General features: G+C 40.3%; 46 protein-coding genes and 1 tRNA gene. 22 read left to right on the top strand and 25 right to left on the bottom strand.

Annotation, left to right across the window (positions count from 1 at the left end; genetic code table 11):
- The first annotated feature begins 134 nt into the window (after nucleotides 1-134).
- The 3 genes from H6G41_RS27470 to H6G41_RS27460 all read left to right on the top strand — a co-directional run bounded on the left by H6G41_RS27470 (nucleotide 135) and on the right by H6G41_RS27460 (nucleotide 1,735).
- On the top strand, nucleotides 135-476 hold the full coding sequence (locus H6G41_RS27470) for a hypothetical protein (protein WP_190750563.1): 342 nt from the start codon (nucleotides 135-137) through the stop codon (nucleotides 474-476).
- A gap of 733 nt (nucleotides 477-1,209) precedes the next feature.
- Entirely contained in the window at nucleotides 1,210-1,455 is a 246-nt protein-coding gene (locus H6G41_RS27465; protein WP_096729250.1) for a hypothetical protein, read from the top strand.
- Nucleotides 1,436-1,735 carry a hypothetical protein gene (locus tag H6G41_RS27460; RefSeq protein WP_190750561.1) on the top strand — a complete coding sequence of 100 codons (300 nt, stop codon included), beginning with the start codon at nucleotides 1,436-1,438 and terminating at the stop codon, nucleotides 1,733-1,735. Before H6G41_RS27465 ends, H6G41_RS27460 begins: the two co-directional genes overlap by 20 nt.
- Nucleotides 1,736-2,534: 799 nt before the next feature.
- Here H6G41_RS27460 and panB read toward each other — a convergent pair.
- Both panB and H6G41_RS27450 read right to left on the bottom strand, forming a co-directional pair.
- Nucleotides 2,535-3,305, bottom strand: a complete 771-nt coding sequence (gene panB, locus H6G41_RS27455) for a 3-methyl-2-oxobutanoate hydroxymethyltransferase (protein WP_190750559.1) — start codon at nucleotides 3,303-3,305, stop codon at nucleotides 2,535-2,537.
- A gap of 124 nt (nucleotides 3,306-3,429) precedes the next feature.
- Nucleotides 3,430-4,545 carry a two-component regulator propeller domain-containing protein gene (locus H6G41_RS27450; protein WP_190750557.1) on the bottom strand — a complete coding sequence of 372 codons (1,116 nt, stop codon included), beginning with the start codon at nucleotides 4,543-4,545 and terminating at the stop codon, nucleotides 3,430-3,432.
- Between the two features lie 821 nt (nucleotides 4,546-5,366).
- Here H6G41_RS27450 and H6G41_RS27445 point away from each other — a divergent pair.
- The 8 genes from H6G41_RS27445 to H6G41_RS27410 all read left to right on the top strand — a co-directional run bounded on the left by H6G41_RS27445 (nucleotide 5,367) and on the right by H6G41_RS27410 (nucleotide 11,142).
- Nucleotides 5,367-6,797 (top strand): form I ribulose bisphosphate carboxylase large subunit, encoded by a 1,431-nt coding sequence (locus tag H6G41_RS27445; RefSeq protein ID WP_096604714.1) that lies wholly within the window; start codon nucleotides 5,367-5,369, stop codon nucleotides 6,795-6,797.
- A 96-nt stretch (nucleotides 6,798-6,893) separates the two neighbouring features.
- On the top strand, nucleotides 6,894-7,301 hold the full coding sequence (locus tag H6G41_RS27440; RefSeq protein WP_190750555.1) for a chaperonin family protein RbcX: 408 nt from the start codon (nucleotides 6,894-6,896) through the stop codon (nucleotides 7,299-7,301).
- A 44-nt stretch (nucleotides 7,302-7,345) separates the two neighbouring features.
- Nucleotides 7,346-7,675 (top strand): ribulose bisphosphate carboxylase small subunit, encoded by a 330-nt coding sequence (locus H6G41_RS27435; protein ID WP_190750553.1) that lies wholly within the window; start codon nucleotides 7,346-7,348, stop codon nucleotides 7,673-7,675.
- A 102-nt stretch (nucleotides 7,676-7,777) separates the two neighbouring features.
- Nucleotides 7,778-8,389, top strand: coding sequence for a GDSL-type esterase/lipase family protein (locus H6G41_RS27430; protein WP_190750551.1), 612 nt, complete (start codon nucleotides 7,778-7,780; stop codon nucleotides 8,387-8,389).
- A gap of 47 nt (nucleotides 8,390-8,436) precedes the next feature.
- A complete protein-coding gene (locus H6G41_RS27425; protein WP_190750549.1) occupies nucleotides 8,437-9,099 on the top strand; it encodes a Uma2 family endonuclease in 663 nt (220 codons plus the stop codon).
- A gap of 77 nt (nucleotides 9,100-9,176) precedes the next feature.
- Nucleotides 9,177-9,404 carry a type II toxin-antitoxin system Phd/YefM family antitoxin gene (locus H6G41_RS27420; RefSeq protein WP_190750547.1) on the top strand — a complete coding sequence of 76 codons (228 nt, stop codon included), beginning with the start codon at nucleotides 9,177-9,179 and terminating at the stop codon, nucleotides 9,402-9,404.
- Complete coding sequence (locus H6G41_RS27415) at nucleotides 9,401-9,781, top strand: type II toxin-antitoxin system VapC family toxin (RefSeq protein WP_190750545.1); 381 nt, start codon at nucleotides 9,401-9,403, stop codon at nucleotides 9,779-9,781. Before H6G41_RS27420 ends, H6G41_RS27415 begins: the two co-directional genes overlap by 4 nt.
- 89 nt (nucleotides 9,782-9,870) lie before the next feature.
- Complete coding sequence (locus H6G41_RS27410; RefSeq protein WP_190750543.1) at nucleotides 9,871-11,142, top strand: ribulose bisphosphate carboxylase small subunit; 1,272 nt, start codon at nucleotides 9,871-9,873, stop codon at nucleotides 11,140-11,142.
- 96 nt (nucleotides 11,143-11,238) lie between these two features.
- Here H6G41_RS27410 and H6G41_RS27405 read toward each other — a convergent pair whose 3' ends face one another.
- From H6G41_RS27405 to H6G41_RS27395, 3 genes are all read right to left on the bottom strand, one after another.
- Nucleotides 11,239-12,135, bottom strand: a complete 897-nt coding sequence (locus tag H6G41_RS27405) for an ROK family protein (RefSeq protein WP_190750541.1) — start codon at nucleotides 12,133-12,135, stop codon at nucleotides 11,239-11,241.
- Between the two features lie 170 nt (nucleotides 12,136-12,305).
- The gene (locus tag H6G41_RS27400) at nucleotides 12,306-12,509 is read right to left on the bottom strand and encodes a hypothetical protein (protein WP_190538612.1); all 204 of its coding nucleotides are present in this window, start codon (nucleotides 12,507-12,509) and stop codon (nucleotides 12,306-12,308) included.
- Nucleotides 12,510-12,567: 58 nt separating this feature from the next.
- On the bottom strand, nucleotides 12,568-13,464 hold the full coding sequence (locus tag H6G41_RS27395; RefSeq protein WP_190750539.1) for an ABC transporter permease: 897 nt from the start codon (nucleotides 13,462-13,464) through the stop codon (nucleotides 12,568-12,570).
- Between the two features lie 495 nt (nucleotides 13,465-13,959).
- Between H6G41_RS27395 and H6G41_RS27390 the strand changes: the two genes are divergently transcribed.
- The 3 genes from H6G41_RS27390 (at nucleotide 13,960) to H6G41_RS27380 (ending at nucleotide 18,784) form a co-directional block, all read left to right on the top strand.
- Complete coding sequence (locus H6G41_RS27390; RefSeq protein WP_190750537.1) at nucleotides 13,960-14,280, top strand: DUF3040 domain-containing protein; 321 nt, start codon at nucleotides 13,960-13,962, stop codon at nucleotides 14,278-14,280.
- Between the two features lie 14 nt (nucleotides 14,281-14,294).
- Entirely contained in the window at nucleotides 14,295-16,376 is a 2,082-nt protein-coding gene (locus H6G41_RS27385) for a dynamin family protein (protein WP_190750535.1), read from the top strand.
- Between the two features lie 170 nt (nucleotides 16,377-16,546).
- Entirely contained in the window at nucleotides 16,547-18,784 is a 2,238-nt protein-coding gene (locus tag H6G41_RS27380; RefSeq protein ID WP_190750533.1) for a dynamin family protein, read from the top strand.
- A 198-nt stretch (nucleotides 18,785-18,982) separates the two neighbouring features.
- Here H6G41_RS27380 and H6G41_RS27375 read toward each other — a convergent pair whose 3' ends face one another.
- The 7 genes from H6G41_RS27375 to glmM form a co-directional block, all read right to left on the bottom strand.
- Entirely contained in the window at nucleotides 18,983-19,621 is a 639-nt protein-coding gene (locus tag H6G41_RS27375) for a peroxiredoxin (RefSeq protein ID WP_190538618.1), read from the bottom strand.
- Between the two features lie 178 nt (nucleotides 19,622-19,799).
- On the bottom strand, nucleotides 19,800-21,026 hold the full coding sequence (gene hpsP / locus H6G41_RS27370) for a hormogonium polysaccharide biosynthesis glycosyltransferase HpsP (RefSeq protein ID WP_190750531.1): 1,227 nt from the start codon (nucleotides 21,024-21,026) through the stop codon (nucleotides 19,800-19,802).
- 100 nt (nucleotides 21,027-21,126) lie between these two features.
- Entirely contained in the window at nucleotides 21,127-22,305 is a 1,179-nt protein-coding gene (gene hpsO / locus H6G41_RS27365; RefSeq protein WP_190750529.1) for a hormogonium polysaccharide biosynthesis glycosyltransferase HpsO, read from the bottom strand.
- A gap of 75 nt (nucleotides 22,306-22,380) precedes the next feature.
- Nucleotides 22,381-23,367: a hormogonium polysaccharide biosynthesis glycosyltransferase HpsN gene (gene hpsN / locus H6G41_RS27360; RefSeq protein ID WP_190750527.1), complete on the bottom strand. Its 987-nt coding sequence runs from the start codon at nucleotides 23,365-23,367 to the stop codon at nucleotides 22,381-22,383.
- A gap of 46 nt (nucleotides 23,368-23,413) precedes the next feature.
- Complete coding sequence (locus H6G41_RS27355) at nucleotides 23,414-24,436, bottom strand: glycosyltransferase family 4 protein (protein ID WP_242038070.1); 1,023 nt, start codon at nucleotides 24,434-24,436, stop codon at nucleotides 23,414-23,416.
- A gap of 350 nt (nucleotides 24,437-24,786) precedes the next feature.
- Complete coding sequence (gene hpsL / locus H6G41_RS27350; protein WP_190750523.1) at nucleotides 24,787-26,460, bottom strand: hormogonium polysaccharide biosynthesis protein HpsL; 1,674 nt, start codon at nucleotides 26,458-26,460, stop codon at nucleotides 24,787-24,789.
- Between the two features lie 58 nt (nucleotides 26,461-26,518).
- Nucleotides 26,519-27,973 (bottom strand): phosphoglucosamine mutase, encoded by a 1,455-nt coding sequence (glmM, locus tag H6G41_RS27345; protein WP_190750521.1) that lies wholly within the window; start codon nucleotides 27,971-27,973, stop codon nucleotides 26,519-26,521.
- Nucleotides 27,974-28,753: 780 nt separating this feature from the next.
- Here glmM and H6G41_RS27340 point away from each other — a divergent pair.
- The 3 genes from H6G41_RS27340 (at nucleotide 28,754) to H6G41_RS27330 (ending at nucleotide 31,366) form a co-directional block, all read left to right on the top strand.
- Nucleotides 28,754-29,467 (top strand): heme oxygenase (biliverdin-producing), encoded by a 714-nt coding sequence (locus H6G41_RS27340; protein ID WP_190750519.1) that lies wholly within the window; start codon nucleotides 28,754-28,756, stop codon nucleotides 29,465-29,467.
- A 258-nt stretch (nucleotides 29,468-29,725) separates the two neighbouring features.
- Entirely contained in the window at nucleotides 29,726-30,766 is a 1,041-nt protein-coding gene (gene cobW / locus H6G41_RS27335; protein ID WP_190750517.1) for a cobalamin biosynthesis protein CobW, read from the top strand.
- A 138-nt stretch (nucleotides 30,767-30,904) separates the two neighbouring features.
- A complete protein-coding gene (locus H6G41_RS27330) occupies nucleotides 30,905-31,366 on the top strand; it encodes an ABA4-like family protein (protein WP_190750515.1) in 462 nt (153 codons plus the stop codon).
- 89 nt (nucleotides 31,367-31,455) lie between these two features.
- On the opposite strand, the gene H6G41_RS27325 is transcribed toward H6G41_RS27330, so the two are convergent.
- The 8 genes from H6G41_RS27325 to H6G41_RS27290 form a co-directional block, all read right to left on the bottom strand.
- Entirely contained in the window at nucleotides 31,456-31,668 is a 213-nt protein-coding gene (locus H6G41_RS27325; RefSeq protein WP_190750513.1) for an acetyltransferase, read from the bottom strand.
- A 272-nt stretch (nucleotides 31,669-31,940) separates the two neighbouring features.
- Nucleotides 31,941-32,162 (bottom strand): hypothetical protein, encoded by a 222-nt coding sequence (locus tag H6G41_RS27320; protein ID WP_190750511.1) that lies wholly within the window; start codon nucleotides 32,160-32,162, stop codon nucleotides 31,941-31,943.
- A 61-nt stretch (nucleotides 32,163-32,223) separates the two neighbouring features.
- Nucleotides 32,224-32,532, bottom strand: a complete 309-nt coding sequence (locus H6G41_RS27315) for a DUF3181 family protein (protein ID WP_190750509.1) — start codon at nucleotides 32,530-32,532, stop codon at nucleotides 32,224-32,226.
- Nucleotides 32,533-32,651: 119 nt separating this feature from the next.
- Nucleotides 32,652-32,909: a 2TM domain-containing protein gene (locus H6G41_RS27310; RefSeq protein ID WP_190750501.1), complete on the bottom strand. Its 258-nt coding sequence runs from the start codon at nucleotides 32,907-32,909 to the stop codon at nucleotides 32,652-32,654.
- A gap of 104 nt (nucleotides 32,910-33,013) precedes the next feature.
- Nucleotides 33,014-34,738, bottom strand: a complete 1,725-nt coding sequence (locus tag H6G41_RS27305; protein WP_190750499.1) for an ATP-binding protein — start codon at nucleotides 34,736-34,738, stop codon at nucleotides 33,014-33,016.
- A complete protein-coding gene (locus tag H6G41_RS27300; RefSeq protein ID WP_190750498.1) occupies nucleotides 34,735-35,793 on the bottom strand; it encodes an ABC transporter substrate-binding protein in 1,059 nt (352 codons plus the stop codon). The genes H6G41_RS27305 and H6G41_RS27300 overlap by 4 nt, the downstream gene beginning before the upstream one ends.
- Nucleotides 35,794-36,151: 358 nt before the next feature.
- A complete protein-coding gene (locus H6G41_RS27295; RefSeq protein WP_190750496.1) occupies nucleotides 36,152-36,553 on the bottom strand; it encodes a response regulator in 402 nt (133 codons plus the stop codon).
- Entirely contained in the window at nucleotides 36,535-37,749 is a 1,215-nt protein-coding gene (locus H6G41_RS27290) for a GAF domain-containing protein (protein WP_190750495.1), read from the bottom strand. Before H6G41_RS27290 ends, H6G41_RS27295 begins: the two co-directional genes overlap by 19 nt.
- A gap of 440 nt (nucleotides 37,750-38,189) precedes the next feature.
- Here H6G41_RS27290 and H6G41_RS27285 point away from each other — a divergent pair, with 440 nt between their 5' ends.
- A complete protein-coding gene (locus H6G41_RS27285; RefSeq protein ID WP_190750493.1) occupies nucleotides 38,190-38,387 on the top strand; it encodes a DUF2795 domain-containing protein in 198 nt (65 codons plus the stop codon).
- Between the two features lies 1 nt (nucleotide 38,388).
- Here the strand turns inward: H6G41_RS27285 and moaC are convergent, their stop codons facing one another.
- The gene (gene moaC, locus H6G41_RS27280) at nucleotides 38,389-38,895 is read right to left on the bottom strand and encodes a cyclic pyranopterin monophosphate synthase MoaC (protein ID WP_190750491.1); all 507 of its coding nucleotides are present in this window, start codon (nucleotides 38,893-38,895) and stop codon (nucleotides 38,389-38,391) included.
- Nucleotides 38,896-38,933: 38 nt separating this feature from the next.
- On the opposite strand from moaC, the gene H6G41_RS27275 reads away from it, so the two are divergent.
- A tRNA-Arg gene (locus H6G41_RS27275) sits at nucleotides 38,934-39,007 on the top strand.
- A gap of 49 nt (nucleotides 39,008-39,056) precedes the next feature.
- On the opposite strand, the gene H6G41_RS27270 is transcribed toward H6G41_RS27275, so the two are convergent.
- From H6G41_RS27270 to H6G41_RS27260, 3 genes are read right to left on the bottom strand one after another with little or no spacing between them, the layout of a single operon-like run.
- Nucleotides 39,057-40,289, bottom strand: a complete 1,233-nt coding sequence (locus H6G41_RS27270) for an MFS transporter (protein ID WP_190750489.1) — start codon at nucleotides 40,287-40,289, stop codon at nucleotides 39,057-39,059.
- A 46-nt stretch (nucleotides 40,290-40,335) separates the two neighbouring features.
- Nucleotides 40,336-41,349 carry a glycosyltransferase family 2 protein gene (locus tag H6G41_RS27265; protein ID WP_190750487.1) on the bottom strand — a complete coding sequence of 338 codons (1,014 nt, stop codon included), beginning with the start codon at nucleotides 41,347-41,349 and terminating at the stop codon, nucleotides 40,336-40,338.
- A 2-nt stretch (nucleotides 41,350-41,351) separates the two neighbouring features.
- Nucleotides 41,352-42,059: a C40 family peptidase gene (locus H6G41_RS27260; RefSeq protein WP_190750485.1), complete on the bottom strand. Its 708-nt coding sequence runs from the start codon at nucleotides 42,057-42,059 to the stop codon at nucleotides 41,352-41,354.
- Between the two features lie 22 nt (nucleotides 42,060-42,081).
- Between H6G41_RS27260 and H6G41_RS27255 the strand changes: the two genes are divergently transcribed.
- Both H6G41_RS27255 and H6G41_RS27250 read left to right on the top strand, forming a co-directional pair.
- Entirely contained in the window at nucleotides 42,082-43,038 is a 957-nt protein-coding gene (locus H6G41_RS27255) for a serine hydrolase (RefSeq protein ID WP_190750483.1), read from the top strand.
- Nucleotides 43,039-43,338: 300 nt separating this feature from the next.
- Nucleotides 43,339-44,175 (top strand): hypothetical protein, encoded by an 837-nt coding sequence (locus H6G41_RS27250; RefSeq protein ID WP_190750480.1) that lies wholly within the window; start codon nucleotides 43,339-43,341, stop codon nucleotides 44,173-44,175.
- 191 nt (nucleotides 44,176-44,366) lie between these two features.
- On the opposite strand, the gene H6G41_RS27245 is transcribed toward H6G41_RS27250, so the two are convergent.
- The gene (locus tag H6G41_RS27245; RefSeq protein WP_190750478.1) at nucleotides 44,367-45,695 is read right to left on the bottom strand and encodes an ABC transporter substrate-binding protein; all 1,329 of its coding nucleotides are present in this window, start codon (nucleotides 45,693-45,695) and stop codon (nucleotides 44,367-44,369) included.
- 383 nt (nucleotides 45,696-46,078) lie between these two features.
- On the opposite strand from H6G41_RS27245, the gene H6G41_RS27240 reads away from it, so the two are divergent.
- Nucleotides 46,079-46,339, top strand: coding sequence for a hypothetical protein (locus tag H6G41_RS27240; RefSeq protein ID WP_190750476.1), 261 nt, complete (start codon nucleotides 46,079-46,081; stop codon nucleotides 46,337-46,339).
- The last annotated feature ends 87 nt before the right edge of the window (nucleotides 46,340-46,426 follow it).

The raw sequence follows: 46,426 nt of genomic DNA, 5'->3' as shown, positions 1-46,426 counted from the left end.
TGCTTCTAATAGTTTCATTTGCACCCCAAAATACGATACTACAAGCACCTTATATTAGAGGACGCAAATTATCTTAAGTCCAGAGGATTGGTTCGCGACCACCTATCGCGAACCAATTTCCTTTTCCACATCCCGTGAAAAGTCAGGACCCAGATACATTAATGTTTCTCAAAACTAGCGCTCAAACTGATAATAGTTGGAGTGTGAGAGCAATAGCCGTTCAACAATTAGCTAGAGGTTGGAAACATGAGTCTGGTATATTTGAATTTTTATGGGAGCGTGCAATTAGTGACCCCTTTAAGGATCATCAATATGGATTAAATCCTCGATTAACAGCACTTGAAGCAATCGTTGATCAGTATCCTCAACATCTTGGAACATTACTATTGTTACGTGACAGAACAGATAACGATCCTGATAAGCAAGTGCGAGAATTTGCGCAAAAGAAATTGAAGCAGTGGGACGTGCAAATTTGAGGTTCAGTTTCTAGTTGTTAGGTAGCAATCAGGTTTTATATGGTTGATTAGCCGACTAAAGCCTTTACTCTATAAAAAGCCGCTCCTTGGAGGACAGGGTTTTCGACCCCAATTTTCGATAAACTGAGCCTATACCTAAGAAAATTAACCAACTTAAAAGCCCTTAAGCAGCCTCAGAACTCCATTCACCAGCCTGACTATCCGAAAATTCAACTAAGTCATTCTGGGAAAAACTTGGGCAAGTTGATATTATGGCAACTAATGACCGTAAATCTTCGTATAAACTCCCAAACTATAACCAAAGTTATATTGGCAATGCTGTCTGATGTAGACCAAAATTATTTTTGGCCATCATCAGCAAGTACTCACTCCCAAGCTGGGAAGCATTTCGTAACTGGAAATTTAGCGGTTTTTATTCGTTGAAAGTTGAGCATTTATCTCTGTGCTGCCTGCGTAATATCACTTAAGTAAATGCAAGTAAGTATACGTAAAAAATTAAAAAAACATTAACAATAAAAGCCTAAAACCTTTTTGTTGATATAAATTACCAAGCAAATATATGGATGTATACGGTGTATCAATTACAAAGATGAGGGAAGCGATCGCCCAAGAACTTTGACCGTAAATACCCGGATATCTTCCCACCCCTCCTAGATAAATTCCGCAATAACACGGTTACGCCATTTTGTTGTTCAGATAAAAATGGCGAATATCCAGTTAGGAGGGTAGATTGATGACAAGCCCTGTAATGACGGTGATTCGAGTCAACCTAGAGAAAGCCAAAGAGGTTGCTCGAAATTGGGAACGAGCTTCATATAATGAACTGAGTGCTTATTGTTTGGAAATTTTGCGGGAAATTGGATGTTCTAGTAATGAACTTCCTGTAAATTTACAGACTCGCGAGCAACAACTTAATTTTATTGCCGGTTTCGCTTCTTATGCATTTGGGGAGGTGCTAAATGTCCAAAGCGCTAAATGAAGATATCTTTAACGAACCAGAACAGGTTGAAGAAATTAGTTTACCTGTAACTGAAGAAGACTTGTTTATTTTAATGCAGAAATTTTCTGGCTATGAAATTCCTGCAAAGGTTTTCTCTCAAGCAGTGGCTATTGCTACTTATGACCGTGCATCAGCTTTTCGCTACGCTGACAATTATGTAAATATCCTCAGGAATAAGAATAAACGTAAACATTGGCTGAAGTTAGAGCCTGCGCCTGATTTTCGTCTTGATAAAAGATTTGCAGATTTACATAATTAGTCGTTGTGAACATTACTGTATCTGCTAGAATTGGCACTTACCCAAAAGTGAATCTGCATTGGCTAGGAAAGATGCCTTTAAGTCAGATAACTATTTATCTTAGCCGTTGCATGAAATATTCAGTCGCTAACTACTCTAACTCTAAAAATATTTGAGTTTTGCGTTTTTTCTAGATTTATCGATGTGGAAAAATTGGCTGTACTGTTTACTGAAATTGGATATAATCCAAGTTAAACAGCTGTGTTACTTGTTCTACAATTAAGCCGAATTATCACAATCTAGTACCTCTGTATTGTAGTCAAAGCTTTAGCCAAAACTCAAAAGACGTTGATTCTATATTCTCTAATTTGTACTTGATTTCTTAGCCTAAGAATGGCTTACCCTTAATTATAGGAGTTTACTAACACGATTCGTAATATAATGTACAGATACTAATTCTGTATCCGAATATCTATATTCCTGATAAACACACGTTTCTTGGAAATAAAACTAAATATTTAAGTTTTTCCTCCCGATTCAAGTTAGAACTTTAGTAATTGTCGATGTTATAGTTGCAAACTTGTCACTCGCCCCTTTCGTATGATTTATTTTCTGGCAGTGATAACTTTGCTATCTTCATCTTCAATTACTATTTTTTTGTCAGTGTTCAGTGCGTTTGGTTGATATTTCCCTAAGTTTGTGATTGATGCAGGAATTACAGAATTAAATTATCCAGTTTTCAGAGCGAAGGCGACGATCAAAGTCTGCTTTGTGTGCTTCCTCTGCTGAGACAGCAATAGATATTTTGTTTGGAAGTTCCTTAAGGGAATTTTTGCTCGCGCACTTCTAGCGCATAATCCTGTACAGCTTTGGTAATTGTCTCCCGTAAATTAGTATAAACTTTGGCAAAAGGTGCTTGTCTCTCTGAAAGCCCCAGAACGTCAGAGGTGACTAACACTTGTCCATTACAATGGATTCCTGCACCGATGCCAATAGTAGGAATACGGAGTTTTTGGGTAATACGGAGTGCTAGATCTGCGGGAATATGCTCAAGAACGATCGCAAATACACCAGCTTGTTCAAGAGCGATCGCTTCATTTAAAATTCTCTCTGCGGTTTCCTGAGTTTTCCCTTGTTGTCGCAAACCCAGTTGATGAACTGATTGTGGCGTTAAACCTACATGTCCCATCACGGGAATTCCTGCTTGTACCAGTCGCGCAATCGTTTCTACCATCGCCGGGTAGCCGCCTTCTAATTTCACAGCTTGAGCGCCGGTTTCTTTTAACACCAAACCAGCTGAGTGCATAGCTTGTTGAATACTTTCTTGATAAGTCAAAAATGGTAAATCTACCACGACTAAGGCACGTTTGACACCACGACGCACAGATTTAGCATGGTAGAGCATTTCCTCTAAAGTAATTGGTAATGTGGTCTCATAGCCAAGAACCACAGCCATCGAGTCACCTACTAGGATTAAGTCTACCCCAGCTGCATCGAGTAGTTGCGCGATCGCATAATCCCAAGCGGTCAACGCGACAATTGAACGCCCTTGTTGTTTCCATTGAATTAATTGCTGGGTGGTAACGACCATTTTTAATCCGAGTAGAGGTTAGGGGTAAGGGGCTAGAGGCTAGAGGACTGAGAAAGGGCGATAAGGAAGGCAAGGAGGATAAGTATTTTCCAATGCCCAATGCCCAATGCCCAATGCCCTATGCCTACTTCACCGCACGACTAAAAGCCAGATGGGTTTTTGCACTATCCATTTTCGGCATTAACCAAGCTAAACCTTCACTAGTGCCAATCCATAATTTATTGGCAATATCAGGAACCAAAGCAAGTACCCGACTAGAAGGAAGTCCTGCAACCTCATCTAAGACAGCGCCTGTATTTGGATTTAATCGTAACAAACCATTGTTGGTACCGATCCATACACTACCATCTTGAGCGAAACGTATTGCTGTGACATTACGTCCGCGCAGGCGAGTGACAGAACGCATGACTGCACCAGTTTTCGGGTTAATCACTAGCAAATTATTTGGCATCCCCGCCCAAATTAATCCTTCTGGACTAATCGCCAAAGCTTGCACAGTTGTTCCTGGTAAATCGGCAATTCGCTTGATAATTAAAGCATTAGACGTATTTACACGGATCAGTCCATCTAACGTGCCTACCCATAATTGACCATCGGCATCTAAAGTTAAGGCGTTAGCACTAACACCAGGCAAATTTTTTAACGTAGTCATAATCAAGCCTTGGTCAGGACTAATCAAAGCCAATCCGTTATCAGTTCCTGCCCACAAATAGCCACGTTTGTCAATCAATAGCGATAAAACTCGTTTAGAAGGCAAAAATAAATTTTGGGCAGTAATTTCACTAGTGCGGGGTTCAACGCGGATTAATCCTTCATAATTTCCTACCCAAACACGCCCTACTTTGTCTTGTGCTAAAGCGCTAATGGCGACATTAGGTAGACTCACGCGAGAGATAATCTTGCCAGTTTTGGGGTCAATGCGTGACAAACCCCGCCAAGAAGCAACCCAAAGATTACCAGTCACATCTGCTAATAAGTTGCTAACGCGGTAATCTGTTTCTAGGGAATTTTCCTGTTCTTCCCTTTCATTCGGCAAAGGGTCTACTCGCGGAGGTGGCGCAACAGCTGGGTAAGAGTTAGTTGGCTTAGACGAATTAGTCACCGGTTTTGTGGGTGTTGGTGCAGGACTATCGGTTTTTTGGGCTGTCGCTGGATTTGTCAACGCGATAATTCCCATGCTGGGTAGCATCACCATTCCTGCGAGGATAGAAGTAATCAATACATTAGTACGCTTAATCATGGTGAGATTCCCTTAAAGAGAGGGTTAATTTTCAGTGTTCCCTTCACCAAGATTTTTTAAACGCTTTCAGCAATTTTTCTGGTTGGTCATTGATCAATGGTCAATAGTCAATGGTCATTTGTCATTTTTCCTCCTTGTCTCTCTTATCCTCCTTCCCTTCCCTTATCCTCTACTGACCCAAAGTATATATGACTATAAATGTATTTTTGTAAACTAGTCTTAACAAAATGTTTAAAACTTTATGTAATAAAAAATTTAAATATATAAGTTAAAAAGTTTCAAAGTATAACTTATTGATTTCTTGATATATTGTGAGACAAGTTACAAATTACGTGGTGTGCAATTTTTGTCTTGCGCTCACCATTTCTCTAAACCCAACTCAAGCCACATAAATTTGAGTATTTCCTTGTAGAACAAGGAAACTGGACGGATATACAGGTGAAAAATCCCTAATGCCTAAGTTTTACTTCAGGAACAATGGGTAAAAAATCATTTTGCGTCACAGCAAGGTTATGTGGACGGGAAAACACATTAGAGAAATGAGAGAAAGAGATAAAAAGAATTTATATGCCTGGGAAAGAGGAACAGTAGAAGCACATAGCTGTGTGCGTCGAAAAATCAAGGAAATTGGCGATTGTGTTTGAAATAGCACACCAAATGTTCCGAAATCAAAACCGCTACCCTTTGCCATAGACAACCCCTAACTAAAAAAAATTTTCTTGGGCTTCCCCTTGCTTACAGGGGGAGAGCGCAGGGTGAGGGGAAATTGCACTAAGCGTGATTTGTGAAGTAATTCAGTGTGACTTCTTGGAAGGGAATTTATGTCTTACGCTCAAACGAAGACTCAGTCAAAATCTGGGTATAAAGCCGGGGTTCAAGATTACAGACTTACTTATTACACACCCGATTACACACCTAAAGATACAGACCTTCTAGCGGCATTCCGCGTGACACCCCAGCCTGGTGTTCCCTTTGAAGAAGCAGCTGCGGCAGTAGCGGCTGAGTCTTCTACTGGTACTTGGACAACTGTGTGGACAGACTTGCTCACCGACCTAGATCGCTACAAAGGTCGTTGCTACGACATCGAACCAGTTCCCGGTGAAGATAACCAATTTATTGCCTACATTGCCTATCCTCTAGACCTGTTTGAAGAAGGCTCTGTTACCAACGTTTTGACCTCAATTGTAGGTAACGTGTTTGGTTTTAAAGCTTTACGGGCACTACGTTTGGAAGACATCCGGTTCCCTGTCGCTTACATCAAGACTTTCCAAGGTCCTCCCCACGGTATCCAAGTTGAGCGTGACAAGTTAAACAAATACGGTCGTCCCTTGCTGGGTTGTACAATTAAGCCAAAGTTGGGTTTGTCTGCTAAGAACTATGGACGCGCTGTATACGAGTGCTTACGCGGTGGTTTGGACTTCACCAAAGACGACGAAAACATCAACTCTGCACCATTCCAAAGATGGCGCGATCGCTTCTTGTTTGTAGCAGAAGCTATTCACAAAGCTCAAGCAGAAACCGGCGAAATCAAAGGTCACTACCTGAACGTTACCGCCCCCACCTGCGAACAAATGTTGCAACGGGCTGAGTACGCGAAAGAACTCAAAATGCCCATCATCATGCATGACTACCTCACCGCAGGTTTCACCGCCAACACCACATTGGCTCGTTGGTGCCGCGATAACGGTATTCTATTGCACATTCACCGGGCAATGCACGCTGTAATCGACCGTCAAAAGAACCACGGTATTCACTTCCGTGTATTGGCTAAAGCCCTACGTTTATCTGGTGGTGACCACATCCATACCGGAACCGTAGTTGGTAAGTTGGAAGGTGAGCGTGGTATCACAATGGGCTTCGTTGACCTATTGCGTGAAAACTATGTTGAGCAAGACAAGTCTCGCGGTATCTACTTTACCCAAGACTGGGCTTCTCTACCTGGCGTAATGGCTGTTGCTTCCGGTGGTATTCACATCTGGCACATGCCCGCACTAGTAGAAATCTTTGGTGATGACTCTGTATTGCAATTCGGTGGTGGTACACTTGGTCACCCTTGGGGTAATGCTCCTGGCGCTACAGCTAACCGTGTCGCTTTAGAAGCTTGTGTTCAAGCTCGTAACGAAGGTCGCAACTTGGCTCGTGAAGGTAACGACATTATCCGCGAAGCCGCCAAATGGTCTCCTGAATTGGCTGTAGCTTGCGAACTGTGGAAAGAAATCAAGTTTGAATTCGAGGCAATGGATACCGTCTGATCCTCAAGTAACCAGTAAAAAGTTAAAAGGTAAAAGAAATATTCATCCTTTCTTTTTACTTTTTACTTTTTACTTAACTAAAGGCTGGGGTCAAGCATGAATCTTAAGCAAATTGCGAAAGACACAGCCAAGACTCTCCAAAGCTACCTGACTTATCAGGCACTAAGGACAGTACTGGCACAGCTAGGCGAAACTAATCCTCCATTGGCAATTTGGTTGCATAACTATTCCGCTGACAAAATTCAGGATGGAGAATCGTATATTGCCCAATTGTTAAAAGAGAAGCCAGATTTAGCATTGCGGATCATGACTGTCAGAGAACACATTGCTGAGGAAATTGCAGAATTCTTACCGGAAATGGTTCGCACTGGCATTCAGCAAGCCAATATGGAACAGCGCCGCCAGCATCTAGAACGCATCACTCAAATAGAAACATCAGACCCCAGTCTGCAAGCGGAACAGCAAACAAGCTCAGAGCCAAATTCAGATAACTTATCCAGTTAGCTGATCAACGTAGTAGTAAAAATCGCAACCAATTATCAACCGCCATGCAAACTTTACCAAAAGAGCGTCGTTACGAAACCCTTTCTTATCTACCTCCCCTGTCTGACGCTCAAATTGCCAAGCAGGTTCAGTACATCTTGAGCCAAGGTTATATCCCAGCAGTTGAATTTAACGAAACTTCTGAGCCAACAGAATTATATTGGACACTCTGGAAGCTGCCTTTGTTTGGTGCTAAAACTACTCAAGAAGTGCTAAACGAAGTTCAATCTTGCCGTTCTCAGTATTCCAACCAATATATCCGGGTTGTTGGTTTTGACAACATCAAGCAGTGCCAAGTTCTCAGCTTTATCGTTCACAAACCCAGCAGATACTAAAAGCTAATTTAGCTTAAATAATTTGATTTATTGATTTATTAAAGAGAGGTAAAAATATATACCTCTCTTTTTTTGTTTTTATAGCAACGAAGTAGAGGTTTGATGACTGAAAAATCTTTATCCCAAATGAGAATTTGCTTTCTAGGCGAGTCTTTTGTAAATGGTACAGGCGATCCAGAATGTCTTGGCTGGACAGGGAGAATTTGTGTAAATGCGCAGAATAAAGGTTACGAAATTACCTACTATAATTTAGGTGTGCGACGAGAAACGAGTACAGAACTAAGAAACCGTTGGTACAGAGAAGCTAGCTATCGCCTACCAAAAGAATGTGACGGGAGAATAGTATTTTCCTTTGGGGTAAATGACACGACAATTGAAAACGGTAAAACTCGTGTTGCTGTTGAAGATTCAATTGATAATATCCGCAATATTTTGAGTCAGGCTCAACAGTTATATCCAGTTTTGATGGTAAGTCCGCCTCCATGCACAGATGAGGCACAAAATCAACGAATTGCTAATTTAGTCCAAGAGTTTGCTTTAGTTTGTCAGGAATTAAATATTCCCTATCTCAACATTTTTCAATATTTACAAAAATCAACAATTTGGAGAGAAGAAGCAAGAAATTATGATGGCGCTCATCCAAGAGCCGGTGGTTATAGGGAATTTGCTCAACTGGTAGATCGTTGGGAAGCTTGGCAAAATTGGTTTATATAAGAATTGCTTATACTAGATGCAGAGAAATTTTTTTGAGGAATTTATAAATGACAGCTTCAGATATCAAAATACCACCTTTAGAAAGTGGCGATCGCCTAACTCGCCCAGAATTTGAACGTCGCTATCATACGATGTCGAATATTAAAAAAGCAGAATTAATCGAAGGAGTCGTTTACGTGGCCTCACCATTACGTTTTAAAAGTCATGGACAACCTCATGGTGATCTTATTGGCTGGTTATGGACATACAAAGTTTCTACCCCAGGTGTGGAGTTAGGCGATAATACAAAAGTCCGCTTAGATGCAGATAATGAAGTACAACCCGATGTTGTACTGATACTTAACGAACAACTCGGTGGACAAACCCGAATTAGTGAAGATGACTATATAGAAGGCGCACCTGAATTAATTGCAGAAGTTGCTGCTAGTAGTGCGGCTAATGATTTATATGATAAAAAGCGAGTATATCGTCGCAATGGCGTTAAAGAATATATTGTTTGGCAAGTATTTGAAAATAAATTTGATTGGTTTATTTTAGAAAATGCTGAGTATGTCACATTAGCACCTGATGCTCATGGGATGATCAAAAGTCGTGTATTTCCTGGTTTATGGTTGGATGTGACTGCATTATTAACTGGAGAAATGACGCAAGTTTTAGCGATATTACAGCAAGGATTGAACTCGCGAGAGCATCAACAATTTTTAGCATAATTATTCAAATATTTTGGCTTGAATATTGAAATAGATGTTGAGATTAACCTAGAATTAAATATCTGAAGGTATTATTTATGCAGCAAATTACTCTAGATGAAGCATCACAACACTTATCTGATTTGATTGAAGCAGCCCTAAGCGGTGAAGAAATTTTTATTATTAAAGACAATCAACCTGTAGTGAAGTTAACACCTGTATCACCAGTTAAACGCCGTCCTCAGTTTGGTAGTGCTAAGGGATTAATAACTATATCTGATGACTTTGACGAACCATTAGAAGATTTTAAGGAATATATGGAATGAGACAACTACTGGATACTCATACTTTTATTTGGTTTGTTATGGGTAATCCAAGAATTAGCGAGAATTTGCGATCGCAAATTGAAAACAATGATAACCTGCTCAGTTTTGTCAGTGTTTGGGAAATGGCAATCAAACACAGTATTGGTAAACTCAATTTCAATATAAGTTTTCCAGAGTTTATTGAACAGCAAATAATTAACAATGGTATTGAAGTAATGCCAATCGCCAGAGAAGAGATTATTGTTGTTTCCCAACTTCCTTTACATCACCGCGATCCATTTGACAGGCTGTTAATTGCACAGTCTATAGTAGAAAATATTCCTATACTGAGTGCTGATACAATTTTTGATGCCTATCCAATTCAGCGTTTGTGGTAGTTAGGATTATCTTTATACCAAAAGATAAATAAAATTTGACACAAAAACACGTAGCATTATTTTAATAAGTCCCAGGCAAGAACAATTTTATGGGTTACTACATTGCTCCTCGATTTTTGGATAAAATTGCTGTCCACATTACCAAGAATTTCTTGAATCTTCCTGGTATTAGAGTACCTTTGATTTTAGGGATTCATGGGCGTAAAGGTGAGGGTAAAACCTTTCAATGTGAATTAGCTTTTGAAAAAATGGGTGTGGAAGTAACACTCATCTCTGGTGGTGAATTAGAAAGTCCCGATGCGGGAGATCCAGCACGTTTAATTCGCTTACGCTACCGAGAAACGTCGGAATTAAGCAAAGTGCGCGGTAAAATGTGCGTGCTGATGATTAATGATTTAGATGCGGGTGCAGGTAGATTTGATGAAGGTACTCAATATACAGTAAATACTCAGTTGGTGAATGCCACACTGATGAATATTGCCGATAATCCTACCGATGTGCAGTTACCTGGAAGCTACGATTCCACACCTTTGCGTCGCGTACCGATTATTGTCACCGGTAATGATTTTACTACCCTGTATGCACCGTTAATTCGCGACGGGCGGATGGAAAAATTTTATTGGGAACCCAGCCATGAGGATAAAGTGGGGATTGTGGGCGGAATTTTTGCACCAGATGGACTTTCGCAAAAAGAAGTTGAACAGTTAGTTGATACTTTTGCTAATCAATCAATTGATTTCTTTAGTGCATTGCGATCGCGTATTTATGACGAACAAATCCGTGAGTTTATCCATGATATAGGATTTGAGCGCATTTCCTTACGTGTTGTTAATAGCTTAGAAGGGCCGCCAGCATTTAAAAAGCCAGATTTTAGCCTAGCGCATTTAATTGAATCTGGTCACTTGATGGTAGGTGAACAAAAGCGGGTAGAAAATTCCCAGTTGGTTGATGAATACAATCGCCTCAATCGCGGTAGAAGCTATCAAGCTGCGCCACCTCCCAACGTGACACCAACTAGTCAGCCGTCAAGTGATGCTGGAAAGCAAGTTGCAAAAACCAATGGTGCAAATAAGCCAGCGTCGAGTCCACATTTAACATTAGAAACCCAAGAACAGATTCGGCAAATTTTGGCGCAAGGTTACACGATTAATATTGAACATGTTGATGAACGCCGTTTTCGTACAGGTTCTTGGCAAAGTTGTCTGAATACTCACATTGATGCCCATTCCGATGCCATATCCGCTTTAGAATCATGTCTAGAGGAATATAGCGGTGAATATCTGCGTTTGGTAGGAATCGATCCAAAAGCGAAGCGGCGCGTGATAGAGACGATTATTCAGCGTCCGAATGGGAGAAATTAAAGTTGAAAAGGCGGGGAAATCTCTCCCTTTGTTGATGGGCATGGGCAGTGCCATGCCCTTACCTGGGTACCTCATTTATCTGAAATATGCTGTATTTTAAGATTCGGAAAGATGTTGCCATGCTAACTTGGCTGCACCCGCCATACCCGCAGCATTACCCAATTCTGCTTGTATAATTTGTAAACCGACACGCGATGTTAGCATTACTCGTTGCTCAATTTCTGCTTTGACGGCTGGTACAAAAAACCGGAAACTCGCACTAACTCCGCCACCAATGACGATCGCTTCTGGCGTCAACACATAAATTAAACTGGTTAAGCCAATACCCAGGTATTTACCATATTCTTGCCAAAAAGTCAAGGCTTCTCGGTCGGCGGCTGCTGCTAGAGCGCCCAATTCCCAAGGTTCTTTACCAGTGCGGCGACGGATGGCTGTGATGGAGGTGTATTGTTCTAAAGAGCCGCGATTGCCGCTATTACATATCGGCCCTTCAGGGTTAAAGCTGATTAAACCGAGTTCTCCCCCTGCGCCTTGATGTCCAATAAATAGTTTGCCATTGAGGAAGATAGCACCGCCTACGCCAGTGCCCAAAGTCAGCATAATAAAATTTTGAAACCTGCGGCCAGCGCCTAACCAAGCTTCGCCTAAACCGGCGCAGTTAGCATCATTACCAATAATTGTGGGTTTAGCAATTTTCGCTTCTAACCAATCAGCTAAAGGTACATCTCGCCACCCGGCTAAGTTGATGGCGATTTTAGCGATGCGTCCCTGAGCATCAGCCGGGCCGGGAGTACCGACGCCAATAGCCACAGTTTGATTATCTGGATCGACTTGAGCGATCGCATCTACCATTACCGCCAGTACAGCCTCTGGCGTGGATGGTTGGGGAGTTGCTACTGTCAGAGATTGCAAGCAATTGCCATCTCGGTCAAATCGCCCCAGCTTAATCGCTGTTCCCCCCAAATCAATACCAATTACTTGAGAATTCACCACTTTTTTAGGGATTAGGGGCTAGGGAGGGGGCAGGGGGCAGGGAGCAGGGGGACAAGGAAGACAAAGGGGACAAGGAGGAAAATAAATGATTATTGACTCTTGACTTTTGACTTTTGACTTTTGACTTTTGACTTTTGCCCATGCCCAATGCCCCATGCCCAAAAAGCATCTTAGCTTTTTTGGGTGTTATTGCTAAAAAATTCTGAATTCTCTTTTTTATTAGCTGCAAATTGCAAATTGCTTACATTCCCTTGGCGTACACCTGATTCAACTTGCCAAGCTGTAACTGGTGTTCCCCGTAAAATCCCGGATAAAGCTACAGAAAGCATAAATCCGCCTGTAGCCGCAGCAACTAAAGTCAAATTGTCTTTCACCTGAATCTCCAAATCAAATATCGGTCTGTGTACTAATTAATGTTCACAACGAGCTAAATTATTTCCGAATACTATTCTGTCGTCGCAAACGCGGATTGACAAATTCATTTAAACCTTCACCAAGTAGTGATAACCCTACCACCATTAATGTCATTGCTAAACCGGGAAACAGTGTAGTCCACCAAATCCCTGTGGATAATCCTTCTAGTGCTAGTTTTAAATCGCGTCCCCATTCGGGAACGGTTTCTGGTAATCCTAAACCTAAAAATCCTAAACCGCCTAAAACTAAAATTGCATCGGCGGCGTTGAGGGTAAATAATACAGGTACGCTTTGAATAACGTTGAAAAATAGATAGCGAGATAGCACAGTCCAAGTAGAAGCGCCCATTGCTTGCGCCGCTTCGATAAATACTTCGGTTTTGACGCTGACGGTGTGGTTGCGCACAACTCGGTAATATTGGGGAATGTAGGCGATACTAATAGCGATCGCGGCATTTAATATTCCCCGCCCGACAATAAATGCCAGTGTTACTGACAGTAGTAATCCAGGCAGTGTATAAATACTATCCATAATAAACAGCAGGATTTTATCTAGTCTGCCGCCGAGATAGCCGCTAACCATGCCTAAAGGCACGCCAATTAGCATACTTAAGGCTGTTGCTAAAATCACCACTTGCAAAGCAGCTTGAGCGCCAAAGATGGTTCGAGAAAAAACATCATGTCCTAAAAGACTAGTACCAAACCAATATTTACCGGAAGGTGGATCGTAAACGGGGTTATTTAACAACTCTGTGGGACTTTGTAGCCATCCCCAAGCTTGAAATACTGGTGCGAAGAATGCCAGGAAGATAAAAAATAGAGTAATGGCTAACCCGATCAACATTAAAACTTGAGAAAGATTCGGATTTTTGGGAAAGCGTAAAAATGACGGTATTTGCCGTTTTGTTATGGCCATGAGCGATCGCCTACATTGAGCGAGATACGCTGACCATTTTACATATCATTTGTCAATGATTAGTAGTCAGTAGGGGCGGGTTTATGGGAGATAGTTATGGATATTTGAGGATATCTGTGAACCCGCCCGTACAGTTGTCAGTGGTCATTTGTTTATCTCCTTTTCCTGGTTGTTCTTTCTTTTCCTTAGCTAAGCTAATAATCATTCAAATTGCATCTCCGTGTCTCCCCTTCACCGCGTCCCCGCGTCTTTCTGAAGCTAAGGATTATGCAACTTAAAGGCAGATTAGCTTACTGGGTTGCGGAGGGAAGCTAAAAATTCCGAAAAAACAAGCTCAACTGGTGAAATTTAATATATCTGAGCAATTTTGTTGTTAAGAATTGTCATTAAAGTAGAAATTATACTGAGGATGTTTATTTATTAGTAAAATAAAATACATAAATACGGATTATAAGTACTGAAAATAGCTCCTTATCGTCAACGAGGTGGAAACCAATGGAAGGCGATCGCAATCATGACTTAGAACAGCGCGAACGCGATCTCAGACAGCGCGAAGTGGAATTAAAACTTCGGGAAATGGAAGCGGATCTCAATCCTTCTAATGCACCTTTTCATAAAACTGTCAAGCATCCGTCAGAAAAGTTCTCTCAACCTTGGATGAAAAAAGCCATTCTTGGTTTACAGCTTTTTGGGATTGGTGTAGCGGTTTTGGTTGCTGCGAGGATAGCCGCAACTGTTGCGGGAATTGTGATGTTTGGCGCGCTGGTTTGGATGGCTTACAAGCTGTTTCTGGAATCTCCCAAAAATAAACCTTAATTTAGAGAGTCAATATGACTAATCAAGTTGCGGCTGACAAATTTCTCAACGATTTAGAACGTGTAGCGCAAGTAAGAGCAAAAATGGCTGTATGTTTGAGCCAACTTGCTGACACAATTAATCAAGCAGAATTAGCTGGTGAATCTTCTTCAGGTAAATTGAGTTTAGAACGAGATATTGAAGATATTACAGCAGCTAGTAAAAATCTGCAAAAAGGTGTATTTCGCCTATTAGTTTTAGGCGATATGAAACGAGGTAAAAGTACGTTTCTAAATGCCTTAATTGGTGAGAATTTATTACCCAGTGATGTGAATCCTTGCACTGCTGTATTAACAGTTTTACGCTACGGGACGGAGAAAAAAGTCACAATTCACTTTAATGATGGGAAAAGTCCGCAACAGCTAGATTTTCAAAGCTTTAAATATAAATATACTATCGATCCAGCAGAAGCAAAGAAATTAGAACAGGAGAAAAAACAAGCTTTTCCTGATGTTGATTATGCTGTGGTTGAATATCCCTTAGCTCTTTTAGAAAAGGGTATTGAAATTGTTGACAGTCCTGGGTTAAATGATACAGAAGCGCGGAATGAATTATCTTTAGGGTATGTCAATAATTGTCATGCAATTTTGTTTGTCATGAGAGCATCTCAACCTTGTACATTAGGTGAGCGTCGCTATCTAGAAAATTACATTAAAGGTCGAGGATTGAGTGTTTTCTTTTTAATTAATGCTTGGGATCAGGTAAAAGAATCACTCATAGATCCTGACGATGTGGAAGAATTAAGCGCTGCAGAAGCGAGATTAAGACAAGTATTTCAGGCGAATTTAGCAGAATATTGCTATGTAGATGGACAGAGCATTTACAATGAGCGTGTATTTGAGCTTTCCTCAATTCAAGCACTGAGAAAAAGATTAAAAAATCCCGAAGCTGATTTAACTGGGACTGGCTTTCCTGAGTTTATGGGATCTTTGAATACTTTTTTGACTAGAGAACGCGCGATCGCAGAATTGCGACAAGTCAGAACTTTAGCGCGACAAGCTTGTAATCATACTCGCGAAGCCATAGATAGACGTTTACCATTGCTGGATAAAGATGTCAATGAATTGAAACAAAAAATTGATTCTGTAGAACCAGAATTTAAAAAACTGACAAATATCCGCGATCAATTTCAAAAAGAAATTATCAACACCAGAGACACCCAAGCGAGAAAAATTTCTGAATCATTCCGCAGCTATGTTTTAGGCTTAGGCGATACCTTTGAAACAGATTTCTTACGCTATCAACCAGAGTTAAATTTATTCGATTTCCTCAGTAGTGGTAAGCGAGATGCTTTTAATACTGCTTTGCAAAAAGCATTTGAGCAATACATTACTGATAAATTTTCGGCTTGGACTTTAACAGCAGAAAAAGATATTAATGGCGCATTTAGAGAACTTTCTGTAAGTGCTGCACAATATGGCGCATCTTATAGCCAAGTTACAGACCAAATTACCGAAAAATTAACCGGACAGCAAGTCAAAGTACATGCATCTGCTACTACTGAAGATGATAACTCTCCCGGATGGGCAAAATGGGCGATGGGGTTGTTATCTTTATCGCGAGGTAATTTAGCTGGTGTGGCGTTAGCTGGCGCAGGATTTGATTGGAAAAATATCTTATTAAATTACTTCACTGTGATTGGTATTGGCGGTATAATTACAGCCGTAACAGGTATTTTTCTCGGGCCGATTGGCTTTGCATTGTTAGGTTTAGGTGTAGGCTTTCTCCAAGCAGATCAAGCGCGGAAAGAATTAGTAAAAACCGCAAAGAAAGAGTTAGTTAAACACCTACCCCAAGTAGCTCACGAGCAATCGCAAACTGTATACGATGCAGTTAAAGAATGTTTTGATGTTTATGAAAGAGAAGTGAGCAAGCGAATCAACGACGATATCACATCTCGCAAATCGGAATTAGATAATCTCCTTAAGCAAAAAGCCACACAAGAGATTAATCGCGAAGGTGAATTAAAGCGGCTGAAAAGTTTGCAGGAACAGGTGATAGAGCAATTACAAAAGATTGAAGCTGCTTATAGTAACTTATTAGCTTACTATAGTTAAATCCTCGTCTTTCTCACAGGTAGGATATTCTGTATATTCTTCTTGGCGTACTTGGCGGTTAGTTAAATAAATAATAGATAAACACAGATGTATATCCATAAAAATCTGTGTTTATCTGTGTATATCAATCCAAAATCATATTTGCATACACAGCATAAAATTAGAAAACTATGCAAAAACAATCTGAAAGTTATCAGGATTTAGTAAATGCGCTTAAATCAACATCGAGATTGCTAAATTTAGAGCGCAACTCACAACTATCTCAAGATGTCAATACTATTTCTCATTATCTGACTAATCCTAACTTTCAGATTGCGGTATTTGGCCCTTTTAATCATGGTAAATCAACCTTATTAAATGCCATTTTAGGAAATCGTACTTTACCAATTGATTTAATTCCCACCACAGGCGCGGCGATTATTGTTAAATATGGTAGCGATTTACGCACGCGAATCATGTTGAGAGATGGTACCGAAATTTATCGTAGCGGTACCGAAATTTTACAGCAGTATGCAATTTTGGATGGTAACAGACAGATGCACCAAGATGTAGCATCTGTAGAAGTTTTTTGTCCCCATCCGTTTTTAAAAAGGGGTATAGAATTACTAGATTTACCTGGTACAAACGACAAGGAAGCCCAAGATAGTTTAGTACGCGATCGCCTGTTATCGACAGATTTGGTAGTACAATTACTTGATGCGCGGAAGTTAATGACTTTAGGCGAACGGGAAAACCTGCGCGATTGGCTACTAGATAGGGGTATTAAAACAGTTATTTTCGTTGCTAATTTTATTAACTTGCTAGAACCCGAAGAACAACAGCAAGTACAAAATCGCCTGTTATTTGTTGCGGAAAGTTTTCGCGCTGAATTACCGCCAGGATTTAGTAATTTATATCGTGTAGATGCGTTACCTGCGTTAAGAGCGAGATTAAAAGGTGATGGTGCTGGTGCTACGAGTAGCGGGTTAGCAACCTTTGAAGCAGCGTTGCAAAATATAGTCAGTATTTTACAACAAAATCGGGGCGATGTGCGATTACCGAGAGTGCAGGCGATCGCTTCCCAAATTCAATTAAATTTACAAGCAAAAATTGAGCCTCTACTTAAGGAAGTTAAGTCTTTTGATGAGAAAGAGAATGCAAAAATTGAAGTTAAACAAAAAGCCGCTAATTTAATTCAACAAGGCTTAAATAAGAGTTTTACTGAATTACGCAATTGGCTAGAATTATCTAATCTGCTAAAGAAATATCAAACTGAGGCTACAGTTGCAATCGCAGAAGATAAATTTAAAACTTGGCAAATAGGTACTTTAAAAAAAGACCTCAGCGAGTTACAACTAAATATCATGAAATGGCTGTATCAAGCTTATGAGTTTTTTAAAGAAGAAAGGCCAGAAGATTTATCTATTCCCTTACCCAACGAACCACAAATTACATTACCGCCAAAGCCAGGGAGTAATAACGATTTAACAGAACCTGCTGGTGCAATTGCCGTAGGTGGTGGTATTGGTTGGTTATTAGGGGGGCCTGTAGGTGCGGCTGTAGTTGGGAGTATTTCTTATTTATTAAACAAAAATATTCAAGAAACTGACGATAAATCTGCACAGGAATCCTATCATCAGCAAGTGGCGAAAATCTGCATAGGCGTGACTGAGAATTATTTTACTGAATTGAGCAATCAAGGATTAGCAATTTTAGCAGAATTTGAATATAAAGCTAAAAGGGTAACTCGCTTTTCTGGTAGTCCAGAACCGCTAGAAATCGCTAATAAAAGAAAAGATTTGCAGCAATTACAAATCAGTTTTAATCAATTAGTACAACAGTTAAGTAAGGCTAAAATATCGACAAATTATCAACCTTATCGAGAAATACCTAAATATATACCCTATACCCCACCAGTTGAAAAGGAACAAAAAACTTATTCCCAAAAAGAAAAAGCGAATAATTCTACATCCTCAACATATAGATATTCCTATAAAACTGCTGAGACTAATCAAGCCAATTCAAATCAGCGCGTGAATACATCTCCTCCACCCAAAGCTTCAACCTCACCCAATCCCGCAGAAGTAGACGCAAAATTCCGCAATTGGGAAATCGATCAGGAGATAGCAAGAATGAAAGCAGAAATGCGTTCTCCTGGTTATCAAGCTAACAAACAACAGCAGAATACATCCCAAAGCAATAAAGCACCGCAGCAACCAAAAAATCAAGCCGAAAAAGATAAAATTACTCGCGCTTATAGTATTTTAGGTTTACAGCCTGGTGTATCAATTAATGAAGTGAAACAGGCTTATAAAAACTTAGTGAAAAAATGGCATCCAGATTTATATGTGAATCAGCCACAATTACAAAAACAAGCTCAAGAAAAGATGCGATTAATTAATGAAGCTTATACAATTTTATCGGATTAATATCTAGAAACATCTCTGAGTGCTACGAAAAAGTCTCTGAATTTCTTCTTACTTGGCGTACTTGGCGTACTTGGCGGTTTATTCTTGCTTTGAATAATTACCAGACTAACTTTTATCTTTATTTTCACGCATAAATATAAAGGCGCAAAGTTTTACCTTCGCGCCTGAAAAACAGACAATAGGAAATAATTTTCAGACTTACTTGTTAGGCTGGGGTGTCATCCGCAAGTAAGGTTTGATTACCTCGTAACCTTTGGGGAATTTCTCCTTCAACACTTCTGGATCTTTCAAAGAGGGGACAATGACTACATCATCTCCATCTTTCCAGTCAGCTGGTGTGGCTACGCTGTAATTATCTGTCAGTTGCAGAGAATCAATGACTCGCAACAGTTCATCAAAATTGCGTCCTGTGCTGGGGGGATATGTGAAACTCAGACGTAGCTTTTTGTTAGGATCGATGACAAAAACCGATCGCACTGTCACAGATGCATTAGCATTGGGATGAATCATATCGTACAGGTCAGAAACCTTACGATCTGCATCTGCCAAAATTGGGTAGTTAAGAGTTGTACTCTGGGTTTCTTCAATATCACCCACCCATCCGTTGTGAGATTCTACATCATCAACGCTGAGAGCGATCGCTTTGACATTACGCTTGTCAAATTCTGGTTTTAGTTTAGCAACCGTCCCTAATTCGGTGGTGCAAACAGGTGTAAAATCGGCAGGGTGAGAAAACAGCACTACCCAGCTGTCACCTGCCCATTCATAAAAATCTATGTCGCCATGTGTAGAGGCTTGAGTAAAGTTGGGTACTGTATCACCTAGACGCAGAGTCATGAGAGCTTCCTTGTAATTAGAAGGCATTAAGTATTCTACTACGCAAACGTGACATAAAACCCCGGTTTTCCCATCGGGTTAAGAGACGCGCAAGAAAATTTGATGTTACGTAATTTCCCTTAAAAAAGCTCAATGAAGGGGCTAAGGGCTAAGGGCTAGGGGCTAGGGAGAGAGATTTTTAGATTGGGGGTAAGTTGAAAGATTGATTTCTTCCTTGTCTTCCTTGTCTTTCTAAGATTTCCTGGTATGCGGCGATAGTTTGGCGAGCGATCGCATCCCAACTATAATTTTGTAGTGCATATTGTTGGGCGTTTACTCCCCGACGTTGGCGTTCTTGGGGATTTTCTAAAGCAGTTTGCAATAAATTTACCAGTACTTCGACATCTAGTCCACCTACCCAGCCTGACTGACTTTCTTGTATCTGGTGACAAATATGCACTTGGTCGGAAATTACCACAGGGATTCCTGCTACCATCGCTTCAGCCACAGCAATACCAAAATTTTCATAGTAGGAAGGCAAGACGAACACATCAGCCGCTTGCAGTAAACTAGCTTTTAGCTCGCCAGTGACAAAGCCTGTAATTGTAGAGTGCGATCGCAGTGGTGAATTGTGAATTTTTGTAATAATACTTTGTTCATAAGCTGGCTCTTGGGGATTTGTTCCAGCCAAGACAAAATGAAAATTACAACCAATCGCTAATAGCTTTTCTAAGGCGGGAATTAACAAATTCAACCCTTTTTTCGGGTCAATCCGCGACATAAATAATATTACAGGTACATCACTCGGAATCCCTAATTGATGGCGTACTAAACTCTTTTGTTGTTCGTTGATGCATTTAGGCGGAATCACACCCAAAGGAATTACTAAATCTTGCGTATTTATCCCAAATTTTGCTGATGTTTTAGCTTCGCGATCGCTAGTAAAATGAATTGCATCCGCACCAGCTATATTTTGCTTTTCAATAATAGCTGTATATAACTGTTTTAATAATTTCTTCTTCCGTAAATCAGCCGGATCGAGAGTTCCCAAAGGTCGCAAAATATAAGGTAACCTTTGCTGACGACAAATAGTAGCCGCCATACTACTCACAGGCGAAAATAAAGCATGAATATGCGCCAAATCAAACTCACCAGCATGACATTTTAACCAAGCAAGTAAATCTAGAGAAAATTTATAACGACGAAACGGCGCACAACGAAAATAAATTATTTCATACCCATCTTGTTTAACAGGATAATTTAACGGAACATCCAGGGGTTTTTGTCCAATATCACCATTACTATCAGTAGTAATTAACGTAACCTCTACACCTTCCCTTACCAAAGCCGGAGCCAATCCTAACACCATTTGACTAGGCCCCCCATAAACAAGAGAAACGGAAGGAATAACCTGTAATATTTTCATAAATTCATCCATCCCTCCAAATAAAAATTCTCAATATACCTCACAAAATATCTTCTCTGCGCCCCTTTGCGTAAACCTCCGCGCCCCTTTGCGTTTAAAATTAAAACTTACTATTAACAACTTCTTGATAAAAATCTAACTGCTGTCGCGCCAAAGCCTGATTCGTATATTTATCCATCACCTTTTGATACCCCATATACCCCAACCTCATAGCAAATTCAGAGTTATCAATTAATTGCGTTAAACAACTCCCTAAAGCCTGAAAATCTCCTTCCGGGAATACCAAACCAGCATCACCAATCACATGAGGAATCTCACCAGAGTTAGAACCAATCACCGGAACTTTACAAGCCATCGCCTCAATTAATACATGACCAAATTGTTCCTTCCAACCAATGGCGGTTAAAGTTTTAAATTTATATGTCGTTTCTGATGGCAATACTAAAGTACTCATCAAATTAATATATTGAGGTACTGCATTATGAGGAACGCTTTCAATAATAATTACTCGTTCCTGAATGTGATTTTCTGCGGCTATCTTCAGTAATTCTGTATGTAACTCTCCGCGCCCAAGTAGTAGTAGCTTCCAAGATTTATCTTTGATACTAATCAATGCTTGTAAAAGCGTTAATAAACCCTTTTCTGGCACAAATCTACCCACAAAACCAACCACAAAATCATGAGGTAAAATACCTAATTTTGCACCTAACTCTGGTTGTGGTTGAGGAATAAATAATTGCTCATCCACACCCAACTGTGGCATAACTTTGATAGGTCTTTTATAGCCTTTTTGTTTATATATTTCTGCCCCATCTTGATTACCACAAATAATCCCGTGGCTATGGCTCAGGTTATATTTTTCTAATAAAGCAACTGGTAATTTGAGAGTATAAGGTAAATTCCACCAAGTAAAAAATATATTTTTAGCATTTAAACCCAAAAGTAGATTTAGTGCAATCATCTGAGTATAAGCCAGTCCCCTAGAACCTTGTTCCACTTGGATGATATGAGGACGAAATTGCTGTAGTAAAGCTACTAAATCACCACCAAATGTGAGCAATCCTTGCTGATTTTGACTAAAATTAGAAATAGGCACAATTTTAAATGCACCTTCATCACGATATTCTGTGGTAATAATTTTATTTTGTACGCCACCAGGTCGCCATCTTTTAGGAACAACAACCGTAACCTCAGTTCCCGATTCTAGTTGAGATAAAGCGCGTAATTTTTGGCAATTTAAGTCTACAATATAAGTATGACTAGCAACTAAAATTTTCATATTTAATATAAATATCGGAAAATTTATCAGGCGGGTAATTCCCACCCTAAAAAACAGGGTTTATATATTTAAAAATTAATTAAAACTCTGTTGGTCAAGACGACTATAGATTTGTCCATCATTCCAAATTGATTGAATGATAGTCCATACAGCTTTGAGAAAACCCAAAATATAGAAACAGCCACGAGTCAAGATTTTGATGAGAGAACCGCTTTTGTGACAAGGAGGTCGTCCCAGTACATGACAATCAAATAACCGGGTGTAAAGGCGTAAAGCTTGGCTAACTGTCAGGTTTTTCAGACCGAGTAAAAAATGATTGTGGTAAAAGGTGAGTTGATATTCGAGCGATCGCATACTAATATCATGACAACCTCCAGTCTCTTCGCCCAAATGTACTAAATCAGCTTCTGGATCGTACCAAATCTTATATCCTGTCTGCCGCACTCGCAAACAGAAATCAGATTCTTCGCGTACAGCACTCCCACGAAACCTTTCATCAAATCTCAGCCCGTATTTAGTAAAAATTTCCCGGCGAAAAGACATATTACAACCCCTTGCTGTTAACACTTGCTGGGGTTTAATAGTGTGAACTAAATCTATGTGATACCAAGCAATTCCCGGTTCCATTGCTTCTGGAGGAAGATATTCAATTTCCAATTCTCCCCCAGAATCGCCTAATTTCATTCTGTCAAATACTCGTCCCGCAACAGCCCCTATTTCTGGTTTTTGCAAATAGTTTTTCACATGGGCTGATAAAAAGTCTGGCTTTAGTTGAACATCATCATCAATAAATAAAATTATTTCACCCTGTGAACGACGGATACCATAATTACGTGCACCGGGTAAACTCGCCCAATTTAAGCGAAACCATTTAATTTTACCTATTGTTGCCATTTCTTCCAGATAAGTTTGAATTTCTGGTTGATGTTTTGGTGTTTGGTCTACTACTATAACTTCAAAGTTAGGATAATCCTGTTTTAGAATATCTACTACACTATCCCTTAACGCTTCTTCGCGATAATAGGTGGGAATAACTACCGAAATTAAAGGTAAATTAATCATTGTTTTTTAGGTAAAAATTTAATCCATATAAATAATTTTTCCAAGTTTAATTTGCTGCTGCTGCATACAGATTGTCAAATAACTCATTGTGTTTTTCTGCATCATGAAAATTTTTCATCTGAGTTAGCGCACCTGTACTGAGATATTCATAATGTTCTTGTTTATCAGACTTATCAAGAAACTGTAATATTTTTTTTAGTGCTTCTTCTGCTAAATAGTCGTAGGTACTATTCACAATTTCCCAATATTCATCAGTTTTAGTTTTTTCTCCATGCATCCAATTACCCCAATGGCGTATTTCATTAACTGGTAATTCTAAGTGATAGCCATTTTCACCATGATGGACAAATTCTGGTAAAGCACAAATATTAGTAGTAATCGCAGGGGTAGCAACGGAAAACCCTTCGATTATGCTATATCCATAGGTGTCATGTAATGTAGCTAAAATTTGAAAATGACTTTGTGATAACAGATGTAAAACTTGCTCGTTAGCAATATTTTTAAATAAACTGACATTACTTAAATCTAATAATTTTAAGTCATCTGCATATTTAGAAATATCGGGATAATCGGTAGGTACTCCTGCACCATGTTTTAAACCAGAAATTATATGTATATTAATAGGTAACCCTAAAATTTCTGCTTTTTTTGCTAGCCTTAAAGCAACAATTCCACCTTTACGTGCAAAATGATTTCCTACAAATACAAGTTGAATTTTGTCATTTGGCTTGTATGTTTTAGGGCGATCGACTCTGACAGAAAAGTTTGGAGGAATGACAACTACTTTATCTTTAATTTGATTAAAACTAGACCAATCTTGGATTCTGTTAAAGAATCTCATCTTGGCATAGTCTGATATAGCTATGAGCTTTTGGCAGTTTTGTAGAGTTAAACGTTCATTCAAGAATTTATAGATTATTGCTTCAGCTTTATTTTTAGGATTTCTATATAAAAATCTATGGTCTTCAAAAGTTATAAACCAGGGTTTGTTTGTATACTGTATGCTATTAAAAGCATGAACTAATTGATAATTTTCATGAAAATATTGCCAGTAATTAAAACTACCCAAAGGATACCAAAATCTTTCTAAAGGATACCTTCCTGAAGGAAATGGTTTGGGTCTAATTAATCTATGTCTAGATTTTCGGGGAAGATTAGGAATGCTAAGATGCTTTTCTCCTGCTATCAGTAATTTGATCATCTTGATATTTTCAATAATTAATTTCTACAGGAATAAATATTTTTAGGGGAATAAGCAGTTCATAATATAAGATTTTATTTATGAACTTTTTCAATTTATATAAACTAAAAAAGCTAGGCTCAAGTTAATCTTGAAACTAGCTTAATCTACAAATAAATATCTGCCCTCCGGGAGTTTACGGTACTATTCTATTGTTGAGCGATATACACAATAATTGCTCAGATGAATGAGCGCTTTTTTTTAGCTGTTGGCTGTGCTGCTAAATCTTCTTTATCTTGTTGCTCTAAGAGAGGCAATTTCAAGAGAACTCCGGCAAAAAACCAGTAATAAGCAGCAACTGGATCGACATCCAAAGGATAATAATAGGTGTTATAGCTAATAAATAATATAAACACCCATAAAGCTGCTCCATAACTGCGGAAATTACGGTTTTTTAACGACCGATAAGCCTTAAAACTAGTTTTTGTGAGAGTAGTAACCAAAAGCAAGAATCCGATTAATCCACAAATTCCTACTTCATAAATTAATTTGGGATAGTAGGTTTCTATAAGTTCAGTTTCACCCATCGAACGAGCAGAATTAGTGGCTCTTCCTAAACCATTTCCTAAAGGACTTTTGACATTTTTCAAGTTATCTTCAAATTGCTGAATGATAAAATCTTGGGGCGGTGAAGCTTCCCAGCGACTAGTAAAACTTGCAGTTCTTTCTTGCACTACAGCCGGGTTGGTTACCATTGCAATTCCTAAAATTACAGCCAATCCGATACCGATGGGGATAAAACGTTTGAGGTTGGCAATTTGACCAGTCAAAAATAGCAAAATTATAAAGCAGGTTGGTACTAAGGCTAAGGCAATTCTCTGTCCAGAAATTACAGCATTAATAAAAACTGATGCTAAGGAACCTAAACTGATAAAACGCCAAATTATTGAAGGATCGGTGAAGCCAGTAGCAAAGGTAAAAAAGGTGCTGGAAATTAAAAACCATGCCCATTGCCAAGGGGCGACAAAAGTTCCTGGAAGCCGAATCACTCCTTCTTCGGGACTATATAATAGTGAACCGCCAAAATAACATCTAGCTTCTAATGTGGCTCTAAATAAGGCATCACCGACATAACCTCTAGTACCTTGACATACACCAGTTAGTAATAATAAGTATTGAACAAATCCGAGGGCACAACAAATTAGTGTGAGGATGACTTGTAGCCGTGATAAAAATAAAAAATCTTTTTGATTACGAATTAAATAATAAGCACAGGTAATCAGGGGAAGATAGCCTAAAAATACTTTGAGTCCTAAAATACCCATACCTAAAGGTATTTCCTTAGGTGATTTTTCTAATAATCCTACAGGCGGCGGGTTGAACTGTTGTCCACCATTGATGAATAAGAGTGTTAGTAAACAAAAGCCCAATAAAATTAACAATGGAGTTTTAATAGTTTGGGGAATAATGAAAGGTAATCCCTGTTTTTTACAAGTCTGCCAAAGTCCAATTAAGGCGGGAATATAAAAAGCGTCTTTGGCTAATTGGAGTATAGGACTATTACCGATATAGTAAGTAATAGTACCGCCAAAAGGAATGTAGATAATGAAAGCAAATAGGGCTTGGCGGGGATATTTGTAAGATAAAGCCAGGATGATAATTCCTAAAACACCAGGAACTGCGAGTTTAATTCCACCTGCAACAAACAGCAGTATACCCACGAAAAGACCGCCACCGACGGCGGCGGTTAGTAAACTGATAAATTCTTTTCTGGCTAAGTTAGCTTTGCGCTTTTGGGCTAGCTGTTCTTTGAGGCTAAGGGTAGGTTTTTCAGACTGCGATGCTTGCGGCGAGCTACGCCTACGCTTTTTTGATTTTGAGGATTTTGAAGATTTTTTCTTGGGTTTCGCCATGTGTTTCAGTTCTGCGTGCTGAGCCTGAATTATGTATAACTCAGCACTACAGCACTGTTTATCCTAAGTGTTGCTGGACTTGAGAAACTAGTTCGTTTGTCCAGTGGTGAGCCAATTCTGCATTGGCCGCTTCCACCATAACCCTGATAACTGGTTCTGTGCCAGAAACACGCACTAAAATTCTCCCAGCATCACCCATTGCTGTTTGGGCTTGGGCGATCGCTTTTTGTAGAGGTTCGCAATCTTTCCAAGCCATGCGGCGATCGCGATCTATTACGCGCACGTTCTTTAACAGTTGGGGGTAAGTCTGAAAGCTTTGATCTACCATGTCATGGAGTTCTACACCAGCTTCTTTAATCAAAGCTGCTATATGCAAGGCTGTTAACAAACCATCTCCGGTCATTCCATAATGCAAACACAGAATATGACCAGACTGTTCGCCGCCTAGCATTCCGCCAGTACGTAACATTTCGGCTTGCACATATTGATCGCCGACAGCAGTGCGAATTAATTTTCCGCCTAGCTTTTCCCAAGCCCTTTCAAAACCTAAGTTAGCCATAACGGTGGAAACGATCAAATTATCTGGTAGCTGTTGCTGTTGCTTGAGGTGGCGTCCCCAGAGGTAGAGAATGTAATCGCCGTTAACTTGTCTCCCTGTACTATCTACAGCTAACACGCGATCGGCATCGCCATCAAAGGCAAAACCAACGTTGGCTTGATGTTCTTGTACCGCAGCTTGCAGCATGTCTAAATGGGTAGAACCACAATCAACATTAATGCGATCGCCATTTGCTTCATTATGCAAGCAAATCACCTCTGCCCCCATTTCCCTAAAGACTGCTGGGGCTAACCCTACTGCTGCGCCCCATGCTAAATCTAAAATAATCTTCATTCCCTGAAGATTAACTGCTCCTTTTAAAGGTTGTTTTAAGGCATCACTATAATCTGCAATTAATTCTGTGCGTGAATAGTGCCTTCCACAATGATTTACAATCCCAACAGTTTTATTACCCCGTAATCCAGCTTCAATTTCTGCTTGCAATGCTAGTGGTAATTTTCCACCATCTGCACCAAAGATTTTAATACCATTGTCTTCTGGTGGGTTATGACTAGCAGAAATCATCACGCCACCGATAGCATCTGTAATGCTTGTGAGATAAGCAACGCAGGGTGTAGGACATAAACCTAAATACCAGACCTCAATTCCGGCTGCTGTTAACCCAGCACTCAAGGCCATTGCTAACATATCGCTGGAGTTTCTTGAATCCTGTCCGAGAATTACCGGGCCTAAGCGCTCGGCGTGAGTTCGCAGAACAATCCCCGCCCAATAACCTATTTGCAATGCTAAAGGCGCATTAAGTAAGTCTCCTACTCGTCCGCGAATCCCATCTGTACCGAACAAGGGATTTTTTGGTAGTGATATTAAATTAGGGGCAAAATTATTGGCGATATTGTCTGCTACAACAGAAACTCCATTCAGTCCGCCTTGAATCCGAGTTATTGATGAAACCATATGTTAAAACACTCCACACAATCACACAGGAGAATAGCACTTTATACTTTGTTCAACAATTCTGACTTATTACCGCTTGATTTGCATAAGTAACTAGATATAGATATAGCACTGGTATCACCTTTATCAGTGTTAATGCTTAATTATGACAGCAATTGCTTGATAGTAATTTTGGCAAAATTGGCCTTTATCCGTTTTAGGATGATTATAAGTAGTACAGCATCACTGCATATTTACTGATACCTGTTTTGGCGATCGCGATTCTTGGCTTTTTATCCCATTAAAATTAACACGCTTACTTAAATATATTTGTGATTTTTAGAGCATATCTCATAATATAAGAATACTGTTTACTAGGGAAAATACTTATTAACTTTTCTGGTTAATCGTGAAGATTCCTTAATATCTTGGAGAGCCGGAAATTGATAAATAATCTCTGCAACCTTTAGTGGAATTTTTCCCTATTTTCCCTAATGAATGATGCATCAAAAACCCAATAGCAGACCAATCAACTGTAGTCAAGATCACATCTGCTGATTTTCAGCAATATCAGCAGTTATTGGGGCAAATCAGAAAATTAGCCACTGCCAACTGTGAATCATCCTCCCAGACTAGAGATTCTGACAATTTGCTGTGTAACAAACTGCAAATCCTCCCAGCTTAAAAATTTTTAATATAAATTCTCATCAAATCGTTCTAATGTAACGTTTTAATGGCCTAATTTAGCCGTTAGTAAATCGAAACTCTGGTAATTGACCTTTTAAAGTTGAGAAATTTAGCATGAGTAGCAATTTAGCAAGCAAATTGCGTGTAGGCACTAAAAAAGCCCATACGATGGCAGAAAATGTTGGTTTTGTCAAGTGCTTTTTAAAAGGAGTGGTGGAGAAAAGCTCATACCGCAAGCTAGTTGGTAATTTCTATTTCATCTACTCAGCTATGGAAGAGGAAATGGAAAAGCACCAGAACCATCCGATTGTGAGCAAAATAAATTTTACCGAACTCAACCGCAAGCAGACCTTAGAGGAAGACCTGAGCTACTACTACGGTTTTAACTGGCGGGAACAAGTACAGCTATCTCCAGCCGGGGAAGCTTACGTACAACGCATCCGGGAAATCTCTGCCACAGAACCAGAATTATTAATTGCCCATTCCTACACCCGTTACCTAGGCGATTTATCTGGTGGTCAAATCCTCAAAGGTATTGCCCAAACAGCAATGAATCTTACTGATGGTGGTACTGCCTTTTATGAATTTGCAGACATTTCTGATGAGAAGGCATTCAAAGCTAAGTATCGTCAAGCTTTAGATGAATTACCCATCGATGAAGCTACAGCCGATCGCATTGTGGATGAAGCCAATGCTGCTTTTGGCATGAACATGAAGATGTTCCAAGAATTAGAAGGTAATTTAGTCAAAGCCATTGGTATCATGCTGTACAACAGCTTAACCAGACGCCGTAGCCGTGGCAGCACCGAACTAGCTACTGCTGAATAATCATTTTTTGTAAAATCAATTTTTGTCAATTATCGGGGCAATTTCCCTGGGGTCACCTGAGTAAATGAGGCGATCGCAAGGAAGTTGCCCCAAATTTTATTTGGGCATTGGGCATTGGGCATTGGGCATTAGTCCTCCTTGTCTCCCTTCTCTTGTCCTCTTTCATACATCTGTGTCCGGATTTCCAATCAACGGGGCAATGGGGGAAAATGCACTTAGAGGCCAAGTAAGGCTTTTGGGCAAAATTCGCGTTAAACAATGGCTACAAAAATTCCTGTCACAGTAATCACAGGCTTCTTAGGTAGTGGTAAAACCAGCCTAATTCGCCACCTGCTACAAAACAACCAAGGACGCCGGATTGCGGTTTTAGTTAATGAATTTGGCGAACTTGGGATTGATGGCGAATTGCTAAAATCCTGTCAAATTTGTCCCGAAGATAGTCAAGATGGCAGTAATATTTTTGAGTTAACTAATGGCTGCTTGTGCTGCACCGTACAAGAAGAGTTTTATCCGACAATGCAAGAATTACTCAAGCGGCGCGATCGCATTGATGCGATTATTATTGAAACTTCTGGGTTAGCTTTACCCAAACCCTTAATTAAGGCTTTCCGCTGGCAAGAAATTCGCACTGGTGCAACAGTGGATGCGGTAATTACCGTTGTTGATTGTGCGGCGGTAGCAGCGGGGACATTTGCCAGCAATCCAGAGGCAGTAGCAGCCCAACGGCAAGCTGATGATAGTCTAGAACATGAAACACCATTACAAGAACTGTTTGAAGACCAATTAGCTTGTGCAGATTTGGTAGTTTTAAATAAAACTGACTTGGTGGATGCGGAAACTAAAGCCCAAGTTGAGGAGTTAGTTAAACAAGAGTTACCCAGGGTGGTGAAGATTGTGGAGAGCGATCGCGGTCAACTCGATCCATCTATTTTATTAGGTTTCCAAGCGGCTGTGGAAGATAATTTAGATAGTCGTCCTAGTCATCACGACACAGAAGAAGACCATGACCATGATGACGAAATTACCTCAACTCATGTTATTTTAGACCGCGCCTTTGACCCGGAAAAACTCCAACAACAGCTGCAACAAATAGTCAATCAACAAGAGATTTATCGGATTAAAGGTTTTGTAGCGGTACCCAATAAACCCATGCGTTTAGTTATGCAAGGTGTGGGTAATCGCTTTGATAAATTTTACGATCGCCCTTGGCAACCAGAAGAAGCTAAGCAAACCCGTTTAGTTTTCATCGGTCGCGATTTAAAATCTGCGGAGATAGAATCTCAACTTGTCGCTTTATAGGCGATTCAGTAAGTGAATTATGATTTTGGTCGGATACCCGACTTATTCAATAAATTCGGGTATCTAGCAACTCAAATATGAGGCATTTATTTGTCTGTTATATTTTTCTATGACGCTCTTTAGAGAAGATAATAAATTATGAACGTCACGCAATTATTTAATGTTGCCAATTTTTTTGTTTTACCTTTTTGGGCTTTGATGATTCTTCTTCCTAATTGGAAAGTCACGCGGCGAGTGATGGAATCATATATCCCTTTTATACCTTTAGCTGGAGCCTATTTGTATTTGTTCATCACCAGCATTACACCAGAAAATGCTCAAGCTTTATCTAATCCTCAATTAGCTGATATTGCCAGATTTTTTGCTGATGAAACAGCTGCTGCAACTGGTTGGATTCATTTTTTGGTGATGGATTTATTCGTTGGGCGTTGGATATACTGGCAAGGGCAAACTACTGGTATTTGGACGATTCACTCTCTCGCACTGTGCTTATTTGCCGGGCCTTTGGGTGTTTTATCTCACATTTTGACTTACTGGATAACTAAAGCAGTTTCATCTAGTGAAAAGGCAGATGCAATAGTAGCAGACAAGGCTATTTGATCCAGTAATAGTTAAAGATTGGGTAATAGGTAAGCCATAAACCTATTACCCATCAATTCAATGATGTTTAACTACTAATTAACTAATAGCTAATTAGCTTTTCTGTAGTTAGCATCTACCCAGCAGCGAGGTAGACTTTCTCCTGAAGGAAAAACCAACTCGTCTTTTTTAAAGATATCTGTTTCTTGTTCTTCTTGACCTTCTTGGTCTTTTCCGTGAACAGTATCTCTATTTGGATCTATCAATTCTTCAAAACTATCTATTTTGACTAAATCATTGCTATCTTTGATTTGTAAAAACATATAATTGACCTCGCTAAATTTGCCTGAAATTTAACCCCAACTAATGTTGATAGTTGAAGTGTATTACTGATGGTAATTAATTCGGTAATTGCACTGGGAAAATTAATTGTGCAGTCAGGACTCAAGTCTTCTCTACGAGACGCCTACGGCGAATGAGAGGCTGCGCAAACACTACAAAGCTAAATTAATTTCTGCCTTTCTGCTTAATTGCTCTATTGCAAATTTAATTATCAAGCCTAGTTAATTCTCCCTGTAATGAGAGAATAGTGAGATTAAGCCTTACCAGATTGTTCTACTAGTTTTCTTAACCGCATATATGCTTGTTCTGGTGTTAAAGGTTCTGATTCTTGTTCGTTAGGAATGTAATATTGCCTGCTATCAGGGAAATAACGCACTACAAAACTAGGAATCAGACCTAACTCCAAAGCTTTTTTACCTAGATTCTCGGCTGTTTGGGCTAGGCTATATTCATCGTGAAACTTATATTGATTCATGTCCTTCACCTCCGTAAAGAGGATGCTGCAAGAGCCAATAGGGACAATTAAAGTAGAGATGTTACAACTCGCGTTGGAATTTTTCGAGAATATCTACTAAACTTACCTGGCATTGCAGGGGTAGTAAATCGATCAAGGGAATTTCTTTCCTCCCACCACCAATTTTAACAGGAATTGCAGCTAATACGGCGGTAACTCGGTCTTCATTCACTGAATTGGAAGTAATTAAGGGATACAGCTGTTCAGCGACAACGGTATGCAGTTTGGCATTAGATAAATAAAGATGCCACTTAGCAATGTCTATGTAAACATTCTCCCCTATTTCGGCTGCTAGGGCTTCTAGCATTTCTGTGGTGTTAGTCTTAGCCATAAAAATCACCCCATATCAACGAAAAGCGCTAACTCTCAGGCTCTTTATTATTATCGCTCAATTAGCTAGGCTAACTCTACAGTCACAGGTTACATCGCCCTAGCATCTGTTGCCTATCTTTAGGTAGATTTGGGTGGGGTGTCGGAATAATTGGCGATCGCGCTGATATAAATAAAATGTATTAACACAATAACCAGCCAACTTACTGTTACCCAAGGCAGCCATTCCCAGTTAGCTGCTTTCAGATTGTGGAAAAACCACAACCCAGAATTGATTGTAGCGGCGATCGCTACATGGACAGCAAAATTCATTCTGTCGTCTATTTTGCGGTAGGCTGGGTCTTGGCGATCGGGTTTGGTAGGCCAACGAGGAGGCATAAATTTTTGTTACATAATTCAACATACCCTAATTATTCTAAGATTCTTAGGCATTAATTAACTACAACACCATCAAAGCCAGCCAATTTACGTCAATTTTTCGCTCACAGAGGGTGACAACTGTGCTGATTAAGGGGAATTTCTATGACAAACTCAGTTCCCTGTCCTAATGCAGAATCACAGTACAGCTTACCACTATGATTGCCTACGACAATTTGATAACTAATAGATAAGCCTAAACCTGTGCCTTTGCCAACTGGTTTGGTAGTAAAAAAGGGATCAAATAACTTCTCTTGGACTGTTTTATTCATCCCCGAACCGTTATCGCTAATATGAATAGAGATGGCTTTATCTGCCAAGACTTTGGTAAGAATACAAATTTTGGGGTTGGTTTTTAGTGTTAATTGGTGGTAAGTTGACGTTTCTAAAGCATCGATCGCATTGGCCAAAATATTCATAAATACCTGATTCAATTGCTCTGGGTAACACTCCACCAGGGGTAACTTACTGTAATCTTTGATGACTTCAATACCTACAAAACCTGGTTTGGGGTTGAGGCGGCTTTGGAGAATTAATAGGGTACTTTCAATACCCTCATGTATATCTACTGCTTTCAACTTAGCTTCATCCAGACGCGAGAAGTTGCGTAGAGATTGCACAATTCCCTGGATACGTTCTGTACCTACTTTCATCGAACTGAGCAACTTGGGTAAATCTTCCTTGAGAAATTCCAAGTCGATGTCTTCCACTGTTTTCTGGATGATTGTTGGAGAATGGGGACATTGTTGTTGGTAAAGATCAATTAATTGCAATAAATCTTGAGTATAGTTATCGAAATGAGTCAGATTCCCGTGAATAAAGCTGACGGGATTGTTAATTTCGTGAGCAACACCTGCAACTAGCTGTCCCAAACTCGACATTTTTTCCGCTTGGATAATGCGCATTTGTGCTTGCTGCAATTCTTGCATGGCTTTCTCTAAATCTTCAGCTTGCTGGCGTAGTTGTGCTTCTGACTCCAATAAAGCAGCTTCAACTTGTTGGCGCTGGGCTATTTCTTGTTCTAGTTGCTGATAAGCCTCAACTCTTGTAGCCGCTGCTTGAATTGTCTGCGCCAAGAATTGAATTTCGTTGTTCGGCAATCCACTGGGCATGACAAAATAGTCAATGCTGGAACTGTCAGTTACAGCTTTATTTAAGCGTTGCAGTGGTTGTAAAACTAATCGCTGAATCATCATTGTCATCAATACTAGAATTGCTGACATGCCAATGACCAGGGTAATGGTAGAGGTAGAGAAAGTTTGCCAAGCTTGCTGTTGTAATTCTTTGACATCGAGAATCGCGATCGCTAATCCCCGTCGATTTCCTTGACCAAATAGCGTACTGCTAAAGGGCGAAATTTCTACTAATGTTGGCTTACCGTCTATATTGGTGCGGAAACTCTTTTCCAAACCTGTTTCCGCAGCCTGTTGTACAACTTGAGTTAATTCTGGATAAATGGCAGCATAGGGCGGATTTTTTGATTGCGAGCCACTCCGAGCTAGGGTTTGTCCATCGGGACTAACGATGGCGACTTCTACTACCGATGGCATTGTGGCATAGTTTTGTACTATTCGCTTAATAATACTTGTATTTCCCAGTTCGATAAGTCCTTCCGTGGAAAATGCAACCCCTTGGGTAATGGTTTGGGCGCGTTGTTCTTGCTTATATCTCAGTTGTGATTTAATCAACAGGTTGTTCAATCCCAATGTGGTTAAGCCAACTGTTGTCAGAGAAATACCAAAACCTATCAGTAGTTGTTGGGATAAGTTATTTGTGGCTGACTGGCTCATGACTTCCATCCCGCTATTGCTTCATTGACCAGTGCGGTATTAATCTCTACATCTTGGCGAATCACTCGACCGTGACGCGGATCGGCTTGTAGCAGCTGCAAAATTTCTGCTTTTGCCGAATTAAGACGACCATCTGCGGCGAACATCCGCTGATTTAAAGTCATATCGCCTTTTTTTAATCCTGCATAATCAGTAGCAAAAGATTCGCTATTTTGTGCCAGTTGTTCTCCCACCGTGTTAAACACCTTTGTCGCTTGGGTTTCCACAGCCTGCATTACGTCAAACCATGCCAAAAGAAATTGTTTGAGTGCTGCTTTTTTCGCCTTCACCGTACTGTCACTGGACATCAAAATATCAATTACCAGACTATCTACTTGCTTGGTGGTATGAAGGATATTGCCCTTAATGTTCTTCGCCGTTTCCCCTAACATTGGTTCCCACAGCACCGCAGCATCAATCGCACCTGTTTTAATTTTTTCGGCAGCTACCTCATTGGAGTAATCAAGAATTTTCACATCGGCAGGTTTGATTTGATGAGCTTTCAAAGCTTCCAGTAAAATCAGATGATTGACTGTACCTAACTTTGCACCTACTTGTTTACCACGTAAATCTGCTACAGATTTAATTGCTGGTTGGGCAACAATTCCATCTGCTCCCGCAGAAATATTAGTTGTCAATAACACCACAGGTCGATCGTTACCCGGATCGACTTGCATCGCATCCCAAAAAGACACAAACGCCGCATCTAAACCGCCACGAATTACCGCTCGACTAGAATCTTGCTGGTTATCAAATTGCACCAATTCTACTTCTAGTCCCCGTTGCTTGAAGATTCCTGAAGGTTGGGCATAGCGTACAATATCAAATCCTACCCAGCTGGTAATTCCCACTCGCAGTGGTTGGAGTGATTGGTTTTGCTCAAAACTACAAGCATTAGTAATCAAAGTGAGAAAAAGAGCGATCGCAAACAAAGAGAAAAAGGTAAACTTAATACCTAATCTCAACTTTTGTTGGCACCAAATAGTCAATGTGCCAATAATTTGCGTAATTTTCATAAAATACTAATCTTCGTCTGGGAAATGTGTACTTACAACCAATGATTCCCAAAAGTTCAGTTAGTATAACTTAATACATTTTTGTTAATATTCTTTTTGTAAGAGAGAAAAGAAATGACGTAACCCTCAACACCTAAACACTCTTACCTAATACCAATTCAAAATTAAGAAAGATATTTGACAATCCCCCGCCTGACTAAGATGTCGCTTCGCTTACTTAGTCATAAGAGTGGAGGATTGTTCCTTCATCCTGACAATAAAAGCCTTTCTAGTCAGTCAACAGTCAACAGTCAACAGTCAACAGCTATACTTTTGGCTAAACAGTAATTTTTTCCCATACTTTTAACATGTAATAATCCTAACTCTGGGAAAAATTACTATCATGACAATTTTTGTAAGCAGATTCTATGATGGTTAATAATTCTGTGATGTCATAGGGTTTATTAACAAAATAAACAATACCCAAAGCGGAGGCTAATTCTTCTATATGTCCATAAGCTGTAGCTAAAACAACTGCTAAATTAATACCTTGGGATTGAAGTTGCTGATAAACTTCGGCTCCAGTTAATTCTGGCATCCGGTTATCTAAAATTAATAAATCAGGACGATCTTTAACTACTGTTGCTAAAGCTTCTTTGCCATCTCTTGCTTCTTTTACTTCCCAGCCTTCATCTTCAAGTAAAAACGCTAGCATTTCTCGACTATCATCGTCATCGTCTGCAATCAGCACCTTGCGCTTCACTAAAGTGTGCTTGTACATAAATTTTTATTAGCTATAGGTAAAGAAAAAGTGTACTGGGCTAGTTTTGATTGGTCAAGATTTAATCCGGAATTTCCTCTAAAACTGACTTGGACAAACTCAGCATCTAGCATAGACACTAATACTTCTACTCTGCCACCTCTACCTGCAATCTCAAAAACTTGCAAAAAATAACGAAAAAGCTGGCGCAATAGGCTTCTAGAGTCAGCCATAACTTTAATTGGCTCTTCTTGCCAAGATGTGACAACTTCTAGTTTGCGAATTGAGATTTCAGTTGATAGTAAATCTACTAAATCGCGAATGCTATCCGTGAGACACACAGGTTGAATTGAGCCTAGCTCTAATGATGCCAAATTTCGCCAAACTTCTGCCCGACGGCGAAAGATTTGAATTGAATTGTCAGCTTGTCGCAGGATTTGCATAGCGTAATCTAAGCGATTTTTCGCTACCATCCGCGAGCCTACTTCCATTTTTAAGCGTGCTGCTTGATGAGCTTGGATAATATCTTGACGCAGTTCTTCTATGGGTTGGTAGTCTTCAGGATGGGCTGCGAGAATGCGGCGAACATCTTGTTCAAGTTTGGCGATGACAAATTCTGCTTCAATACCATTGCTAGCACATTTTAATATCTCTTTGAGACGTTGTCCTGCATCTGCACGGCGTAGGGAAATACTAAATACACCAATAATTTCTTGTTTGTCGTTGCGCAGAGGAATTCCTTGACAGGTAAAAGCATGAAACCCTTCGATAAAATGCTCGGCGGCGACTATTTCTACATAATCTGCGGCTGCTAAGGGCGTACCAATTCCATTGGCTCCCGCCACGCTTTCCGAAAGTAGGGAACCTGGGCCGGGGAAAGGTTCCGGCCCGTGTACAGTTTGCTCGTCACCTACCACATCTAAGACAACGGCGTTGCGATCGCTTAACATGACTGCATGACGTTCTGATCCTGCGGCTTGGGATAATATCCTTCCATAGGTACGAGCCGCATTAATCAGAGAACTGTGTTGCTCTAGTAACCTTTCTGTATCTAAACTTGAGAGTTTTTCCGCTTGCAGGGCATAAGGGTTAGATCCTTGGAGGTGCGATCGCTCCCATGCATGATAAATTGGCGATCGCAAGAGATTTACAGCAATTGCACCAGTCGATTTGTATACCCGTCCCGCTTCAAAAGCATCACTAGTTAGAGAGGACATGGCTTTTATCTCAATTTCCTATTATTAACTTTGTCTAATAAATATTTTCTTATTTTAAATTCTCTTCTTTCCATTTTAGTCAAAGATTATAACCTTTTACTAGATGGTTTAACTTTAATTTAATATTTTTACACGCCAAATATAACTAAAATCTTCTACATTTTTATACAGCTTTAATTCATATCGTTTAATCTAATAATTATCAATTTATACTAATTTTTAACATTCATGTGAGATTTAAGCAGGATATAGCCTACTTTTTAGAAATATGTTTATATAGTGGCACTGTACTGCAATTAAAAAGCTAGCCAATAAATCCGCTAAATCAACCAATTGGCTGAGTTTAAATATTAATGATGTAAAAATGATTCTTCATTTTGGTAGAGGGAGTTACGAAATTCAATTGTGAATATGGAATTGCACTTTATCGGTAGATAAGAATGGCTAAGGCGAACCCAATTTTTGTGCAAAAATACTTGAAAGGTATGGACTATCCTGCTAGCACCGAAGAATTAATTCAACATGCACAAGAGCAAGGCGCTGATGAAGATGTGCTATCCATCTTAGAGGAATTACCCGAAGATGAAGAATTTGAAAGCCCCACCGATCTCAGCGAAGCTTTAGGCGAGCTGGAGTAGGTTACGCTTCTGATGGGAAATAATCTCCAGATTTCCCGCCAGTTTTGCTAATTAAGCGAATCGATTCTATTTGCATCGATTTTTCTAAAGCTTTTGCCATATCGTACAAAGTTAAAGCCGCAACGGAAACTGCCGTTAAGGCTTCCATTTCTACCCCGGTTTCGGCTTTGGTTTTCACGGTGGCTTGAATTTGATAACCGGGAAGTTGTTCATCGGCCATTATCTGAACTTCAACTTTCTGCAAGGGTAGCGGGTGACACATAGGAATTAAATTCGCTGTCTGTTTCGCTGCCATAATCCCGGCGATTCTCGCAGTACCTAAAACATCGCCTTTGGGCGTATTTCCAGCTTGGATGGCGGCTAAAGTTGTCGGTAACATCCGCACTTGCGCAGCGGCTACAGCTTGGCGAAGGGTAGGTGTTTTTTGTGACACATCCACCATTTGTGCTTGTCCTTGGGAATCGAGATGGGAGAGATTGGCAAAATTAGCTGAAAAATTGTCTTGCATAATTTTGAGAGAAAGTGCTAATATAAGTTCCTGTGCGAGGGCGTGTAGCTCAGTGGACTAGAGCACGTGGCTACGGACCACGGTGTCGGGGGTTCGAATCCCTCCTCGCCCGTTCAATAAATTAAAGAGGCGCAATTATTGATTGCGCCTCTTTCTATATATCAGGATTTATTCAGATAATAGTGATCTTTGCCTCTGCCTGAAGCAAAGCGCAGGGAATCGGAAAGGTTTTTGTTGGATTGGGTGAGGAAAACCAACAGGGCGAGAAAGCTTAAAGCGGTGCAGTAAGCAAACATCTGGCGATAACCGACTTGTTCCGCCACATAACCCAAAACAGGAGCAGCGATCGCAATTCCTAAATCCAAGCCGGCAATACATATGGCAAAAATCCGTCCCCGTTCTTGTGGTAAGGAACGATCTGTCATCAGTGTCACCACCATTGAGATTAAGGTTCCCCCACCAGCACCTTCGGCTATGGCTGCGAAGATGAAAGTAATTTGGCTGTTACCTTGCCAAAGTAGCAAGGTTGCCAATGTGTAGCCTATTATACCAAAAGTGATAAATAAACCGCGACCAAAGCGATCGCTTCCCCGTCCAGAAAAAATCCTCACAATAAAGCTAGAGAGGGCGGCGATGGTGAAAAATAACCCAGCGTTAAAATTAACGCCAGTCTCTTGAATAAATAGAGCGATAAAGGTGTGAACAGTACCTAGAGACAACCCAACTAATAACATCACCAATGAAGGAATTCTCACCCTGGGACTGATGACAATTTGCCAAAAATTACTTTGTTGACTATTTGCTGATGGATGTTGCTCAATTGGGGGATTAATGATGAAGCCAATACCCAATAGCGCAATAAAAGCTAATTCAGCTGCTAAGAGAAATAAAGGCGCATCCCCAGCTGCTGCTTGTAAATAACCGCCCAAAGCGGGGCCAATTGCTAAACCGATGGGAGTCGCCAAAGTCATATAACTGACAATTTCACCACGTTTGGCTGGTGGTGCTAAATCTGCCACTAAGGCGCTGTAACCTGTAGTAAAAGCCGCCACAGCCACACCATGTACAGCGCGAACGAAACCCAGCATGGGAATTGATTGAAAGAATAAATAGCCAAAAGGTGCGATCGCCGCTACAATCACGCCAATAAATAAAGGAATTTTCCGACCACCGCCATCGGCTAATTTTCCTAACATGGGGCGAAATAGTAATAAGCCAATCGCAAAACTACCCATGACAAGGCCGATTTGTTGCTTACTTGCACCTACATTCGCAATATACAGAGGTAAGGTAGGTAACAAGGAAGCTATGCTAGACCAGAATAATAAACCTGCTAAAAACAAAATCAGCAGGCTTTGGCGCACATAAATATCAAAATCTAGGAAGGCTTTCAAGGTAGATGCAGTTAAATACTAAGTGTGTTTCCCTTTTATTGTTACGTTACTTAATATTTTTTGCTACCACTTCTCGCACTCGATAAATCGGTCTACCTTGAGATTCATGATAAGTACGCATTAATAGTTCTGCTAACAGACCAAAACAAAATAATTGCACCCCTGTTACTAATAACAGCACCGCTAAAATTAGTAATGGGCGATTACCAATCATTTGCCCCCAAGCTAATTTGAGAAATGTTAAGTAAATCCCAATAATTGTCCCTAAAATCATTGAAATTAAGCCTAACAAACCAAAAACATGCATAGGTTTAGTTAGGAACTTCTTCATAAAAGAAATTGTTAATAAATCCATCATCACCCGGAAAGTCCGCGATAAGCCATATTTGCTTTGACCAAAACGCCGGGGATGGTGGCGTACAGGGATTTCGGTAATTCTCGCCCCTTCAATGTAAGCTAAAGCGGGTAAAAAGCGATGTAGTTCGCCATAAAGGTTCATATCGGCTAAGACTTCAGCACGATAAGCCTTGAGAGAACAACCATAATCATGTAATTTGACTCCCGTGATCGTACCAATTAGCCAATTGGCAATTTTGGAAGGAAGTAAGCGAGATAAAGCTGCATCTTGGCGTTTATGTCGCCAACCGCTGACCAAATCGTAATCTTCTTCTAGCTTGGCTAATAATATGGGTATATCCGCCGGATCGTTTTGCAAATCCGCATCTAAAGTCACAATAATCTTACCCAAAGCATAATTAAATCCCGCAGCCATCGCCGCAGTTTGACCGTAGTTGCGCCGCAAAATTACTGCTTTTAAATCATGGCGAATTTGGGCTTGTTCCTTGAGCCATTGCGCAGAACCATCGGTAGAACCATCATCGACACAGATGATTTCATAAGTCAACTGATTGGCATTCAAACAAGAAGCGATCGCTTCTAATAATAATGGCAAACTTTCGACTTCATCGCGGACAGGCACCACCACGGAAACATCAGGGACAATTCCCAAAATCGCCCCATTTTCCTCACCTGTCCTTGCAGAAACCAACCCACTACTCATATTTATTTGCGCCCCTGTGGTTCATAACTCTTCACAACTCTGCCAGCACCGCGCAGCTGCTGATAATATGACCGACTAACCTCATCTCCTGTTTCCGTTAGTCGATCAATTCCAATTCCATTGCGTCCCTTATCTTTTCCTGAACTATGAATGTAGCAACCATCCCCCAAATAAAGTCCCACATGGGTTGCTTTTGCGGGAGTCCCAAAGAATATTAAATCCCCCGGTTCTAATTCAGCCATCGCAATTGCTTGGGTAAAAGCTTCCTGTTGATAAGCATCTCGCGGTAACCAGATACCCACAGAAACAAAAGCCGCTTGCATTAATCCCGAACAATCGTAATTCGGCCCCACCGTACCACCCCAAAGGTAATAATTTGATTGTTGCATTGCTTGGTGAGTAAAAGCGATCGCACCCGGTAAGAGTTTTTTAATATCCGCTTCCGACAATCTGCTTGCCCGATAAGGTAAAGTAGCTTTTTGTAATAAACCAACATCACTCAGAGATACCCACCCTGGGTAATCATCTTCACACAAATACACTTCCACAGATGCATCCTGAAAATTATCACTTACCCACAGATGTCGCCCAGCCGCAGCTTGAGTTGCTAGGCGACTACATTCAGGTGAATCATATAAATTGAGGTCAGCCAGACAATTGTACTCAGCCGATGTGAGATTTTGGATTGAAGATTCTAAATTAGATACCATTCTGCAGGGTTATTAGCTAACAATGATTTTTTTCCGCAAAGACGAACAACTTGAAAATCTTGGGTCAAGTATATTAGAAGCGACTTGGGCTGAATTTCCCACATTAGCCCGAAATCAAATTGCTCTGACTTGGATTGTCTACGATCCACCTGTACTAGTAAATACTGGTGGAGCATTAACACCCGATGCCTTTTGGAACCATATAGTACGTGGTTTTACTTACCGGGGAGTCGAGCGAATTTACCCAGCAAGCGTGGTGAAATTATTTTATTTAGTAGCCGTTCACGAATGGTTAGAAAAAGGTATGGTGCAACCTTCCAAAGAATTGGAAAGAGCCATGCGGGATATGATTGTGGATTCAAGTAACGATGCTACCAGCTTAGTAGTTGATGTGTTAACTGGTACTACATCTGGCCCAGAATTACCGACCGGCCCCTTTGAAACTTGGAAATCCCAGCGCAATTTTGTCAACCGCTATTATCAGTCTTTAGGCTGGGAAGAAATGCAGACAATTAACGTCTGTCAAAAAACCTGGGGTGATGGCCCTTATGGAAGAGAACGGGCATTTTATGGAGAAATGCTGGAAAATCGCAATATGCTGACCACAAATGCGATCGCGCGGTTGTTACATAGTATAGTCGGGGGCGTTGCCGTTTCCAGCACGCGATCGCAAGCGATGATGGGCTTACTTCAACGCAGTCTCAAAAGCGAAGATTTAGCCACAGATCTAGAAGAAGACCAAGTAACAGGCTTTATTGGCGGTGGACTTCCCCAAGACGGGCAAATTTGGTCAAAAGCCGGATGGACAAATCAGGTACGCCATGACGCAGCATACATTGAAATCCGCGATCGCCATCCCTACCTTTTAGTATTGTTCACAGAAGGTAAAGCCAACGCCAAAAACCGGGAGATTTTACCTTTTGTCTCCAGGCTAATTAGTGAAGCCGTCAGCAGTTTATCAATAGAGAATAGAGGCTAGGACTAAAGTCAACAGTCAACAGTCAACAGACTGATATTCACAGCTTTTGCGTCATTTGGAATAGTAAGTTGATTGACACCGTGGTATAAAAGGGAAAAAAAAGGCGATCGCCAACAAGTAACCAATGACTAAAACAAATGACCATTAACCATTGAGCAATGACCACCTCAGTAATTCCGTCAAATACAGGATGTAATAGTTAAACTTTTCGTGTTAAATGGTTACATGTTGTCAAGATTCCTTGAATCAACATAAAAAAACAGACATTTTATGTGTGGCAATATTGTGTAAGGAGTGAATGTGAATCATATTTTTGTTCGTAAAACGAGTTTTTGGCTATCCAATTTAACTGCGATCGCCATTTTAGGTACTACTGGCCTACCTACTGTAGCCCAAACAGCAGATACTATAGATAATCTAGGTAATCCACAGCTAAGTCAAACTTCCACAACTGAGTTTCCCAACCCAGTAATTGCAACAGAAGCGACAAACCAACAACTACCTAATGAACCTACAACTTTCTTAGTTAAAGAAAAGTTACCTAACATTGCAACAATCAAAACTGCTAGCCGGATATTTACTCCCGTTCCCGGTACAGTAGAAACTACAGCAGCTGCATTTGCACCCCAAAGCCCAGAATCCACACCCAAAGAATCTACTTCTCAACCAGCTAATACAACAGTAGCGCAAGCAGATATCGATCCCGGTAGACCTACTCGTGGTGGTAGAAGCTACATTGGCCTTGCTGGTAACATCGGTTTAAGTGGTAGCGACTCAGCCTTAGGTGACGGTAACTTTGCAGTTATCAGCAAAATTGGTCTAACAAATGCTATCTCATTCAGACCAGCTGCCATATTAGGAGATAACACCACAATTGTACTTCCTCTCACCTATGATTTTACCTTTCAGCAAGTAGCCGACCCATTTAGCGAACCCTTACCCATTGCGCCATACGTCGGAGTTGGTGCAGCCATTAAAACCGGCGATAATTCTGAAGCAGCCTTTTTATTATCCGGTGGGATTGATGTACCCCTAACTTCCCAATTTACCGGTACTGTTGCTGTCAACGCTGGCTTTTTTGAAAATACCGATATCGGTTTGATGGTAGGAGTTGGTTATAACTTCAGCGGTTTCTAAATCTCAGAAAATAGGGGTTAGGGACTAGGAAATAGAGATTAGGGAAAGATTTTCATGGTATATTGTGGTTTTTTCCCTGATTATCTCCCCAAAAACTCAATAAATCAAGAAAACGCACCACTATTGGTGCGTTTCCTAATTTTGATCAATAAAGACTTAACTACTAGTCCCTAGCCCCTAGCTCCTAGCCCCTATTTCGGGCTAACCTTGTCAATCACCTTAATTTGTCCATCATCGCCAACAGTCCAGACATCGTAGACACCAACCACATCACCATTAGCGTCAACATCTACGTTACCACTGGCTCCTTGGTAGTTAATATCTTTGCCTTCTTTCAGTAATTTTAACCCCTCACAGACATCAGTAACTTCTGTTCCAGGCGCAGCAGAAACTTCTCGGATTTTTCCAGCTATACCCACACCTGTATTTTCCTTAGCAGCTTGCGCAGCTAAAGCTAAAAGTGCAGCTGCGTCCCAAGCTTGAGGTGCATATTCTCCAGGAGTACCACCTTTTTTTTCTTTCCACAGCTTGTTAAAACTTTCTAAGGCTTTGCCATCAGAACCGGGTACTGTACCGATCGCGCCAGCTAAAATATATTTACCGTCACTACCTTTACCTACTTGCTCAGGGAAAGTAGGTGCTTTTACTCCATCTGTGAGGAGAATTTGCACGCCTTTAGTCAAGCCTTGCTGATAAGCAGCTTTGAGGAACAGACTACCAGTCTCCGCATAAAGTACCGCCAATACAGCATCTGGTTTCCCCGCAAAAGCCGCACCAGCTTCGGTATCAAATGTCTGGGCTTTCGGGTCATAGCGAACTGGCTTATCTTTATTAACTATCGTTCCACCCAATTTTTCAAAAGTTTCGACAAATGCTTTTTCAAAACCAACACCGTAGTCATTGTTAATCACTACAGTGGAAACACGCTTAAATCCTTTTTTCTTAGCAAGTTGAGCTAAAGCTAGTGCTTGGTAGGTATCTGGGGGAGCAGTCCGCGCCCAAAAGCCTTGAAAGTCACCTTTTTTAGCTTTTTCAGTAAATACAGGGCTGGTACTACCAGGAGAAACCAGCATCACTTTATTCGGTGTAGCTACGGAGATAGCCGCAGTAGAAACGCTACTAGCAAAAGAACCCACCACACCAGCCACCTTATCTAAAGTCGCCAGTTTAGTCATACCCGCAGCACCAGCTTTCGGATCAGTTTGATCGTCTACTGGAACTAAGGTGACAGGTTCACCATTAACTCCTCCACAAGCATTAACTGTTTCCACTAATAAGGGAACTGAACCCACCATTTGCTGACCGATAGAAGCTAGGTCACCAGTTGTTGGTAACAGGGAACCTATTTTCAATCCCTTAGCGCTACTTGGTGCGGTAGTTGAGTTACCTGCTGGGCTGGCGGAAGTTCCCGTGCTACCTGTGTTATTAGGGTTTGTCGCCGTCTCACTACAAGCCCCTAAAAATACGCCTGTTGCTAGGGTAGCCACACTCAGGGCTAAAGCAGTACGAATTCTGTGCATAAATACTTTCACTCCTCTATTCTTTAGGAGTCTGAAAGTAAGATTCTAACTATAATTTTCGGTTAGGCGATCTTAACAGACTCCAAAGCATAAATAATATCATCCTCCTGAAGATATAGACGTATTGATGCCCACATTAATACTTATACCTAAAGATATATTTTTATTGAGGTTAAAAGATGCTCATCACCCATTGATGAACATTTTGTTGAAGTTAAGTTTTTTAACGCTACCTATCATCAGCACTGTTGCTGAGTATTTTCTAGTTTTTAGATAACAGAGGATTACTCTGTTGTATTATCATTTTTAACAAAAATAAAGCTTACCTAGAAGAATCTTGAGCGATCGGGATTCAAGATTGATGAAGCAATTGATGAAGCGCTATGGTTGACCGTCGTTATGTAGGCACTGAAATCAGAAATACTCTGGCTAATATATTAGTATCAATTGATGCTGCCATTAATGATGCTAATAAACGGTTAAATACTGGAAGAAAAAGTAAATTAATTATTGAACTTAAAAATCAAAAAGTTTATTTGAAAGGGACTCTCCCAATAGTACTGATAGATGGTAATACAAGAGATACGAAAAGATATTGGTTATCTTATGGAAACGCTGACTTAAAAACTGTGGTTCTTCAGTAGCTATTATGCCAAATTATTAGTTATAGCACTCATATAAACACAAAAAAAGCATCTTTATTTTGCCAAAAGCCTTATATGTATTGACAT

The organism is Tolypothrix sp. FACHB-123 (genome assembly GCF_014697075.1).
Taxonomy (GTDB): domain Bacteria; phylum Cyanobacteriota; class Cyanobacteriia; order Cyanobacteriales; family Nostocaceae; genus Aulosira.
This window is presented reverse-complemented; position numbering and strand designations above follow the sequence as displayed.

Bases quoted from the DNA above. Each gene is read 5' to 3' on its own strand.
- H6G41_RS27375 (WP_190538618.1), bottom strand. From the start codon at position 19,621: ATGACTCTGCGTCTAGGTGATACAGTACCCAACTTTACTCAAGCCTCT.
- hpsO (WP_190750529.1), bottom strand. From the start codon at position 22,305: ATGAAAATTTTAGTTGCTAGTCATACTTATATTGTAGACTTAAATTGC.
- H6G41_RS27300 (WP_190750498.1), bottom strand. From the start codon at position 35,793: ATGAAAATTACGCAAATTATTGGCACATTGACTATTTGGTGCCAACAA.
- H6G41_RS27425 (WP_190750549.1), top strand. From the start codon at position 8,437: ATGACAGCTTCAGATATCAAAATACCACCTTTAGAAAGTGGCGATCGC.
- H6G41_RS27240 (WP_190750476.1), top strand. From the start codon at position 46,079: ATGGTTGACCGTCGTTATGTAGGCACTGAAATCAGAAATACTCTGGCT.
- H6G41_RS27290 (WP_190750495.1), bottom strand. From the start codon at position 37,749: ATGTCCTCTCTAACTAGTGATGCTTTTGAAGCGGGACGGGTATACAAA.
- H6G41_RS27265 (WP_190750487.1), bottom strand. From the start codon at position 41,349: ATGAGTAGTGGGTTGGTTTCTGCAAGGACAGGTGAGGAAAATGGGGCG.
- glmM (WP_190750521.1), bottom strand. From the start codon at position 27,973: ATGGTTTCATCAATAACTCGGATTCAAGGCGGACTGAATGGAGTTTCT.
- H6G41_RS27340 (WP_190750519.1), top strand. From the start codon at position 28,754: ATGAGTAGCAATTTAGCAAGCAAATTGCGTGTAGGCACTAAAAAAGCC.
- H6G41_RS27305 (WP_190750499.1), bottom strand. From the start codon at position 34,738: ATGAGCCAGTCAGCCACAAATAACTTATCCCAACAACTACTGATAGGT.
- H6G41_RS27245 (WP_190750478.1), bottom strand. From the start codon at position 45,695: ATGCACAGAATTCGTACTGCTTTAGCCCTGAGTGTGGCTACCCTAGCA.
- H6G41_RS27255 (WP_190750483.1), top strand. From the start codon at position 42,082: ATGATTTTTTTCCGCAAAGACGAACAACTTGAAAATCTTGGGTCAAGT.
- H6G41_RS27430 (WP_190750551.1), top strand. From the start codon at position 7,778: ATGACTGAAAAATCTTTATCCCAAATGAGAATTTGCTTTCTAGGCGAG.
- H6G41_RS27380 (WP_190750533.1), top strand. From the start codon at position 16,547: ATGCAAAAACAATCTGAAAGTTATCAGGATTTAGTAAATGCGCTTAAA.
- H6G41_RS27320 (WP_190750511.1), bottom strand. From the start codon at position 32,162: ATGAATCAATATAAGTTTCACGATGAATATAGCCTAGCCCAAACAGCC.
- hpsL (WP_190750523.1), bottom strand. From the start codon at position 26,460: ATGGCGAAACCCAAGAAAAAATCTTCAAAATCCTCAAAATCAAAAAAG.
- H6G41_RS27295 (WP_190750496.1), bottom strand. From the start codon at position 36,553: ATGTACAAGCACACTTTAGTGAAGCGCAAGGTGCTGATTGCAGACGAT.
- H6G41_RS27410 (WP_190750543.1), top strand. From the start codon at position 9,871: ATGGGTTACTACATTGCTCCTCGATTTTTGGATAAAATTGCTGTCCAC.
- H6G41_RS27330 (WP_190750515.1), top strand. From the start codon at position 30,905: ATGAACGTCACGCAATTATTTAATGTTGCCAATTTTTTTGTTTTACCT.
- H6G41_RS27460 (WP_190750561.1), top strand. From the start codon at position 1,436: ATGTCCAAAGCGCTAAATGAAGATATCTTTAACGAACCAGAACAGGTT.
- H6G41_RS27315 (WP_190750509.1), bottom strand. From the start codon at position 32,532: ATGGCTAAGACTAACACCACAGAAATGCTAGAAGCCCTAGCAGCCGAA.
- H6G41_RS27390 (WP_190750537.1), top strand. From the start codon at position 13,960: ATGGAAGGCGATCGCAATCATGACTTAGAACAGCGCGAACGCGATCTC.
- H6G41_RS27440 (WP_190750555.1), top strand. From the start codon at position 6,894: ATGAATCTTAAGCAAATTGCGAAAGACACAGCCAAGACTCTCCAAAGC.
- H6G41_RS27420 (WP_190750547.1), top strand. From the start codon at position 9,177: ATGCAGCAAATTACTCTAGATGAAGCATCACAACACTTATCTGATTTG.
- H6G41_RS27445 (WP_096604714.1), top strand. From the start codon at position 5,367: ATGTCTTACGCTCAAACGAAGACTCAGTCAAAATCTGGGTATAAAGCC.
- H6G41_RS27260 (WP_190750485.1), bottom strand. From the start codon at position 42,059: ATGGTATCTAATTTAGAATCTTCAATCCAAAATCTCACATCGGCTGAG.
- moaC (WP_190750491.1), bottom strand. From the start codon at position 38,895: ATGCAAGACAATTTTTCAGCTAATTTTGCCAATCTCTCCCATCTCGAT.
- H6G41_RS27385 (WP_190750535.1), top strand. From the start codon at position 14,295: ATGACTAATCAAGTTGCGGCTGACAAATTTCTCAACGATTTAGAACGT.
- panB (WP_190750559.1), bottom strand. From the start codon at position 3,305: ATGGTCGTTACCACCCAGCAATTAATTCAATGGAAACAACAAGGGCGT.
- H6G41_RS27310 (WP_190750501.1), bottom strand. From the start codon at position 32,909: ATGCCTCCTCGTTGGCCTACCAAACCCGATCGCCAAGACCCAGCCTAC.
- H6G41_RS27325 (WP_190750513.1), bottom strand. From the start codon at position 31,668: ATGTTTTTACAAATCAAAGATAGCAATGATTTAGTCAAAATAGATAGT.
- H6G41_RS27435 (WP_190750553.1), top strand. From the start codon at position 7,346: ATGCAAACTTTACCAAAAGAGCGTCGTTACGAAACCCTTTCTTATCTA.
- H6G41_RS27450 (WP_190750557.1), bottom strand. From the start codon at position 4,545: ATGATTAAGCGTACTAATGTATTGATTACTTCTATCCTCGCAGGAATG.
- H6G41_RS27465 (WP_096729250.1), top strand. From the start codon at position 1,210: ATGACAAGCCCTGTAATGACGGTGATTCGAGTCAACCTAGAGAAAGCC.
- H6G41_RS27415 (WP_190750545.1), top strand. From the start codon at position 9,401: ATGAGACAACTACTGGATACTCATACTTTTATTTGGTTTGTTATGGGT.
- cobW (WP_190750517.1), top strand. From the start codon at position 29,726: ATGGCTACAAAAATTCCTGTCACAGTAATCACAGGCTTCTTAGGTAGT.
- H6G41_RS27395 (WP_190750539.1), bottom strand. From the start codon at position 13,464: ATGGCCATAACAAAACGGCAAATACCGTCATTTTTACGCTTTCCCAAA.
- hpsP (WP_190750531.1), bottom strand. From the start codon at position 21,026: ATGAAAATATTACAGGTTATTCCTTCCGTTTCTCTTGTTTATGGGGGG.
- H6G41_RS27285 (WP_190750493.1), top strand. From the start codon at position 38,190: ATGGCTAAGGCGAACCCAATTTTTGTGCAAAAATACTTGAAAGGTATG.
- hpsN (WP_190750527.1), bottom strand. From the start codon at position 23,367: ATGATTAATTTACCTTTAATTTCGGTAGTTATTCCCACCTATTATCGC.